This is a genomic window from Clostridium lentum (assembly GCF_014287815.1).
Taxonomy (GTDB): domain Bacteria; phylum Bacillota; class Clostridia; order Clostridiales; family Clostridiaceae; genus Clostridium; species Clostridium lentum.
In genome coordinates this window covers 57672-105234 of sequence record NZ_JACOOQ010000008.1, presented here as the reverse complement: position 1 = coordinate 105234, position 47563 = coordinate 57672, and the positions used below count along the sequence as shown (strand labels likewise).

Sequence of the window (47563 nt, the reverse complement as noted above, 5' to 3'; positions counted from 1 at the left end):
ATACGGAATAAAGTATTAATTAATAGGAAAAATATAGCATAGAACCGATGTTAGTTCTATGCCTTTTAGAATACTTAAAATTAAATTCCCGAAGGGAGCGTGGCGAAAGCCACTTTTTTATTTAAAATCACATGGTAAAAAATGAGAAGTCTTAGAATCGCTTCTAAGGGTTCTCTATTAACTTTTTAGACATATTTGACCTCTGAAATTTTCCTAAAATTTCAATACTTATCCAATAATTTTAGTTTTTTAGTGGCTTCATATAGATAGGCTCTATTTTACAAGTGTCTATCTTATAGGTTCCATTTTAGTGAAGTATATCTCTACTTTTTTATGTTTAAAAATAAAATGTTTATAAAGTTATAATATATTGAAATTATATTAATCTTATTAATACTTAAAGTTATATTTAATTAATAGAATTATAATAATTAAAAAATGTTTTTATAATTGTTATATAATTTTATTATATTGAAAAAACACTAATAAATTTAATGCTTTTACATTAAATAATTAGTGTATTATATATTCCAAGCAGCAGTGAAATCAATGGATGAGCTTATTTCATCTATTTGTTTTTGGCTAACTTTTATATATCTTTGAGTAGTTGATATGTTACTATGATTGAATAATTCTTTTAATAATTCTATGTTTCCATTAGTTTTATTGTATACTGTTACACCAAATAATTTTCTAAAACTATGGCTACTTATATTAGTTAAATTTAAGTAATTTACTATTATAGCAAGTTGTTTTTGAATAGCTCTTACCTTAACTTGAATTAAATAATCATTACTTTTTATATTGTTTTCTAGAGCATATTCATAAATAAGTTCTTTTAGATTTCTATTGATAGTTCTATATTGAAGCTTACCTGTTTTCTTTTCTATTACTTCCAGCTTGTCATTTTTAAAGGTAGATGGTTTTAATTTTAAAACATCAGAGATTCTTAATCCTAAGTTAGCTTGCAGTATGAAAGTCATTGCTAATTGTTTATTAGGTCTAAAGATATGCTCTACTCCGTATTCATCTTTATAAGTAAATCCTTTTTGACATAATGTAATAATAGTCATATATTCATCATATTCAAGGGGTCTTGCTGCTCTTCTATTTCTTTTACCTTTTACTTCTTTTATAGATGTTTTCTTTTCTTTATATTCTACAGCTTCTTCTTTTTCAATTAGTTTATTAATCATATTCTCAGCACTAGAAATTTTTAAGTTTCCATCACTTACTAACTTTAATATAGTTAGGCCTTTATTTTTATCACTATCTTTTATATAAACTAATAAAAGATCTAAGGCTGAAGGTATATCTATAATATCATCTTTTACAAATTGTAATATTTCTTTAATTTCCATATTATATCTCCAATAATTTTAATAATTATTATGTTAATTATATTTTACTATAAAAGTACATAAAAGTTAATACAAAAAGTACGTATTAAGTTTATTGCTTTAATTTATTATTCTTTGCTAAATGCCTTTAAAGTATTGAATTTACTTGAATTAAAGTGAATTAAGTTTAAAAAGTACGTATTCTCGCATTTTATGTACTTTTTAATGCTATAGATTTAGTATGAAAAAATGGTATTTGTTATGCAAAAATATGACTTCAATTCTGATAGAAAATTAAATTTTAAAAAAGTTTTAGGTTATGGAAATGTATTATTTTTTAAGTTAAAATTCTATTTTAAATTTAAAAGGGAATTTGTAAAAATAGAATATAATAAATGAATAGATGTATATGTGCTTAATGTTGGACTTTTATAAAATACTAGTATGGGAAAATTCTTCTTAACTACATTGCTTGCTGTAACTAAAATGGAAAGAAACATGATTAATAAACGTATTTAAGCAGGTAAAAAAGTTGTAAAATTAAATTATATTTTTCTTTGGGTTGTTAGGGGAATGGTATGGCTCCAACTCTATAATAAATATAGTAAAAAATAATAAGCTTCTAAGCGTTTCAAAGGAACCGTTTAGGAGCTTTTATTTTTAAAACTTTATTTATTATAGGATTTTACGCTCATGCTATCTAGGGTCAGCTAGGTATAGTCTTGGTAGAATCTAAAAAGTTATTTTGATACAGCCCCATCTCAAAATTTATATAGTATATTATTCTAAAATCATCAACTAATCATACAAATCTACTTATTTTCCCTTGGTCATAGTACGATATCTTCATTTTCTATTTTTTAATAGTAGCTAATTTATATTCATTATTAACATTAATAGCAATAGATTCATTAGGATTAACATTATTTATAGAATATATCAATCCAAAATTTAAATGTATTCTTTTTTCTTCACTTTTTTCATTTGGAATAACATAAATTTTCATTAATTCATCTTTTGTTAAAATATTGTTATTTTCGTCAATTGTAAATTGTTTAGATACTTTCCCTATTGGTTTATCTAAATCATTTTTATCTATGCATTCTTCGTTAATAGTATATATTTTTTCGTTAATCGATATTTCTTTAAAGTTGATTTCATTAAGAGTGTAATCAGGTAAGTTTTTGCTTATTTCTAAATTTTTTTTCCCTGTGTCAATTAATTGTGTTATCCTAGAACATCCTAATAATAGTATAGAGCATGTTATTGTAAATAATACAACTATACACATACCTGTATTTGTTTTACTCATTTATTATTTTACTCCTTTAAATTTTTATATTAATAATACATTTAAATTATAAGAATTTTATAATGTATCTAAAAAGGACAGTAAAAGAAAAATATATTCTGAAGAAATTAAGGAACAACAATAATTTTTAGATAATACTAGTAAAGAATATAAAGAGATGTAAATGAAATGGCTGAAAATAAAGAAATAACTAGAAAAGACATGTATGCCTATCTAAATAGTGTGTTAAAAATAAGGCTATAAGATAATTGATGTTAGTATAAAGTAGTGGACACATTAAATCGAACTAAGTAAAATAATATTTAGTTAAGAAAGGATGTGTCCATTATGGAAAAGGGCAGAAGATATGATCAAGAATATAAGGATATGATAGTAGAATTATTTAAGTCAGGAATGAGCTTAGCAGAGCATCGTCTACGAATATGGCATTGCAAAATCAACAATTAACGGCTGGATTAAAGATGTAAAAGAAATTAAAGTAGATGAAAATGAAGTTATGACATTAAAGGAAGTAAAAGTTTTAAAAAAAGAAATGGTAAGAATTAAAGAGGAAAATGAAATATTACACCAAAGGCGGGCTTTAGCCAAAAAAGCTATGGCCATATTTGCAACAAGAAATTAGATGAAGTAATAGAATTTATAAATAACAATAAAAACAAGCATGATATTAAAACTATGTGTACCGTTCTAGGCGTAGCCAGAAGCACATATTATAAATCTTTTGATAAAACTAAATCTACAAGAGAACTAGAAAATGAGGAATTAAAAGGATATATAAAGAGAATAAAGGCATATATGGTGCTCCTAGAATTCATTATATACTTGGTATAGAAGGTTTCAATGTATCGTTGAAGCGAGTTCAAAGACGAATGTCTGAACTTGGCCTTTATGCAATAACTGTAAAAAAATACAAACCTCATTCAAGTAAAAAGGTAGCAGAAGGTTTAGAAAACGTTTTGAAAAGAGATTTTACTACTACTTCTATTAACGAAAAATGGGTAGGGGATATTACATATATTCATACTATAAAAGATGGTTGGTGCTATTTAGCTTCAGTTCTAGACTTATATTCTAAAAAAATAATTGGCTACGCTTTCGGTAAGAAAATGACTAATGATTTAGTTGTTAAAGCCTTAAAAAATGCTTATTATAGCCAATCTCCAGATAAGAATAAGCAATTAATATTTCATAGCGATTTAGGATCTCAATACACTAGCAATGATTTAAAGAAGCTATGCAAAGAATTTAATATTATACAATCGTTTAGTAAAAAAGGTTGTCCATATGATAATGCTTGTATAGAATCCTTCCATTCATCAATAAAAAAGGAGGAAATATACAGAAATTCATATCGTACCTTCGAAGAAGCTAATATGGCTATTTTTAAATATATTGAAGGTTGGTATAACAGAAAAAGGCTACACTCTTCTATTAATTACATGACTCCAGATCAATGTGAATTATTAGCTAGAAGTGCAGCATAAAAAAGTTTGACTTTTTGTGTCCAAAATATTGACATAAGACCACATAATTTTATTAAAATTTCAAAAACATTATAAAATTATTATATTTGAATATTAAAATATAAATATAAAAAAATTAGTTTTTTCTATTAACTAATTTATATAAATAATTATTTGGCATTCATATATACTTAATAATTGTTAAGTTTACTTTAAATTTGCTTTAAGATTATGATTACTTATAATTACTGTATAAATGGTTAATATTAAAATAAAAAATATATATTAAAAAGAAAAGGGGAAATGGGAAATGGCAAAATTAAATGATTTCGATTTAGATGTAAAGGTAAAGGTAGATGCCCAAAAGGTGGAACCAGCTATAACTAGCAAATCTTTATGTACTCCAGGATGTATTACAGGAGTATTAATGTGTATAACACAAAATTCTTGTGTATCTTGTAACTCTTGTATTAAGTGTTAATAAAGATTTAATGCAAAAAAAGGCAGTAAAGAATAAATATATTTTTTACTGCCTTTTTGTACAAGCACCTTAGTTTATACTTTATGAAATATAAAAGTATAAGATTTTTTAGAAAAACAACATATTATAGGATAAGGGGATAATTACAATGAAAGATCTATATAAGACTATAAATACTTTTATGATTAGAACACCAACATTTCCATCAAATAAATATTTTGATTTTTTTGATAATGATACTGATATAAATAACTTAAAAGATAGATTATTTAAAATTTGCAGTAATCAAAATTTTAGAGAAGCAATTTTAGTATCTAGTAAAACTCTGTATAATACACTTATTGATTTTTGTAATGGAAAAGAAATTAAAAAGTTTGATTATTTTATTCAATCAATATATAAGTATTTAATTAGAATGAGTATTAGACCTACACCATTTGGTTTATTTTCAGGAGTAGATTTTGGAGAATATACTGATGAAGAAACTTTAATTTTGTGTGAAGAGAAGAGTTTTGAAAAATTTGCAAGGCCTGATTTAGAATGGATTGTAAGTATAGTTAAGAATTTAGAAAATGAGTATTTTGATTTTTTAACTTTTAAAATAAATGATGGGATTTATATAAAAGGAAATAGAGCGTTATTAATTCATTCTACACTAAAAGAAGATAATAATAGAATTGGTGAAATAAGTGTTAGAGCTACTAAACCGTTTATGAGAACATATGAATTGGCTAAAGATTGTATAGAATATAATAAATTAAAACAGGTATTATTGGATGAATATTCAAATGCTGATGAGGAAACAATTGAAAAATTTTTAAAACAATTAATTGAAAAGGAATATTTAATTTCAAATTTAAGACCTCCTTTAACAGTGTTAGATCAGTTTGATTATATTATTAATGAATTAAAAAAATTAAAAATCCAAATTCCTATAATTTCTGATTTAATAGATATTAAAAATGAGATAGATGTATATAATAAATCTCTTTTTGGAAAAGGAGAAGAACTTTATTTAGATATATGTAAAAAAATGAAAGATGTATCAAATGTAAAAAACCTATTACAAGTTGATACAAAATTGAATTTAAAAGAAAAAAAAATAAATAAGAAAATAATATCAGAAATAAATAATCTTATGAATATATTGTTTAAATTGTCTATGGCAATAGAAAATCCAGAACCGTTTTTATCAAGATATAAACAAGAGTTTGTTGAAAAATATGGACAAGATAGGGAAGTAGCTTTATTAGAATTATTAGATAATGATATTGGAATAGGTGGTCCACTTAATTATAAACGTCCATCTAATAATAGATCATTAGATATTGCTATTACTAAATCTGTAAATGATAATGTGCGTGATTATTTCATTGAAAAGTATTTATATGCAATAAAAAATAAAGAAAATAGTATCGTAATAAAAGATAATGAAATTAAAGAGTTGGAAATAGAAGAAATAAGCTATGAAAACATTCCTGATTCATTAGAAGTTAACATAATAATGAAAGGTCAAGTTAATGAGTATAATAGTACAGATTTTAGGTATTATATTGGTCCTAATTTAGGTTCAACTAGTGCAGGAAAAAGTTTTGGGCGTTTTTCGCATATGATGGATAATTCAAGTGACTTTTTTAAATCTTTAAATGATGAAATAAAAAAACTTAAAAATAGTGATGAATATGTTACATGTGAAATATCATATTTACCAAATGAAGTGAGAAATGCAAATGTAACTAGAAATATTCATGAAAGTGATTATGAGATTTCATTATTTACAAATGGTTGCAAGGATAATATAAGCAGATTAAAATTAGATGATATTTTTATTGGAATAGAAAATAATCAGTTTTATGCCAAAAGTAAAACATTAAATAAAAAACTATTAATTACAATGAATAATATGTTAAATCCTCAAGCTGCACCTAACGCTATTAGATTTTTATATGACATAAGTTTAGAAGGAAAGAGGCTTTGGTATGATTTCCCCTGGAATGATGTGTATAAGAACTTTTCATATATTCCAGCCATTAAATACAATAATTTCACAATAACACCTGAAACTTGGAAATTAAATAGAATTAATATGAAAATTACTAAAAAAACAGAATTTAATAAATTTAAAGAAATGTTTAAAAATTACTGTAGTCAATATAATTTGCCTAAATATGTTTATTTGACTTTTGCAGATAATAGAATTCTTCTAAATAGTGAAAGTGAAGAATGTATAAAAATACTTTTTAATGAATGTAAAAATACATTTGAAGAAATAGTTCTAACTTCATATGAATATGATGGGAGTAATATTGTTAAAAATATAGATTATAATTATACATGTGAATTGGTTATACCACTTATTAAAGCAAATACGGATGAAATAATTCAAACAAAGTTTTCTAAAAAATTGAATAATATAAGTAGTTTATCTAATAAACGTATTAAAGCTCCTTTTGATGAATGGATTTATCTTAAATTATATGGAACAAGTTCAAATGCAGATGATTTAATAGCTTATTATATTTCTGAATATTGTAATAGCTTGGTTACGAATAATAAAATAGAAAAATACTTCTTTATGAGATATGTTGATCCAGAGCAGCATATACGTTTAAGGCTTAATGGAAAAGAAAATAAACTTTTGGAAATTTATCCAGATTTAAGAAGGTGGTTAGATATGTTAAAAGAAGAAGGTCTTATGACTCATTTTGCATTAGATTCTTATGATAGGGAAATAGAACGTTATGGTGGAATTGATTTAATTGACATTGCAGAAAAAGTATTTTATTTTGATAGCTTAGTAACAGAGAATATATTAACTCAAAAAAGAGAAGGAAATATTACTTTTAGCAACGAATTAATAGGTATGATTTCAGAAATACATTATATGGAAAGCTTTGGACTTAAATATGAAGAACAAGTTGAGTATTTACGTTCACAAGTTAGTCAGTCTGATTATAGAGATGATTTTAAGAAAAATAGAAGTGAATATATGAAATTATGTAATAGTAATGAAAATTGGAAAGGCTTAAGAGAAACAAACTCAGGAGTTATTCTTCTAGGTATCTTAAATATAAGACATGAGATAGTAAGATATTACGGAAATAAAGTGCGAGAAAATTTACTCTCATCAACAGAGTTATCAATTTTAGATAGCATAATTCACTTACATTTTAATAGGTTATTTGGAATTGATAGAGAATTTGAAAAGAAAGTTAGAGCACTATCATCTCATTGTTTATATGCATTAAAATATTTTAAAAATTAGTGATATTTTAGCTTAGGAGGAGGATAAAAATTGAATATAGAAGATTATAATGATAATGTGTCGTTAAAAGATGTAGTAAAGGCAGTAAAGATGATACCTAAAACAATTAAATTAATAAAGCAGGTACACAAGAAGAGCTTTTTTATTATAATTTTCCTAAGTATTATTTTAGGGATATGCCCTATATTTACTTTATTTGGTTCCCAATACCTGTTAAATATGATTACAACTAAAGATTTTAATAGAGTTTTAGCTGCCTTTATATTTTATATATGCGCAAACTTATTTAGTGATACTATTGGATCCATTATGGAGTATTATCAAAATAAATTTCAAACATTAATTAATTATAAATTAAACTATAAAATAATGAATAAATGTATAAAGCTATCATTAAAAGATTTTGAGGATTCTGAAACTTATGATAAGCTGCAAAGGGTTCAAAGTGAAACTTCCTATAGGCCATATCAAGTATTTCTATCTATATTAAATCTTATAACATCAATGGTTACACTTTTTTCATCTGTAAGTATAATAATAAATTGGAAGCCTTGGGTTTTACTCATTTTAGTATTAATTCCAATAACATTTTCAGTATATTTTTTTAAAATAGGTCAAAGGGAATTTAATATTAATTGGGAAAGAGCTACAGATAAAAGAAAATCATGGTACTTATCTTACTTAGTAACTAGAGATAATACATTTAAGGAAATAAAATCTTATGGCATAGGCCAATATGTATTGAATAAATTTGATAGTATTAATAGCAAGTTTGTTAAACAAGATATAAAGTTATTTAAAAGAAGATCTATTTTTACATTTATATTTGAATTTGTTCAACAAGCATGTACATCAATTATATTATTTATAATAATTTATTCAGCCCTTATAGGAGAAATTTTGATAGGTAATGTTGTAGGATTTATTAATGCATTGAATTTAATTCAAAATAACTGTAAAGAAATATTAAATACTGTATATACATTATATGAGAATAATCTATATATTAGTCAATTATTTCAGTTCTTAGATTTAGAAGAAGAAAATTTTAATATTGAAAATAAAGAATTAAAAAATATTAGTGATATTGAAACTTTAGATATTAAAAATTTAACATTCAAATATCCTAATTCTCCAAATGTAGTATTAAATAATATCAATCTTAATATAAAAAAAGGAGAAAGAGTTGCTATTGTTGGAGCTAATGGTTCTGGAAAAAGCACATTAGTAAAACTTATTTCTAAATTATACGAAGTAAAGGAAAACAGTATATTATATAATGGAATATCACTTAATAATTATAATGAAGCACAATTAAAAAATTGTATAGCAGTATTATTTCAAGATTTCACAAAGTATGAGATGACTGTAAGGGAAAATGTAGGATTTGGAAATATAGAAAGTATAGATAATGATGAAAATATGAAAAAAGCATTAGATAAAGCCAGTGCCACATTTATTAGTAACTTAGATGAACAATTGGGATTATGGTTCCAAGATGGAAGACAACTTTCAGGTGGTCAATGGCAGAAAATAGCTATAGCAAGAACGTTTTTTAGGGATGCTTCTCTTTATATATTAGATGAACCAAGTTCAGCATTAGATCCTATAGCAGAAAAAGAAGTTATAGATATGTTTCTTAAAATGACAGAAGATAAAATTGGTATATTTATCTCTCACAGATTGTCAACTGCCATGTTAGCAGATAGAATTATTGTAATGAATGAAGGGGAGATAGTTGGTAATGGAACTCATCAAGAATTAATAAAGAATAATTTTGTATATAAAAAAATGTATGAATTAGAGGGGATAAAGCAAGATAAAATTGTAAAATAAAAATTTGTAATATTAGAAATAAGTAGTTTAGACCTATTCTTTAATTGATAGGTGTTAAATTACTTATTTTAAGATAAAAGTAATTATTATAGCTATAAATATTAAAGATAGGCATAATTGATTTTTTAAAATTGAATATAAATGAAAGAATTATGAATAGAAAATTTGATGTTAATTACTAATAATGTAACGTAAAAAATATAGACTATTACTATGAGGAAGATTAAATGCGGAATATTGGTTATTAAAAATCTAACTCATGCGTTTAAGATTGCTAAGGAGCGAAGCATATTAATCTTATTTATAAGGATTGTGGCGATTAAAACTGATAACAAAGTGCTTAGATTAGCAATGAATCTTTTATTTCCTACAACTGAGTTTTTAATCAATATAAGTTAGTAATACGTCTATTTTTAACTACACATGTAAAATACCTTAATATTATAATTTGCTTTTGAATCAAACTTATTTTTGAGTTTTTTAGCTAGACTAAGTATCTATTTTATCCAGTAAGCTTATTAAATTTGAAATATTAGATTGTTCACCGGTTAAATTCACTTCATATATTTGTAGCTCTAATTTTACATCACATATAATTAAATTATTATATCGTAATAGCTAACTCTCGTAGTTAGTCAACTTTAACATTAGAACATTAAAAAGTACATAGTAAAGTTATTGTTCTAAAATGTTCACAATTCATTGCAATAAATGTTCTTCTTAAAGAATGGCATGAATAAGTTTTGGATTCTTGTTTTGAATCAAGGAATCTAGAAGTTGATTACAAATCAATATTATTAAATATTGAGTCATAAGGAAAAGCTAGGTCATATAGACTTTGATATATAAAGGTTAAGAAATATAGTTAACCTTATTATAAACATTTTAAAGGAGTGAAAATCAATGGAAAAAGAAAGAATAAAAAGTTTAATTATATCTATAGCAAAAAAATTATCAGATTATGATTATATAAAGGATACTGTAAATAACGAAAGAAATTTTATAAATGTAGAGGGAATAACTATAAACCCATTTAGAGAGTTAACTTTAAGTCATGGAATACCAGCTCTTTGTGTATTGTATGGTGAATTAAATGAACAATATCCAGAAGAAGGATTTGATAATATAGGGCATGAATATATGCTTAAAATGGGAAGACTTATAGAAGAGCAAGGTATTTCTTCACTAGCTATGTTTAGTGGTGCTTCTGGAATAGGACTTTCAGCTGTTTGTCTATCTCACAATAGAACTAGATATGCATCATTTATTGAGAATATAAATTCATTTATTGAAAAGTTAATTAAAAAATTAGTATTGGAATTAAAATCTAAGAAAGATATCCATATGTCTGATTATGATGTCATTGAAGGTTTATGCGGAGTAGCAAATTATTGTATGCTATTTAATAATGATAATAAAATGAAAGAAGCTCTGATTCTTATAGTAGAATATATAATAGAAATATGTAAAGATAAAATTTGGGATAACTTAGTAATTCCAGGATGGTATATACCAGCAGAAAATCAATTTTTAAAGCATGATAAAGATCTTTGGCCAAATGGATGCTTTAATATAGGATTATCCCATGGAATACCAGGTATGTTATTAGTATTATGCAACAGTGCTAAATTAGAAATTAAATTACCTAATCAAATTGAAACTATTATTAAAATAAGTGATTTTCTTATGAAATTTCATATTGAAGATGATGAAAAAAATTATTGGGGCTCTCACATATCTTTAGAAGAATATATAAATAATGAAGTGAATGAGACAAATAGTAGAGATGCTTGGTGTTATGGAACACCAGGAGTTGCGTATTCTTTACTTATTGCAGGAAAATCATTGAATAAAAGAGAATATATAGATAGTAGTGTTGATGCAATGAAAAAAGCTATAAAAAGATTAAATGGTATTTATTCACCAACATTTTGTCATGGATTTTCAGGTGTTGCATATATTTCAAAAAGATTTTATGAAATAACAAATATAGAATATTTTAATGAACATTCTGTAAATCTAATAAATAAAGTATTAGATTTATATGATGAGAAAGCTGCTTTTGGATTTTATAATATTGAAAAGGATAATGAGAAAACGAAATATTATGACTATATTGGAATAATAGATGGTGTTGTTGGAATATTATTAACAATATTAGCTATAGAAAATGGTATTAAAACACCATGGGATTATGCATTTTCATTACAATAAATAGAACTATAAATATTATTTTGGGGAAATTGGGTGATTATATGGAGCAAAAAAAAATAGCTGTTGTTGATGATAATGAAGACATCTGTAGGATGGTAAAACAATATCTGGAATTTAATAATTATTATGTTGAAACATATGAAGAAGGGAATAAAGCTTTAGAAAATATTATATCTAAGGAGTTTGATTTGATATTATTAGATATAATGATGAGTGATATGAATGGATTAGAGCTTTGTAGTATTATTAGGGACAAGATCAGCTGTCCTATAATATTTTTAAGTGCTAAAAATTTAGAAGAAGATAAAGTAGGTGCACTATCAATTGGTGGCGATGATTATATTACTAAGCCATTTGGATTAAAAGAATTACTCGCGAGAGTTGAATGTCATTTAAGACGGGAAGAACGAATTACAAGAAGTAAAAAATATATGTTAACTTCTAAAAATATAACTATTGATATTATGGCAAAAGAGGTATTTTGTCATGGATCAAAATTGAAATTAACTAAAAAAGAATATGCAATAATTGAACTTTTCATGTTAAATAAAAATATTATGTTTTCTAAAGAACAAATATTTGATAGAGTTTGGGGACAAGATTCGGAAAGTTATTTGGAAACTGTAACTGAAAGTATAAAGAATATAAGAAAAAAAATAAAAATGAAAGATTCAGAAAACACATATATAAGTACAGTTTATGGCTTTGGATATAAATGGGACGTTGTATAAGTAAGGTAAAAACAATAAAAAGTGAATTTTATTTACTTGTTATTAAAATATTTCTTTATACCTTTATATCAACAATTATTGCATATATATTTTTGATGATTTTTATCATTTATTCTAGTAACTATAGCAAATCTACGGACCATTATGAGAAATATTTGGATTCTATAGAAAATGAAATAATTAACAATACAGATTCAATTTTAGAGGGAAATTTGATAGATTTAAATGAATACTCTAATAAAATTAAAGGTGAAGTTGTAGATATTAATGGTAAGCATTTATTTGGAGATATTGATATTATAGATTCAAAGGTTGATATATTAAAATATTTAAAATTTAATTCAGTTAAAGATGGATATGTATATAGAGGAGTACCGTTAATAAAAGATGATTCTATAAAATATATTTATATTCTTAAGGCTCCCTTTAGCTATACTGTCAACAATATAAAGGATAATCCTTATGTAGTCATTGTATATTATATTTTACTTAGTTCTCCTATAATATTTTTTATTGTGTATTTATTTTTATTTACAAGAAAACTATATAAATCAATACAAAAAAATATTTTTATATTAATAGAAGCTTCAAATAATATTTCAAATGGAAATTTTTCATTTAAGATAAATGGATTAAATGGCAAAGAGTTCTTAACAATACAAGAGTCATTCAATATAATGGTTGATGAATTAAAGAAAAATATTGAAGGATTATCTAAAGTAGAGAATGAAAGGCAAATGATGATATCATCTATATCACATGATATACGTACACCAATAACAGTTATATCTGGGGAAATTGAACTTATAAATGATTTAAAGGATATGGAGGGATTTTCTATATCTAATTCAATGGCAATAATAAAGAAAAATTGTGATAAAATGATCAATCTTACAAATAATCTTTCTTTAATTTATAAAGTAGAAAATTTAGATTTTTTATTTAGAGTTCAAAGAGTTGACTTAGATAAGTTTTTAAAAGAAAAGAGAATGGAATTATTAAGCTTAATAACTAAAAAAGATTTAATTATTAAGTTCAACGTAAATTTAAATAAAAAGTACTATATTTTAGATGAATCTATGCTAAATAGAGTAATTGATAATATATTATTTAATAGTATTAGGTTTACTGATAGTGGAAGTATAACTCTTAATGTTTTTGACGAAGAAGTAAGTGATAAAATATACTTTAAATGTATTGATACTGGAAAAGGATTTAAAGATTCTGATATAAATACACTATTTGACGCATTCTATCAAAATAAATCTGATAAAAACCATTTTGGATTAGGTTTATATATATCAAAAAAAATTGTTTTAAATTATAGTGGAGAAATTAAAGCTTATAATAATGAGTTTAATGGAGCAACTGTAGAATTTTATATTAGAGAATTAAAAGAGTAATTAAGATTCTATAGTATGAATTTTTCTAAGTATAGCAATAAATTATTAAATTTTTATATTATATGAGAGATTAATAATACTAATACAACATCATCAATAGCTATCATTAGCTGATTAAAATCAGCTAGCGATAGCTATTTTTTTATGAAAATAAAATTAGTTAAAAATATTGTACAAATTGAAACAGAATTCCTTATAAAATCCTTATAAACATTTTTTATAATTTAATTAGTAAGTAAGATAGTGTAAAGTTTCGTATGAAAAAATAGCCTATGGCTAATTTGGGATAACAATAAAAAAATAACTTTACAATATCAATTAAAATTTGAAAATTGAATATGACAAAAAGACCTTCGGTATCGGAGGCAAAAATTAAATCAATATTTAGTTTTATAGTTTATTAAGAAGTTTTAGATTCTTGCATATTTAATATGGTTTGTTGACCGAGGATGATAAGAATTTGACATTTTGCTGGCATGTTATCAGCGGTATTTAAAGCATCCAGTTCATTTAAAGGACGATGATAGTTATATGGATCAGGTCTTAAAAAGTTATAATAAGCAACCAAAAGAGAGAATCCATAAAGAGCACCTTCGTCACTTTTATAGCCACAAGTAACTCTATAGGAAGATTTGAAGGTACGATTTAGACGCTCTACTACTTGCTTAACCTAACGGAACTCTTCGGATACTGGATCTTCATTAGTAAGTCCAATAACTTGAGTTAGATTAAATTCTTTATTTTCTTCTAATTTAAATTGTTGCTTCGCTAACGGGTAAGCGCTATAACCACCGGCAACGAAGTTCAAAGCTTTTCCTGGAAAATATTTAAACTTATCAAAAGCCATACGCATTGCTAATATGCAAGGACCTGTAGATCTTGTATCAGATACTTGATAACCTAAAATAGACTTTTTACAAGCATCCATTACAATCCAAACATAATGCTTAATTCCTTTAACTTCTATATAAGTTTCGTCAGCTTAACGTGATAAGTAAGGCATAATCCCATTATATGAGGATTAAACTTTTTAAAAGTAAATCCTGTAGCATGTTTTTATATTGGATATAAATCCATCTTAAAGAAGTTAATATTGAATTCACGGTATATATAGTGAAGTTTGTATTTATATTCATCAGCAGGATTGAGATCTTTAGGAAGTTTCTTAAGATTCTTCTGATAATATGAATATTTAGAATTAATGCATTTATGTATTCTAAAATGTTTATGTTGCTTTTGCTCCGCAAGCGTAGCACCACAGTAAGGAAAAATAAAAACTATTAGCTTAGTTGCATAATTAGTTTCTTTAAATAGAAGATTACAAACCTTACATTTATATATGACCTTTATTACCGTTATTATCATAAATATATTCATGAGGTGCACCACATTTAGGACACTTAATTTTCTAAGGAATAGACTTACCGTTCCGTCTTTGGACGGATTTTACTGTCTTATTATATTTATGTTTGTAATAAGCTAAAAGTAATTTATAATCTACTTTTTCCAATTTAAGTATTGTAGGTAGCTTATCTACTTTGAATTTTTGATATTCAGAGCTATTTGAATCATCAAATATCATTTGTTTTAGTGGAATATGTTGTGAAATAAAAGTAATTCACCGATAATGTTAATTAAGTATTAGTAAATAAGTTATAATTGAATCCATAATAATGACATTCTTTCAGGGTTAAATTTGTTTGGTCAGAGATTCAATTTTAACATGAAATTAGGGGGTCGTTGTTTTTTATACAAAAAAACTTGCGAAACCTTAATATATAAAGAATTTAAAAGAAAAGTAGTGTAAAAAATTTTACACTAACGTTAGTAAAAAGGAGGTTTAAATATGAAGTATATTATACAAACTAAAGATTTAAATAAAAAGTATAAAAAACATGAGGTAAACAAAGATATATCATTAAAGGTACCTGAAAATTCAATATACGGACTATTAGGACCTAATGGGGCAGGTAAATCAACACTATTAAAAATGATAAGTGGAATGATAAATCCTACATCAGGAGAAATACTATACAAAGGTAAAAAATGGTGTAGAAATGATTTATTAGAAATAGGTGCACTTATAGAGCAACCTCCTATTTATGAAAATTTAAGTGCAAGAGAAAATTTAAAAGTACGAACCTTATTATACAATTTACCCGAATCTCGTATTGAAGATGTCTTAGAAATTGTTAGTCTAACAGATACAGGAAAGAAAAAAGCAGGGAAATTCTCAATGGGAATGAAGCAAAGATTAGGAATAGCAATAGCTTTGCTAAATAATCCAAAATTTTTAATATTAGATGAACCAACTAATGGATTAGATCCAATCGGTATAGGAGAATTAAGAGAGTTAATTAAATCATTTCCTAAAAAGGGAATGACAGTACTATTATCAAGCCATATTTTATCTGAAGTAGAGCAAATAGCTGATCATATTGGAATAATATCAAATGGTCGACTTTTGTATCAAGAAGAAATTAAAGAAAATACAGATTTAGAAAGTATATTTTTTAATGTAATGAAAAAGGCAGGTAATAAAAATGTTTAACATGATAAAAGCTGAACATCTAAAACAAAAATCTACTTTTCAAAAAGTGTTAATATGGTTAGGTCCAACAATAACATTACTATTAGTGCTTGTATTAATGGGTGGTAACTATATCCAAAGTGGAGGGTATAATTGGTGGTATATGTTTATATTACCTGCCAGCTTAACCATGATATCATCATTTGTTATAAATAATGATAGTAAAAGAACATTTCATGGATTGTTTAGTGTAGTAATTGATAAAGATAAAATTTGGTATAGTAAAATAATTCTTTGCACTATTTATTTAGGTATAACATGTTTAATATTTTTTTTAGAAGTAACTATTATGGGATATTTATTCAAATGTACAATTCCTATACAATTTAGCTTTTTAGCATCGGTACTTTTATTTATCTTATCTTCATGGCAAATACCATTATTTATGTATGTGTCTATGAGGTTTAGTACTAGTTTTGCTGTAATTATTAGTTTAGTATGTAATTGTGGATTAGGAGTAATTTGTTCAGTTACATCAATCTGGTGGATTCCATTTGCAATTACGCCAAGAATAATGTGCCATGTTATAAGTATATTGCCTAATGGTTTATCAGTGGATAATGGAAGTTATCCTTTTGATATAAAAATTATTATAATAGGATTATTAATAACAGTAATACTATACTTGCTTATATCATATATAAGCGCCAAATGGTTTGAAAAACAGGAGATATAGGTATGGCACAGTTTATGAATTATGTAAAGACAGATTTTTATAAATTTTATCATTCGCAGATAGTGAAGATACATTTAATAATTCCAATAATAGCTGTTATATGTTTTTTATCCTATTATACTATTTCTCCATGGAGTGAATTAAAAAAAATTATGACATATATTCAAGTTATTTCGATAGCATTTCCTTTAGTTATATCAATTATTGTAAATATGATATATGAACAAGAAGAAGAAGCTGGATTTCAATATCTTTTAGGTATAGCAAATAAGAGATATTGGGTTCATTTTAGCAAGTTAATTTCAATGTTAACATTAGGTTTTATATCAACATTAATAACGATTTTAGGCTTTGGAATTATATTTTACTTAATGGGGAATAACTCTATAGAAATAGATATTTACTTTAAAGAATCACTTATAGTATTTGGAAGCAATATACTTCTATATATTATGCAATATTTAGCAGTATTTTATTTAGGTAAAGGTGCATCAATTGGCATCGGAATAATAGGAAGTATAATTTCAGCATTGATGTTAACAGGGATAGGAGATAGCATATGGATGATTTTGCCTTGGGGATACTCAATAAGGTTAAGTTCTTATTTTATATTAGACAATTTAAATATTTTAAATCCAAAAGAGCCAATAATAGAATCTATAATGTTGATGGTAATATTTATAATCATATTTTTGTTTTTACAAGTAATTTTTAGCTATAATTGGGAGGGAAAGAGATAAAATTATTAGAACTGATATTACGAAAGGTATAATTATAGGACAACACCCTAAAATGCTTTATCAAATGGAGTATTGTTTCAGTTTAATTAGAATATGATGAGATAGAAAATACTTGGTATTCAAGATATTTTGATGATATTAAAGTTAAAAGTAATTAGAAAGAATTTTTAAACTTATGAATATATTTATACTGTATTATATTTTATAATCACCGTTTAGTTTTAATTAACTTAAGAAAGAAGGTGAGATACAGATGAGTTTAATAGATAAACTGTTTTTTGCTTTTTTGAAATGGAGTTTCATATACTTCCTTATTGCAGTAATACTGCCAATTGTAATTCATTATTACATATATAAATTTGAATACAATGTAAAAAAGGAAAAAAATAAAAGAAACAATTCATATTATAAAAAAAGCAAAAAAGCCCTTAGATCTACTGGTAAGCACCCAGTTAAACAAATATCTAAGAAGCTTTCTTAAACTAACATTTATATTATTTACTTAAATTTATTTTTTATTCATTTGGCTATAAATTTATAGCCTTTTTTCTTTATAGATATATATTTATATTAATACGTTTTAGCAATAAAATTATAATGTAGTAAAAAATAATGTATAGAAACTATTAATTATAGCTATAATTATGTAAAAATGGTATAATTGTAATAAAAAATAATTTATGAGGATATATAGAAATGATAACAGTAAGGAAGGTTAAATTAATAGTTAATAGTGAAGAAGCTGAAGAGATAAATAGAACATATAAGTTTATTAGAGATAGTATGTATGCACAGTATCAAGGGCTAAATAGATGCATGGGTTACTTATTATCAGGTTACTATGCAAATGGTATGGATATAAAAAGTGATGGATTTAAAAATCATATGAAAACTATCAAAAATAGTTTAAATATATTTGATGATATAAATTTTGGTATAGGTATAGATAGTAAATCTGCTATAACTCAAAAAGTAAAAAAAGATTTTTCCACTTCTTTAAAAAATGGATTAGCAAAAGGGGAAAGAGGAGCTACCAATTATAAAAGAAATTTCCCTTTAATGACTAGAGGAAGAGATGTTAAAATATCATATTTAGAAGACACAAATACTTTTGTTATTAAATGGGTTAATAAAATAGAATTTAAAGTAATATTAGGACAAAAAGATAATATAGAATTAAGTCATACATTACATAAAATAATTAATAAAGAATATACGCTAGGACAATGTACCTTTGAATTTGATAAAAATAATAAATTATTATTGGCTTTAAATATAAATATTCCAGATAATCTCATTTCAAAGAACAAAGAAATAATACCAGGAAGGGTGTTAGGGGTTGATTTAGGAGTAAAAGTTCCAGCAATGATATGTCTAAATGATAATACATTTATTAAAAAATCAATTGGTTCATATAATGAATTTTTTAAAGTTAGAAGTCAGTTTAAAGCAAGGAGAGAAAGACTTTATAAGCAGTTAGAAAGCTCTAATGGAGGAAAAGGAAGAAAACATAAATTAAAAGCTACAATGCAGTTTAGAGATAAAGAAAAGAATTTTGCTAGAACATATAATCATTTTTTATCAAAGAATATTATAGAATTTGCCCAAAAATATACATGTGAAACAATTAATTTAGAAGAACTTAATAAAAAAGGTTTTGATAATAATTTACTAGGAAAATGGGGATATTATCAATTACAAAGTATGATTGAATATAAGGCAGAGCGAGTTGGAATAAAAGTAAAGTATGTTGATCCAGCATTTACATCACAAACATGTAGTAAATGTGGTTATGTTGATGAAGAAAATAGAATAACACAGGATAAATTTGAATGCCAAAAGTGTGGCTTTACTCTTAATGCAGATCATAATGCAGCAATAAATATTGCACGTAAGTAAACATTGATAAAACTAACCTTTATTTACAAATTTAAAATAATGCAATATAATTGTATTGATGTTATATATAAATATATAGCAGTTACGGTAACTTAAAGTGCCGAAGGCTGAGGAGATGGATTAAATATATAAGGTTTTGACCAACTATATACCATCATCACTCGGTAAGGGTTAATCCTAACAATGTGTGACCGTTAGGCGTTCCAAAATTGAATAATTATATTAGTTTATTGTCTATCATAGATAGTGTAAAAAACACAGGGGGTAGACAAAATAAGTAATATAAGTATATGGTAGCTATTTTATAATTAAAGTTGGTAATTAGTATTGATAAAATTTATTATAAAATAAGAGGTAGACAGAAACTACTATATCAAACTAGATATATAGTGGCTTTAAAGTTAACGGGGTTTAATAGCACCATAATGGAATGTTAATGATTTATTGACTGCTATTAAAGATAAAGTGAGTACTGGTTTAATAGCACCATAATGGAATGTTAATCGGACCTTATAGCCCAAATAGAAAAACGTTAAAAAAGGTTTAATAGCACCATAATGGAATGTTAATGCGGAAGCAATTATATCTGCATTAGAATTTAAGCCGGTTTAATAGCACCATAATGGAATGTTAATTCATAAGATAGTTGTTTCATTTCACCGATTAAGTTTGGTTTAATAGCACCATAATGGAATGTTAATCATACTTTAGCATTTTCATATACTCTTGCATTATCAGGTTTAATAGCACTATGATGTTATTTAAATTAATGAAATTGTGATACTGTAAATTATAAAAATATTATATATAGGATGAGAATTATAATAATTATTGAATAAGTGTAAAAATAGAAAACATTAAATGATTCTTAGGAATCACTTAATGTTTTCTATTTTTTTGATTTAAATGTTTAATAATAGATATAAATTTATTATTAATGAGACTATTAACTTAAGACGTAGTAGCAATAAATAATAAGAGTTTTATTTAAAATAGTATAAGTTATAGGAAATAAAACTCCCATTATTTAAGTAGTATTAAACTAAAATTTATCAGTTAGAACACACAAAAGTTAATTTAACCTTGATATAATAAGGGATATATGGATTATATGAATTTAAAATATTAATTTAATTAAATTATTTATTTAGTACATTATATAATTATTATTTAATGTATTTACATTAAATAATAATTATATAAAAAAGTATATTTTGAATATAAAATAAATTAAATTACAATTTATTATTTAATAAAAATAAAAGCAATAATTAATAAATATATACATTATTAATTATTGCTTTTATATTAATTTGATATTGAATAATCTATTCCTTCAATAAGCTCTCCTGCTTTAAAATCTTCAGTTTCAATTCTTTTCATTATATTCTCAGGTAACTTTATATATTTAATAAGGAATTGATATTCTTTCTTTTCGTATTCAAAGTTTTCTATTATTAAATTATAGTTTTGTAATTCTATTAATGCTTCAATTATTCTATCTCTACGTCTATAAACATTCTTAGCTGTCATAAGTATTGCATCTGCAAATTCATTTAAAGAAATTGTTTCTTTAAGCTCTGGATTAGTTATTGATAACTTTAACCTTCTATTTTGAAGCCAAATTGCAATTTGTTGTGAATCAGCACTTAATTTATCAAAAACATCTTTATTAAAGTTTAAACTACTGTCCATAAGGATAAGGTTTTTTAAGAAACCTCCAAGATATACTTCAACATGCTTTCTGCCATCTTTTACATCAAAGAATACATCTAATATAGATCCCTTTAGTTTACGACCTTCATATGCTGGTGATTCAAGACGGATACTACCTATTTTGTTTAAACTTTTTTCAACAGCAATAAAGTTGTTTTTATTTTCACTTAAACCTAATTCTTTAACTAGGTCGCTTATATATTTACCAATACTTTTATCAGTTACAAGATTATAAAAGTTTGTATAAAAAAGTGATATTATCTTTAAATCAAGATTATTTAATGCTTTAGCTGCTTTTAAGAATGCTATTTGAGTTATAAGATCCTGAGTTTGTTTTCCTTCTTCAATTCTTAAATAAGTTCTTTTCTCTAATTTCATTATTAATTCATTACTGTTAGATGAAATCAATTTATCGATAGTTCCATCTAATGAAAAGTTATCAATGTCATCTAATTCACGCTTTTCTTCTACAGTAAAGTAATCTTTCTTATTAGTTGGATCAAAAGGTATATTACTTAATACTCTAGGAATTCTTGTTATTTCTTTATGATTACTCATTGTATAAGAATAATAAAGTTTAATAATATCATTTTTAAAAGCTGACACTATAGATTTTTTGTGAAGAATAGTTAAATATTCAAAATCTGAAAGTAATGCATCTGCAGAATTAACCCAAAGATCCATATTTCTATATAGTTTATTTATGTATTCATCAATGGAGTTTGCTTCAAACATTATTATGAATTTTTCAGGTTCGATAGTTTTATCTAATACTTGATTATAGATATATTTAGCATTTTCAATATCTTGATTGATTTTCAAATTCTTATCTGATTTTATCTTTTTAACCAATCTTTGTTTTGTTTGCTTTGTTGTAAGCATTAAACGTTTATATGTACTTTCCTTTTTATTAGGATCTGAGATTTTATTAAGATCTGCATATAAAGTACAATATAGCTCATCAAATTTGGATTTTGTTATTTTCTCATATTTAATTTTAAATAAATCATCTATCTTTTTTTTGAAATTTTGATCCATAAACTTACCTCTCTTTAAGGAAATTATATTATAGTTTCAATGCACCGGCAATATTTGAGAATTAAAGGTGAAAGCATTAATAGTGAAGAAAAGCACCGCTATGTAGGGGAATAGTGACAAAAACCACAGCTATGTAGGGTAAAAGTGATGAAAAGTACCACTATGTAGGGGAAAAAATATTTTTTTATGTGAAAAAAATAACTAAAAGTTTTCTGAAAATTTAGGAATTTATGATAAAGTTTGATAAAATATAATTGTTAAATATTATAAAAAATACTAAAATTTATAATAAAAGGGATAAAATAAGAAATGAGAGGTGTATTATGAGTAAGAATTTTGATGATTTATTATCAAAATTAAAGGGGATTCAGAGAAAAAAATTAGCAGTAGCAGTGGCACAAGATGAGCCAGTTCTAGAAGCTGTTAAAGAAGCAAATGATAAAGGAATAGCTGATGCAATATTGGTTGGAAATAAAGAAGAAATATCTTTAATAGCAAAGAACATAGGTATGGATTTAAATAAATTTGAAATAGTAAATATAGAAGAACCTAAGAAAGCAACATTACATGCAGTTGAATTAGTATCGATAGGAAGAGCAGATATGCTTATGAAGGGTCTAGTAGATACAGCAACGTTTTTAAGAAGCGTATTAAATAAGGAAGTTGGACTTAGAACAGGAAGTTTAATGTCTCATGTAGCTGTTTTTGAAATAGAAGGATTTGATAGATTAATTCTTTTAACAGATGCAGCATTTAATACTTATCCAGAGTTAAAGGATAAAGCTCAAATAATTAAAAATTCAGTAGTGGTAGCAAAGGCTTGTGGAATACAAACACCAAAAGTAGCTCCAATATGTGCTGTGGAAGTTGTTAACCCAGATATGCAAGCAACAGTAGATGCAGCATTATTATCAAAGATGAGTGATAGAGGGCAAATTAAAGGATGTATAGTTGATGGACCTTTAGCATTAGATAATGCTTTATCAATTGAAGCTGCTGAACATAAAGGGGTAAGCGGCTCAGTTGCAGGAAATGCAGATATATTGTTACTTCCTAACATTGAAACAGCTAATGTTATGTATAAAACATTAACTTATACTGCTCATACTAAGAATGGTGGAATACTGGTAGGTACATCAGCACCAGTAATTTTAACTTCAAGAGCTGATAGCTTTGAAACCAAGGTTAATTCCATAGTATTAGCTGCATTAGTAGCTGAAAATAAATAAGAATTTTTGGGAGGATTAAAAATGGCATTTAAATTATTAATAATAAATCCAGGTTCAACATCAACTAAAATTGGTGTTTATGAAGATGAAAAGCAAATTTTTGAGAAGACTTTAAGGCATAGTGCAGAAGAAATAGGTCAATTTGAAACTATTTACTCTCAAAAGGATTTTAGGAAGGAAGTAATCCTTAATGTTTTAAGAGAAAATAATTTTGATATAAACACTTTAGATGCAGTAATAGGGCGAGGTGGACTTTTAAAACCAATTCCAAGTGGGACTTATGAAGTAAACAAGGCTTTACTTGAGGATTTAAAGATTGGGGTGCAAGGACCTCATGCTTCAAATTTAGGAGGAATATTAGCACAAGAAATTGCAGAACAAGCAGATGTAAGAGCTTTTATAGTTGATCCAGTTGTAGTTGATGAACTAAGCGATGTAGCAAGATTATCTGGAGTGCCAGAATTAAGAAGAATAAGCATATTCCATGCTTTAAATCAAAAAGCTGTTGCTAAGAGGTTTGCTAAAGAAAGTGGTAAAAGATATGAAGACTTTAACCTTGTAGTTACTCATATGGGTGGTGGAGTTTCTGTAGGTGCTCATAAAAATGGTAGAGTCATAGATGTTAATAACACTTTAGATGGAGATGGTCCATTTTCACCTGAAAGAGCTGGAGGAGTACCAGCAGGAGAGCTAATTAAAATATGCTTTAGTGGTGAATATACTAAGGATGAAGTATATAAGAAGATAGTAGGAAAAGGTGGAGTAGTTGCTTATTTAGGAACTAATGATTTAAAGTCTGTTATTGATAAGAAAAATAATGGAGATGAAAAATGTAAATTAGTATATGATGCATTTATTTATCAAGTGGCAAAGGAGATAGGAGCTATGTCTACTGTTCTAAAAGGCCAAGTTGATGCAATAATTTTAACTGGTGGAATAGCATACTCACCATTTGTAGTAGATGATTTGAAAAAAGCCATAGGTTGGATTGCACCAGTAAAAGTATATCCAGGAGAGGATGAGCTTTTAGCGTTAGCACAAGGTGGAATTAGAGTATTAAGTGGGGAAGAGGAAGCAAAAGAATACAAATAAATTTATAATGCTTGAAAATTAGATTTTCAAGCTCTTTTTATTTGAGAAAAGATTAAAATGATGGAATGTGTCTATACTTAAGGAAGGGGTGGTTATATGAAGACAACTATTACTTCTAAAAGCAAGGCAGAAGTTATTTTTCAAAGCATAGGGAATTCATTATTTCAAGTTTTACAATATAATGATATAGGGGGATATTCTAATTATAAAAGCTTTAAGCAGGCAAAGGATATATATGATTGTAATGATGCATTGAGGCAAGTTAAAGTTATTTTAAAAAATAGCACCATAAAGGTACAAAATGAAATATTAAGCTATATGAAAGGTGATATTGGAATAAAGGATAAAAAGATTAAGTCATCAAGCATAACTAGAAGGTTATTGGGTATAGGAGAAAAGACAGGAAAGATATCTTTAAGCGGTACAGGAGAAGTGTATTTTAAGCCATCATTTAAGTATTTTTCTTTAATTGAATTATATGATGAAGAAATAATAGTTGATGAGGATATATTTTATATATGTGAAGATTCAATTAAAATCAATATTGAAGATGGTGAAAAATTATTAGATAAGGATAAATTACAAATAAAACTTAGTGGAAGTGGAATTGTTATTTTACTTATGAATGTTCCTGAAAGTGAGATAGTCAGATGCAAATTATTTAATGATAAGCTTACAGTAGATGGAGATTTTGCTGTATTAAGAAGTGGTTCTATAGATGTATCTATTGAATCAATTAATAATTATCTTAACGATTCAGATATAAGTGAAAAAGAATATCTACATGTTTATGAAGGCATTGGAGAAGTGTGGATATTACCAACTTTAAGCTGTTATGAAGATTTTTCAGAGGATATTGATGAAAACCAGGAGGAATAATGCTCTTATTACTTAACTTTATTAAGCTAAAGTGATAAAATTATATTGAAAAAAGCTGATTTAGGAGTGAGAATAATGAGCATTAAAAATACAGATTTTAAAGAAGAATTAGATATATTATTTAAAGCTATCTTAAAATTAGAAAATGAAGATGAGTGTTATAAATTTTTTGAAGATATAGCAACAATTAATGAATTAAAATCATTAGCGCAAAGAATGCAGGTTGCAAAGATGTTAAAGGAAAAGAAAGTATATACAGAAATAGCAGAAGTTACAGGTGCTAGTACAGCAACAATAAGTAGAGTTAATAAGTGTTTAAATTATGGAGAGGAAGGCTATAATCTAGTGCTAGATAGGCTTTATCCAAAAAGTAAGTAGTTAGATTCTTGTAAAAAAATTGCATAGGATATATACTATAATAGCTACAATAATTATTGTAGTAAAAATCGATATTTGTTAATTATATTAAATAGATAAGATAAGTAGAGGTATTTGTATGAGTAGAATATTTGGTACAGATGGTGTTAGAGGTATAGCTAATACTGAGCTAACATCAGAATTAGCATATAATTTAGGTAGAGCAGGAGCTTTTGTATTAACAGAAGGAACTCATAAACCAAAAATATTAGTAGCAAAAGATACAAGAGTATCAGGAGATATGCTAGAAGCAGCATTAGTAGCTGGGATTCTTTCAGTTGGAGCAGAAGCAGTGATGATAGGTGTAGTTCCAACACCAGCAGTTGCATATTTAACTAGAGAGTACAATGCAGATGCAGGAGTAATGATTTCAGCTTCTCATAATCCTGTTGAATATAATGGTATAAAGTTCTTTGATAATAGAGGGTATAAGTTATCGGATGAATTAGAAGATAAGATACAAAAAACAATAGAAGATGGATTTGTAGGGGTACCTAGTCCAATAGGAAAAGATTTAGGAAAATGCCACTTTGAAGCAGAAGGCATAAATAAATATATGGAACATGCTAAATCAACTATAGCAACTGAACTTGCAGGATTAAAAGTTGCTTTAGATTGTGCTAATGGAGCAGCTTATGAAGTTGCAGTAAACGCTTTTAAAAGTTTAGGAGCAGAAGTGCATGTAATCAATAATACTCCAGATGGAACAAACATCAATGAAAAATGTGGATCTACTCATCCGGAAGCTTTAATGGAATATGTAGTTAAAGAAAGATGTGATATAGGATTTGCTTTTGATGGAGATGCAGATAGATGCTTAGCAGTGGATGAAAATGGAAACCTTGTTAATGGAGATTTTATATTAACTATTTGTGCGAAGGCTTTAAAAGAAAAAGGACAATTAAAAGATGATACTTTAGTTGTTACAGTAATGAGTAATTTAGGATTAGACATTGCTTGTAAAGCAGAGGAAATAAGAACATTTAAAACTAAAGTTGGAGATAGATATGTTCTTGAAGAGATGTTAAAGGATGGATATGTTCTTGGAGGAGAACAATCAGGTCATATTATATTCTTAAACCATAATACTACTGGTGATGGATTAGTTACAGCATTAAAAGTGGCAGAAGTTGTTAAAGAAAAGAATAAGACTTTAAGTGAGCTTGCAAGCATAATGAAGGAGCTACCACAAGTATTAGTAAATGCAAAAGTACCTAATCATATGAAAAATATATATTTAGAAGATGAAGAAGTAGTAGAAGCTATAAAAGTAGTTGAAGATAGATTAAATGGAGTAGGAAGGGTGCTTATAAGACCTTCTGGAACAGAACCATTAGTTAGAGTTATGCTTGAAGGCGAAAATCAAGAAGAAATTAACGAAATGGCTCATAGTATAGCTAATTTAATATTAAGTAAAATATAAAAATATTAGAAAGTGAAAGTAGAAAATTCTACTTTCGCTTTTTTTTACATATAAATTTACATGATAATATTTTTATTGTAAAGTATGAAAAATTGTAGAAAAGAGTATTTTTAAAATAATAATAAAATATGAAAGCGATTATTAATAAAATAAAATTGGAGATGTTGCGATGATAAAGAGTTAAGAATAGTCTTTATTTTTTAACAAACTATTAATAATAATAAAATCTTTTTGCTAGATATTAATAAAATGAAAAAAAAAGCTAATATTATTGACTTTGCTATAGAATAGAGAGTAAAATTTTTACAATACAGTAAAATAATATAAAAAGTTACGGCGGTGTAAGTTATAAAGTAGTATAATAATTCAGTTTATAGAGAGTTAGTGTTAATCAAGGTAAGTGCTGATGCTTAAAAAAGAGCTGAGATAAATAATAAGTGAAAAAGGAGGCAATAATATGGCAATGACCATGACACAGAAAATTTTAGCTAAGCATGCAGGGTTAGAAAGCGTTAGAAGTGGACAACTTATTGAAGCAGAATTAGATATGATTTTAGGCAATGATATAACTTCGCCTGTAGCTATTAATGAGTTTGAAAAATTAGGCTTAGATAATGTCTTTCATAGGGATAAAATTTCTATTGTGCCAGATCATTTTACACCTAATAAGGACATAAAGGCAGCAGAGCAGTGTAAATTAGTGAGGGAATTTGTAAAGAATAAAAAGATTAGTAATTATTTCGAAGTTGGGCAGATGGGCATAGAACATTGTTTATTGCCAGAGAAAGGACTTGTGGTTGCAGGTGATGTAGTTATAGGGGCTGATTCACATACTTGCACATATGGGGCATTAGGTGCTTTTTCAACGGGAATAGGTTCAACAGATATGGCAGCAGGTATGGCTACAGGGAAATGTTGGTTTAAAGTTCCATCAGCTATTAAGTTTATACTAAATGGTAAACCAGGAAAATGGGTAAGTGGAAAAGATATAATACTCCATATAATTGGGGAAATAGGAGTAGATGGTGCATTATATAAGTCTATGGAATTTGAAGGCCAAGGGATAAAATATCTTTCAATGGATGATAGGTTTACTATATGTAATATGGCTATAGAAGCTGGAGGAAAAAATGGAATATTTCCAGTAGATGAAAAAACCATAGAATATATGAAAGAACACTCTAAAAAAGAGTGGATGGAGTTTAATGCAGATGAAGATGCTGAATATGAAGCTGTTTATGAAATTGATTTATCAAAGATAAGGCCAACAGTATCATTTCCACATTTGCCAGATAACACAAGGACTATTGATGAAGTTGGGGAAGTAAAGATAGACCAAGTTGTTATTGGATCATGTACTAATGGAAGACTTTCAGATTTAAGGATAGCAGCAAAGATATTAAGAGGCAAAAAGGTTCATAAGGGTATAAGATGCATCATTATTCCAGGAACACAAAATATATATCTTGAAGCTATGAAAGAAGGACTCATAAAGGATTTTATAGAAGCAGGTGCTGTAGTTTCTACGCCAACTTGTGGCCCATGTCTAGGGGGGTATATGGGTATATTGGCAAAGGAAGAAAGAGCAGTATCAACAACTAATAGAAATTTCGTTGGAAGAATGGGGCATGTGGAATCTGAGGTATACTTAGCAAGTCCAGCAGTTGCAGCAGCTTCAGCAATTAGAGGTAAGATAGCAAATCCAGAATTGTTGTAAAATGGGGGTTATTAAATGAAAGCAAGAGGCAGAGCCTTTAAATATGGTGATAATGTAGATACAGATGTAATAATACCAGCAAGATATTTAAATACAGCAGATCATAGTGAACTGGCAAGCCACTGTATGGAAGATATAGATAAAGATTTTACAAAGAAAGTTAATAATGGGGATATAATTGTAGCAAAAAAGAATTTTGGTTGTGGTTCATCTAGAGAACATGCACCGCTAGCTATAAAGTCAAGTGGAATAAGCTGTGTAATAGCATCTACTTTTGCTAGGATATTTTTTAGAAATTCAATAAATATAGGATTGCCTATTATTGAGTGTGATGAAGCGGCAAAAGCAATAGAAGATGGAGATGAATTAGAAATAGATTTTAGCAGTGGAGTAATCAAAAATATTACTAAAAATGAAAACTACAAAGGAGAACCTTTTCCAGAATTCATGCAAAACATTATCAATAGCAATGGACTTATTAATTACATTAAAAATTTAAAATGAAAAATTAGAATAATGAATAATAAAATTTTTCATTTTAATTATTTATTTTTCATTTAAAAAAGGGGGCTTTTTTTATGAATTATAGAATAGTAGCAATACCAGGAGATGGTATAGGACCAGAAGTTGTTAGAGAAGCTATACTTATATTAGATAAAATTGGAGAAGAATTTAATCATAAATTTGAAATAAAATACGCTTTAGCAGGGGGATGTGCCATTGATGAAGTGGGAGTCCCTTTGCCACATGAAACATTAAAGATTTGTCAAAGTAGTGATGCGGTATTACTTGGGGCTGTAGGAGGGTATAAATGGGATAATACTACTGCTAAAGTAAGACCAGAACAAGCTTTACTTGGTTTAAGGGAAGGATTAAACCTTTACTGTAACTTAAGACCAGCTCTTTTGTATAATCCTTTAAAAATAGCATCACCATTAAAAGAAGAACTAATTAATGATGGAATAGATGTAGCTGTAGTAAGAGAACTGACAGGAGGAATTTATTTTGGTAACCGTGGAAGATTTCTTGAAGATGGTGTAGAAGCTGCTTTTGACACAGAAAAATATAATAAAGAAGAAGTAAGAAGAATTGCTAAGATTGCTTTTGAAACTGCCATGAAGAGAAATAAGAAGGTAACCAGTGTTGATAAGGCTAATGTTTTAGAAAGTTCAAGGCTATGGAGAGAAACAGTAATTGAAGTTTCTAAGGAATATAAGAAAGTAGAACTAAATCATATGTATATAGATAATGCATCAATGCAGCTTGTGAGGAATCCGGCACAATTTGATGTGATAGTTACTTCAAATATGTTTGGAGATATTTTATCAGATGAAGCTTCAATGATAACAGGGTCTATAGGAATGTTGCCATCAGCATCTTTAGGTAAGGGAAAGCTTGGAATGTATGAACCTATTCATGGTTCAGCACCAGATATTGCAGGTATGGATATAGCTAATCCTTTAGCAACAATATTATCGGTAGCTATGATATTTAGATATAGCTTAGATTTAGAAGAAGAAGCCCAAGCCATTGAAAATGCTGTAGTTAAAGTATTGGAAGATGGTTATAGAACTAAGGATATTTATAGTGAAGGTACAAGACTCGTTGGTACAAGAAAAATGGGACAGCTAGTTATTGAAAGATTAAGCAAGATATAGAGGTGAATATAATTGAGAAGTGATATGGTTAAGAAGGGGATAGCAAGAGCACCTCATAGGGCTCTTTTTAAAGCAATAGGATTAAGTGATCGGGAACTAGAAAGACCACTTATAGGAATAGTAACATCACAAAATGATATAATACCTGGACATATTAATTTAGACAAGATTGTTGAAGCAACTAAAAAAGGTGTACTTATCAGTGGAGGAACTCCATTAGTATTTCCAACCATAGGAGTATGTGATGGAATAGCTATGGGTCACGAAGGTATGAAGTATTCATTGGCTACAAGAGAGTTAATAGCAGATAGTGTTGAGTGTATGGTAAAAGCTCATGGTTTTGATGCTTTAGTATTTATTCCTAATTGCGATAAGATTGTACCAGGAATGATAATGGCTGCATTAAGGCTTAATATACCTTCAGTATTTGTTAGTGGAGGGCCAATGTTAGCAGGTAAATATAAAGGTGAGGCAGTATCATTATCAACACTATTTGAAGCAGTTGGTTCTGTGGAAAGTGGAAAAATGACTAAAGAAGAATTAAAAGAATTGGAATGTAAGTCATGTCCAACATGTGGTTCATGTTCAGGAATGTTTACAGCTAACTCAATGAATTGTCTTACAGAAGTTTTAGGATTAGGGCTTCCAGGCAATGGAACTATTCCAGCTGTATATTCAGAAAGAATAATACTTGCGAAGCATGCTGGAATGGCAGTTATGAATTTATTAAAAAATAATATAAAACCAAGAGATATAGTAAATGAAAAATCAATTAAAAATGCACTTGCTGTAGATATGGCTTTAGGATGTTCAACCAATAGTGTATTACATTTAACAGCTATAGCAAATGAAGCAAAACTACAAATGAATTTAGATATTATTAATGAAATGTCATCAAAAGTTCCTAATATTTGTAAGTTAGCACCAGCATCGAATATTCATATTCAAGATTTATATGAAGCTGGTGGAATATCTGCAGTTATTAATGAATTAAGTAAAAAAGATTTAATAGATTTAGAGTGTATTACAGCTACAGGAAAGACCATAGGTGAAAATGTTAAAGATAAAAAAGTATTGAATTATGATGTAATAAAGCATGTGGAAAGACCATATAGCAAAACAGGTGGCATAGCTGTATTAAGAGGAAATTTAGCAGTGGATGGAGCTGTAGTAAAGAGATCAGCAGTACTTCCTGAAATGTTAGTTCATCAAGGGCCAGCTAAAGTATTTGATTCAGAAGAGGAAGCTGTAGAAGCTATATTTAATAATAAGATAGTGGCAGGAGATGTTATTGTAATAAGATATGAAGGACCAAAAGGTGGACCTGGTATGAGAGAAATGCTTTCACCAACATCTGCTATATCAGGAATGGGACTTGATAAATCGGTTGCACTTATTACAGATGGAAGATTTAGTGGAGCCACAAGGGGAGCATCAATAGGACATGTATCTCCAGAAGCAGCAGAAGGTGGAGTAATTGCTCTAGTAGAAACTGGTGATATAATTTCAATAGATATAAATAGTGGTAAGTTAGAATTATTAGTTAATAAAGATGTACTAGAAGAAAGAAGGAAGAATATTGTAAAAGTTGAACCTAAAATTAAGGAGGGATATCTTGCAAGATATGCTAAGCTAGTAAGTTCAGCAAACACAGGAGCAGTTTATAAATAATTAAACAGTAAATTTTGTTACACTCATTAGAGTCAGCATTCATTAACGAAGTGTTAATTAGATTGTCGTTTAATTAAAAAGGGGGCGATTTATGTGTTATTGACTGGTGCTGAAATTTTGGTGAATTCGCTGATAGATAATGGCGTTGATACTGTATTCGGTTATCCAGGTGGGGCAGTTTTAAATATATATGACGCATTATTTAAGAAAAACGATAAAATAAGGCATATTTTAACTTGCCATGAACAAGGTGCAGCTCATGCAGCTGATGGATATGCTAGATCAACAGGTAAGGTCGGTGTATGTATAGCAACATCAGGGCCTGGAGCAACAAATTTGGTTACAGGAATTGCTACAGCTTATATGGATTCAACACCAATGGTTGCAATTACAGGTAATGTTACGAGGCCTTTACTTGGTAAAGATAGTTTTCAAGAAGTGGATATTACAGGTATTACAATGCCTATAACTAAGCATAATTATATAGTTAAAGATATAAAGGATCTACAAAAAATAATTAATGAGGCTTTTTATATTGCTTCATCAGGACGTCATGGTCCAGTACTTATTGATATACCTAAGGATATAACAGCAGAAAAGTATAATTATATAACGATGGAGCCTAAAAATAGAAAAAAAAGTTTACAGCATATAAATATAAACTCTCTAGAGAGGTTTGCACAATTAATCAATGAGAGTGAGAATCCTTTTATTTATGCAGGAGGAGGAATATTAAGTTCAAATGCAGAAAAAGAAGTTTTAGCTTTGGCAGAAAAAATAAACGCACCAGTTGCAACCAGTCTTATGGGAATAGGCTCTATTCCTAATGATCATAGATTATATACAGGAATGATTGGAATGCATGGTACTAAAGCTTCAAATCTTTTGGCTACCAGTTGTGATTTGATTATTGCTTTAGGAGCAAGATTTAGTGATAGGGTAATAAGTCATAAAAACCATATAAAGAATGCTAAAATAATCCAAATAGATATAGATCCTACAGAGATAAATAAAAACGTTAAAGTAGATTCATATATTGTAGGTGATATAAAGGAAGTTATAAAAAAGTTATTTCCTATGATAAATGAAAAAGAAAATATAGCATGGATAAATAAAATGAATGAACTTAAAGCATTAAATAATAAGGAAGTAGTGAAAGAAGGAGTACTTACACCAGAATATTTATTTACTTTATTAAATAAAATGAATAATGGTAATTTTATTATTACCACAGAAGTTGGACAACATCAAATGTGGACAGCTCAAAATTATAAATTTTATAAGCCAAGGACATTTATAAGTTCATGTGGACTTGGAACTATGGGATTTGGAATGGGTGCGTCCATTGGTGCACAAATGGGAAATCCTAAGGCTGTAGTATTCAATATTGCTGGAGATGGTAGCTTTGGTATGGATTGCAATGAATTTGCCACAGCAGTTAATTTTAAGCTTCCTGTAAAAGTAATAGTGATGAATAATAATGCTTTAGGAATGGTCAGACAATGGCAAAGCTTGTTTTATGAAGGCAGATATGCTGAAACAACATTAAATAGAGCAACTGATTTTGTAAAATTGGCAGAAGCTTTTGGAGGAACTGGTTTTAGGGTAGAAAAACCAGAAGAGTTACAGGAGATATTAGAAAAAGCATTAGCCACTGATGGACCTGTAATTATAGATTACAAAATTAATAGTGATGATATGGTGTTCCCAATGGTTGCACCAGGGGCACCAATAAATGAAATTATCAGTAAAGAAGATATTAAATTATAAATTGGAGGGTATAAAAATGGCAAAGATGTTTTATGAGAAGGATACAAATTTAGGATTATTGCAAGGAAAGAAAATAGCAGTAATTGGTTTTGGTAGCCAAGGACATGCCCATGCATTAAATTTACATGAAAGTGGAGTAGATGTAATTGTAGGATTATATGAAGGGAGCAAATCATGGAATAAGGCAAAAGAAGCAGGATTAGAAGTTACTACAACTTCAGAGGCAGCTAAAAATGCTGATATTATAATTATATTAGTACCAGATGAAAAGCAAGCAAAATTATATAGAGAAGAAATTGAACCATACTTGGAAGATGGAAATGCTTTAGTATTTGCTCATGGATTTAATATTCACTTTAAGCAAATAGTACCACCTTCAAACGTTGATGTATTTATGATAGCTCCAAAAGGACCAGGACATATGGTAAGAAGAACTTATACCGAAGGATCTGGTGTTCCATGTTTAATAGCTGTAGAGCAAGATTATTCAGGAAAGGCTAAGGATTTAGCATTAGCCTATGCAAATGGTATAGGTGGAGCAAGAGCTGGTGTTCTTGAAACTACATTTAAAGATGAAACAGAAACAGATTTATTTGGTGAACAAGCAGTTCTTTGTGGAGGAATCACAGCTTTAATTAAGGCTGGTTTTGAAACTTTAGTTGAAGCAGGATATGCACCAGAAAATGCTTATTTTGAATGTATGCATGAAATGAAGCTTATTGTAGATTTAATGTATCAAGGTGGTATGGCTGCCATGAGATATTCAATTTCTGATACAGCTGAATATGGTGATTATGTAACTGGAAGCAGAATAATTACTGATGAAACTAAGAAGGAAATGAAACAAGTTTTAACTGAAATTCAAAATGGTACTTTTGCTAAGAAGTGGCTTCTTGAAAATCAAGTTGGTAGACCTACATTTAATGCTATGAGAAGAATGGAAGCAGAGCATCCAATAGAAAAAGTAGGTAAAGAGCTTAGAGAAATGATGTCTTGGATAGACAGTAAGAAATTAGATTAATAATTAATAATTAAAAATGAAAAATTAAAGTGAGAAGGGTCTGTTCAGTCTGTTCATAGTGCGACAGTCCCTTTTTTGTTTTAAACAAAAACTGGAAAAAGATTATTGACAATTTTTAATATATAGTATATTATTATGTTAAATATTATTAAATAACTCTTAAAGAGTTATTTAAACAATGTATAAAGGGGTAATGATTATGATAATATTAACAATAGAAAATGTTCCAGGAAAAGAAATTAAAGAAGTTAAAGGATTAGTAAAAGGAAGTACTGTAAGATGTAAAAACATTGGACGTGATATAACTGCTTCTTTTAAAAATCTTGTAGGTGGGGAAATGTCAGGATATAATGATATGCTTACAGAAGCAAGACAAATAGCTATTGGAAGAATGGCTGATGAGGCAGAAGCTATGGGAGCTAATGCAATTATAGGAATGAAGTTAATGTCTTCTGCTATAGCAGCAGGAGCAGCAGAAATGGTAGCTTATGGTACAGCAGTAGTAGTGGAATAAAAAGGAGTAATTTATTTTGAATATAACATTGATGATTATATTATACGTTGGGTTTTGGATACTTACAGCTATAGGATCAATAGCAATGATAATATGGGCTATAGTAAGTAGGATTAAAGAAAAAAAGATAGAAAAAGAAAAACATAAGAAGTATAAAGAATACTAATTATAATAAATAATATAAGAAATTATCATGTAAAAAGTCATTAGAATTTTAAAATATATTTAACATCTAATGCTTTTTTCACATAAAGTAATAAAAGTATAAAATTACAAGTAGACAAGCTGTAAAAAATATATTATCATATGTTTTATAGTAAATTACAATCGAATGTTCGTATAATGCCGGAAATATGGTCCGGGAGTCTCTACCAAATCACCATAAATGATTTGACTACGATATGGATTTAATATTTATATATAAGTACATACAGTATAAATTCTATTAATATAATACATATCTTTTTCCTCATATCATGCGATATTCGGTTGTAAAGAAAATGCATGGAGGAATAAACGATGGAATTCTTATCAAACTATTTCAAATTCAAAGAAAAAGAAACAAATTTTAAAAGTGAAACCATAGGTGGTATAACTACATTTTTAACAATGGCTTATGCGTTATTCTTAATTCCTAGTGTACTTGCAGAGGCTGGTATGCCACAAGGGAGTGTATTTGTAGCTACAGGACTTGCAGCAGCTTTAGGAACACTAATAATGGGAATATTCGCGAATTTTCCAATGGGATTAGCACCAGGTGTTGGTTTAAATGCATTCTTTGCATATAGTGTATGTTTAGGAATGGGTATTAAGTGGGAGATAGCACTATCAGGTGTATTAGCTTCAGGAATTATATTTTTAATAATATCAGCAACTGGTTTAAGAGAAATGATTATTAAAGCTATACCAACTAACTTAAAGTTTGCAGTAAGTGCAGGAATAGGATTATTCATTGCTTTTATAGGATTAAAAAATGCAGGAATAGTAGTAGCTAATTCAGCAACTTTTGTAGGTCTTGGTGATTTAACAGATCCTACAGTTTTACTTTCTATATTTGGTGTTATTGCAATTTCAATATTTATGGTTAGAGGTTCTAAAATAGCAATCTTCTTAGGTATGGGGTTAACAGCAATTGTGGGTATGATAACAGGACTTATTGATATACCAACATCAGTAATATCAATGCCACCATCAATGGCACCTACTTTTGGAGCTGCTATTAAGAACTTAGGAAATATATTTAATCCAGAAATGATTCTAGTAATATTTACTTTCTTATTTATGGATTTCTTTGATACAGCAGGAACATTAGTGGCTGTCGGTTCAAAGGTTGGACTTCTTAAAAAAGATGGTTCTATAGAAAATGGTTCAAAAGCATTATTAGCTGACTCAATTGCTACATGTATAGGATCAATATTGGGTACAACTAATACAACATCATATGTTGAATCATTATCAGGAGCTTCTGTTGGAGCAAAAACAGGATTTTCCAGTGTAGTAGTTGGAGGATTATTCTTAGTATCATTATTCTTCTCACCATTACTTACAGTAATAACTTCAGCAGTTACAGCTCCAGCACTTATTATAGTTGGATCATTAATGTGTTCATCACTTAAGGAAATAGAATGGGAAAGATCAGAAATAGCTATTCCATCATTCTTAACTATTTTATTAATGCCATTAACATATAGCATTGGTGAAGGAATTGCTTGCGGATTTTTAACATATGTTATTTTGATGATATTTAAAGGAAAAACTAAAAAAGTTCATCCAGTAATGTATGTATTAGCACTATTATTTGTAATATATTTTGCTATAAGATAGAGTTTTGTTTATAAAAATTGAGCTTAAATTATCAATAACAGAGATAGTTTAAGCTCAATTTATTTTTGATTATTAAAATATATATTAAGAGTTTTATACATAAGAGAAATACTTTACAATAATAATTTGAATCTGTATAATTAATCTGTAATTTGCAAAAAATGATAATAGTAATTGCGCTGAAGAGGAGCAGTAAATAGAAGTTTAATTTAAAGCGATTTAGGAATGGTGTGAGCCTAAAATTTAAAATTATTGAAGGAAACCTTGGAGCAATAAAATTAAATAAGTATTTGAGTGGGTTAATTTTTATTAACCAATTTAGGTGGTAACGCGGAAGTAAGTCTTTCGTCCTATATTTTAATGGGATGAAAGACTTTTTTATATTTTAACAAAAAAAAGATAAGGAGAATAACATTATGTCATTTGAAAAATTAGCTGAAATAATATTTCCTAATGTTGAACATGATAGAGAATATTATATAGCAAAATACCCAAAGAGAAACTTAAAAGAAGGTGCTAGAGTAACTAGATATGCACCATCACCAACAGGATTCCAACATATAGGAGGAGTTTTTGCTGCATTAATTAATGAAAGATTAGCAAGTCAAAGTGAAGGTGTTTTCTATTTAAGAATAGAAGATACAGATCAAAAAAGAGAAGTTGAAGGTGCCATTGAAGATACAATTACAACTATGCACAATTTTGGAATGGACTTCAGTGAAGGAATGACTGGCCAAGAAACTTCAAAAGGTGAATATGGTCCATACAGACAAAGTGAAAGAGCTGAAATATATAGAACTTTTGCTAAAGATTTATTATTAAAAGGTTTAGCATATCCAGATTTTTGTACTCCAGAAGAATTAGCTGCTTTAAGAGAAGAGCAAATAGCTAATAAAATAACTCCAGGATACTATGGAGAATATGCTAAATACAGAAATATAACTGAAGAAGAAGCTATTGAAAGAATAAACAATGGTGAAAGTTATATATTAAGATTAAAATCACCAGGAAATATTGAAAATAGAGTAGAATTTCATGATTTAATTAAAGGTGATATATCATTCCCTGAAAACAATCAAGATGTTGTTCTTATAAAAGGTGATGGACTTCCAACATATCACTTTGCACATGCTATAGATGATTATTTAATGAGAACTACAGATGTAATAAGAGGAGAAGAGTGGTTATCATCACTTCCAATACATGTTCAATTATTTGAAGTATTAGGATTTGAAAGACCAAACTATGCTCATATTCCAACAATAATGAAACAAGAAGGTGGATCTAAGAGAAAACTTTCTAAGAGAAAAGATGCTGAAGCAGCTGTTTCTTACTACAATGAAGTTGGATATCCAGTAGTATGTGTTATTGAATACTTATTAAACATAGTTAATTCAAGTTATGAAGAATGGAGAGCTGAAAATCCATGTGCTGATTACCATGAGTTTGTTGTTCATTTAGATAAAATGAGTAAGAGTGGAGCATTATTTGATTTAGTTAAATTAAATGACGTTTCTAAAGATGTTATAGCTAGAATGTCAGCAGATAAAGTATATGAACAATATACTGCATGGGCTAAACAATATGATGAAGAAATGTATAACTTAGTAACTTCAAATGAAGCTATGGCAAGAGAAATATTTAATATAGATAAAGAAGGTCCAAAACCAAGAAAAGACTTTGCAAAGTGGGATGAAGTTAAAGATAAGATATTCTACTTCTTTGATGAATTATTCTACAAGGAAACTGTAGAGCAAGTAGAATTACCAAAGACTTTATCATTAGAAAATGCTAAGGCTATAATTGAAGAATATGCTAAAAAATTTACATTTAATGTTGGAAGCCAAGAAGAATGGTTTGAAGAATTAAAAGTAATAGGAGCTGAGCTTGGATACTGTGCTAATAGAAAAGAATATAAAGCAAACCCAGAAAATTATAAAGGAATGATTTCTGATGTTGCTGGTGCTGTAAGAACTGCTTTAGCACATAGAACAAATACTCCAGACCTTTATACTATAATGCAAATTATGGGTGAAGAAAAAGTTAGAGAAAGATTCAACAAGTTTTTAAATTTATAATTAATAAAGGTTTGTTCCAAACTTAATCTTTAATCACTCATATTTCATAAGTATCTAATTAATTACTGTTCTTCATAATAAAATCAGGTATAGAGTTTGTCTAAAAAGCACACAATAGTAATGACTTAAGGATAGGATGTTGCTTTAGTCGATAGTCCTAAGAGTCTTAACAACTGAATAGAAAATTTAATGAGCAATGCTATAACTAGAGTTTTTGGACTGGCTATAGTATTGCAAAAATAAAAGATAGTTTATAGGAGGGCAAAAGTATGAGCAAATCTAAAAAATGTCACTGTAATCATGAACTGTCATCAACATCAGTGGAGGGCCATGGTTGCGGATGCGGCCAAAAGGCAAAAAAGAGTGCGACAAATAATCAATGGACAACTGCCAGCAGAGGAAGTTGTGTATGTGAATGTAACGAAGAGCATAAATAAGTAAAGAGACTTGGACAGAAAAATACCATTTTATAAGTGAGTTATATGAAGTTTTCAACCAATAAACTATTATTGGAAAGAAAAGCTTCATGTAGCTCATTTTTTAAATGAATAAAAATAGTAGAAAAACTAAAACTATATATAACTAAAAATTAGAAAGGAGAAGAATAAGAAAGATGACTAATGAAAAGAAAGGCATAAAGAAAAGTGCATTATTGAAGCTTAATAATATACGAGCAAATAATTGGGACATAGATTGTGATACAAATTTTTTAAATGATTATAGTGATGATTATGGTTTTTATGAAGATAGAATAAATATAGAAAATAAGTGGAGATAATTCTCCACTTATTTATTAAGTTTAAAAGAAGATTTTAAAGATACTATTCTATTGAAAACTAACTTTTCAGCTGTAGTATATTTAGGATCAACATTAAAGAAACCGTTTCTTACCATTTGGAACTTATCTTGAGGTTTAGCATTCTTAATAGCTGTTGGCTCAATAAATCCGTCTAATATTTCTATTGAATGAGGATTTATTTGTTCTAAGAAGTGTTTTCCTTCATTTTCTTCTGCAGCATCTAAGATTAATGGTTCATATAATCTAAATTCAGCAGGAACAGCGTTTTTAGCATCTACCCAGTGGATAGTTCCTTTTACTTTTCTGCCTGTAAATCCTGAACCACTCTTAGTTTCTGGATCGTAAGTACAATGAACTTCAATTACATTACCATTTTCATCTTTGATTACATCAGTACATTTAACAAAATATGCACCAATTAATCTAACTTCATTTCCTGGGAATAATCTAAAGTATTTTTTTATTGGAACTTCCATAAAATCTTCTTGTTCAATGTATAATTCTCTTGAGAAAGGAACTAATCTTTTACCAAAAGATTCATCTTTTGCATTATTGCTTACTTCTAGCATTTCAGTTTGTCCTTCAGGATAGTTAGTGATAACTAATTTTAAAGGATTTAGGATAGCCATAGCATTTGGTGCTTTCATTTGTAAGTCTTCTCTTACAAAGTAATCAAGCATTTGAGAATCAACTGTTGAGTTTGCTTTAGCAACACCTATAGCTGAGCAGAAGTTTCTTAAAGCTTCAGGAGTACATCCTCTTCTTCTAAGACCAGAAATAGTAGGCATTCTTGGATCATCCCAGCCATCAACAACACCTTCATCTACTAATTGCTTAAGCTTTCTCTTACTCATAACTGTGTTGGTCATGTTTAATCTAGCAAATTCAATTTGTCTAGGAACACATTCCATTTCACATTCTCTTACAACCCAGTCATAAAGAGGTCTATGATCTTCAAATTCTAACGTACAAATAGAGTGAGTAATTCCTTCTATAGCATCTTCTAATGGATGAGCAAAGTCATACATTGGGTAGATACACCATTTGTCTCCTGTATTATGGTGAGTTGCATGTGCAATTCTATAGATTATTGGATCTCTCATATTAAGGTTTGGAGAAGCCATATCTATTTTAGCTCTAAGAACTTTTTCTCCATCTTTGAATTCACCATTTTTCATTCTTTCGAATAAATCTAGGTTTTCTTCAATGGATCTATTTCTATATGGGCTTTCTTTACCAGGTTCAGTTAATGATCCTCTATATGCTTTTGCTTCTTCTGGAGTAAGATCACATACATAAGCTAATCCTTTCTTAATTAAAAGAACAGCTTTTTCATACATAGTATCAAAGTAATCAGATGCAAAGAATAAAGCATCCCAATTTCCACCTAACCATTTAACATCTTCTTTAATAGATTCAACATATTCTGTATCTTCCTTTACAGGGTTAGTATCATCAAATCTTAAATGTGTTTTACCATGGAATTCTTCAGCTAAACCAAAGTTTAATAATATAGATTTTGCATGACCTATATGTAAATAACCATTTGGCTCTGGTGGGAAACGAGTGATTATCTCATTATGTTTTCCACTCTCTAAGTCATTAATGATTATATTTCTTATAAAATTAGAAGAATTAATTTCATTTGACATTGTTTTACCTCGCTCAAAGTTTATTTATTAATTAAGTAAAAATATATAAATTTACCCTATTAACATAGTTTACTATTAATAATAATTTTAATCTAATATACAGAAAAAATAAAGAAAAACATTAAAAGACTGATTTATGTATAAATAAAGAAAGAAATTGTAAAAATAAATAGGTGGAATTTAGTAATGAATAGGAGTGATTTTATGCCAAATTTAATGTGTAATGTTACTACTTGTGGTCATAATAAGAATAGTCTTTGTTGTAAAGATGGTATACAAGTAGGTGGAAGTCAAGCTTTTGTAAGTGAAACTACATGTTGTGAAAGCTTTATTGAAAAAACAAAGGAATTTTTAAATAGTGCAGAAGAACCAAAGGCTGCTATGCCAGTTAATTGTGAAGCTGTAAATTGTGTATACAATGAGCTAGGAATGTGCGGAGCAGAGTCAATAAGTATAGCTGGAGGCCCAGTTTCATCTGTTTCTAAGACAGAGTGCAACACCTTTGTTCCAAAATTCTAAATTATTTTAGAAGTTAATGCTACGCTAATTAAACACTTCGTTGACTAAGTAGGTTTATAGCTAATATAAAACCTAGTTAAATTCTAAATGAATTATTAGTAGTTGAATTAGCGTAGCTATATTCATGGTTTAATTGATATAATTATATATTTAGGGATATTGAGTACGAATATTTGACTAATAGTTTTGGAAGGGTAGGACAAGCACTAACTGGATTGCTTATAGAGAAAAGGATATGGTAATTATTGAATGTAATTTTATTTGCATAAAATGAGAGGGTAAATATGGAAAAAAAGTTAGTAAGAAAAGAAATATTAAATATGAGAAATAATATGAGTAATGAAAAAAGAATCTTAAAGGATAAGCTTATATATAATCTTTTTATAAATAGTGATTTATACAAAAAAGCTAAAGATATATTTATATATGTAAGTTTTGGTTCTGAAGTAAATACTCATGAAATTATTAAGAAAGCAATAATTGATAAGAAAAATATATATGTACCTAAAATAGATATGAAGAAAAAAGAAATGATAGCTGTAAAAATCCACAGTATTACTGAATTAAGTGTGAACAACTATGGAATATTAGAGCCTATAAATGTGGATAAAGATAAAATAGCCAATGATTTTGATATAATTGTAATGCCAGGAGTGGCGTTTGATAAAAATGGAAATAGAATAGGTTATGGTGGTGGATACTACGATAAATATTTAGAAAAAAATATTTTTAAAGCAAAAAAGGTAGCTTTAGCTTATGAAGAGCAGATTTTGGAAAGGATAGAAAGTGATTTTCATGATATAAAAGTTGATTTTATAATAAATACAAAAAAAATTATAAAAAAATATTGTGAATAAATTCTATATATGTATAATTGAGTAAGTTTCAATTGATAAAACTTTCGATTTATTTTTTTAACAAAAATGAGCTGTGCACTAATTATTTAGTGCAATAGCCCCTTTTTTTATTCTATAAGAAGAAAGTATTATAAATTATTATGGTGAAATAATAAAATAAGAAAATGCTGGAGGTAAAGAAATGAAGTATGAAGTAATATTATTTGATGCAGATGAGACTTTGTTTGACTTTAAAAAGTCAGAGAGAGAAGCTTTTAGAAAAGCAATGATTGATATTGGAATAGAATATGATGAAAATTATCATTTTAAAATATATCATGAAATTAATAAAAAGATTTGGCGAGAATTTGAAGAGGGACTTATAACTCAGGAAAAGCTTAAGGTAGAAAGATTTAGAAGATTAGCAGATAAATTATCAATTAAATTAGATGAATATAAGTTAGCAGAGTTATATATGAATCATTTATCAGAAGCTTCCTTTTTATATGATGAAAGTATAAAACTATTGGAAGAACTGAAGGACAAGTATAAGTTAATAATTATTACTAATGGACTTACTAAGGTGCAAGATAAGAGAATAAGAAAATCTAAAATAGCAAAATACTTTAAGGATATAATAATTTCTGAAGAAGTTGCTATATCGAAGCCAAATGCAGAAATATTTCATCATGCTCTTGATAAAATAAATTATCATGATAAGAAAAAAGTATTAATGGTGGGGGATAGCCTTACTTCAGATATACAAGGTGGTATAAATGCAGGAATTGATACATGTTGGTATAATCCAAATGAATATATTAATAACACAAATATTAAGCCTACATATGAAATTAAATCATTATTTCAGCTTAGAGAATTATTAAAATAAAACCTAAAGGATGAGATACAGATATATTGAATCTCATCCTTTATATAATTTAAAGTTATTGAAACTCTACTTTTGTTGCATTAAATGTATTATTAAGTTTAAAATTAACGTTCTTTTTTAGCTATTTCATCAGATATTCTAGCAACAATAGTATTTAAAGCTATTGGACCTTCTTCTCCATTCTTTCTGCTTCTTACAGCAACTTCGTTGTTAGCTTCCTCTTTTTCACCTACAACGAAGATGTAAGGAACTCTTTCAAGTCTAGCTTCTCTAATTTTATAACCAATTTTTTCAGTTCTGTAGTCAGCTTCAACTCTGATTCCATTGTTTCTTAATTCACTTACAACTTTAGCAGTGTAGTCATTGTACTTATCTGATAAAGGTAATACCTTAACTTGAACTGGAGCTAACCAAGTTGGGAACGCACCAGCATATTTTTCTATAAGCATAGCAATAGTTCTTTCATAGCAGCCAATTGATGATCTATGAATAACGAATGGTGTTTTCTTGTTACCATCTTTATCAATGTAAGACATTCCTAATCTTTCACCTAAAGCAAAGTCAATTTGAACTGTGATGATAGTATCTTCTTTACCGTGAACGTTCTTGAATTGGATATCAAGCTTTGGTCCATAGAATGCAGCTTCACCTTCAGCTTCAACATAATCTATATTTAAGTGATCTAATATAGTTCTCATTTGGTTTTGAGTAGCTTCCCAAGCTTCTGGGTTATTGATGTACTTTTCAGTGTTGCTTGGGTCCCATTTAGAGAATCTGTAAGATATATCTCCATCAATTCCTAAAGTACTCATAACATAGTTAATTAAATCAATAACTTCTTTAAATTCTGATTCTAATTGCTCAGGAGTACAGATTATATGTCCTTCAGATAATGTAAATTGTCTTACTCTTATAAGACCATGCATTTCTCCTGAAGCTTCTTTTCTAAATAGAGTAGAAGTTTCAGCATATCTGATTGGAAGGTCTCTGTAGCTGTGTTGTTCTGCATTGTATACTGTAAATTGGAATGGACAAGTCATTGGTCTTAATGCCATAACTTCAGTATCTTGTATTTCGTCACCTAAAACAAACATTCCATCTTTATAGTGATCCCAGTGTCCTGAAGCTTTAAATAAATCATTTTTAGACATGAAAGGAGTCTTAGTTAAAACATAGCCTCTTCTTTCTTCTTCATCTTCAATCCATCTTTGAAGAGTTTGGAATATCTTAGCTCCCTTAGGCATGAATAGTGGTAAACCTTGACCAACCTTTTCGTCAGTTGTGAAGATTCCAAGTTCTCTACCTAATTTGTTATGATCTCTTTTTTTAGCTTCTTCTAATGCTTCTAAGTGAGCATCTAAATCAGCTTTCTTTAAGAATGCAGTACCGTAAATTCTAGAAAGCATCTTATTCTTTTCGTCACCTTTCCAGTAAGCACCAGCACTTCTAAGTAATTTAATAGCTTTTATATTCTTTAATGACATTACGTGAGGACCAGCACAAAGATCTGTAAAATCACCTATTTTGTAGAATGATATTATTTCATCTTCAGCTAAGTCGTTGATTAATTCAACTTTGTAAGGCTCATCCTTCATAAGTTCTAAAGCTTCGTTTCTTGGAAGTTCAAATCTTTCTATAGCAGGATTTTCCTTGATTATTTTTCTCATTTCATCTTCTATTTTAACTAAGTCTTCAGCTGAAAAAGCTTTTTCAGTATCGAAGTCATAATAGAATCCATTTTCAATTGATGGTCCAATAGCTATTTTAGCTTCTGGGAATAATCTCTTAACAGCAGCAGCTAATACGTGAGAAACACTGTGTCTTACAGCATCTTTTCCTTCCTTGCTATCAAATGTGCAAATTTCAAGAGTACAGTCTTCATTTAAAATAGTTCTTAAATCTTTAACCTCTCCATTTACTTTTCCACATTGTGCATTTCTAGCTAAACCTTCACTGATTGATTTAGCAACATCTAAGATTGATGAACCTTTAGCAGCTTCTCTAACTGATCCATCTTTTAAAGTTATTTTAATCATCTTTTTTCGTCCTTTCATTATGTATTTTTTAAAATAAAAAAAGCTCATCGTCTCTTTTCGTATAGAAAAGGGACGAGAGCATATATATATTCCCGTGGTTCCACCCTTAATTGCCTAAAATAATAGGCCACTTAAGAATCATCGTAACGTGATGACAAACGGACTGGATTAGAGTCACTCCGAGTTAGTTTTCAACTAATTTCATTTAAATCTGCTTCCAGCTATTGCAGATTATCTCTGGAAATATACCTTTAGTTTACTCTTCTCATCATAGTATTTTTATATTTAAGATTATTATATGTAGCAAATTAAATTATGTCAATATTGAAAATTTGTTAAAATAAATATTGCATTAATTTACAAAAAATAGTAAAATGAAAATATCAAGCAGGTGTGGCGGAATTGGCAGACGCACTAGACTTAGGATCTAGCGCCAATCGGTGTAAGGGTTCGACTCCCTTCACCTGCACCATTTAAGCGGTAATGACTCAATTGGCAGAGTGTCACCTTCCCAAGGTGGACGTTGCGGGTTCGAGTCCCGTTTACCGCTCCATTTTTATAATTGAAAATTGATAATTTGGAATTGAATTCATAAGTGAGTTAATTTTTATTGCATAAATAATAAAAAAGTATTGGCAAAAATTAATGGATTGTAATAAAATAAACTATGTAAGAATAAAAGATATATGTATATATAATAAATTTGCGTAGTAGGAATGCGTAAGCCTAGAAATAGGTTTACGCATTTTTTTTTTGAAAAAATACTAAAAAAATAAGTAAACAAATGATATAATGAAAATGTATACAAAGGTGTTTAAGAGGAGGAATTTATAAA

The 47563-nt window shown here is 27.9% G+C and carries 40 protein-coding genes, 2 tRNA genes, 1 pseudogene, 1 CRISPR repeat array, 1 riboswitch and 2 other annotated features (1 of these 47 running past the window's edge); of the genes and pseudogenes, 35 read left to right on the top strand and 8 right to left on the bottom strand.

Annotation, left to right across the window (positions count from 1 at the left end):
• Positions 1-521: 521 nt before the first annotated feature.
• Together H8R92_RS06405 and H8R92_RS06400 are read right to left on the bottom strand one after the other, a co-directional pair.
• Positions 522-1361, bottom strand: a complete 840-nt coding sequence (locus H8R92_RS06405; RefSeq protein ID WP_186835011.1) for a tyrosine-type recombinase/integrase — start codon at positions 1359-1361, stop codon at positions 522-524.
• A gap of 832 nt (positions 1362-2193) precedes the next feature.
• Positions 2194-2652, bottom strand: coding sequence for a NisI/SpaI family lantibiotic immunity lipoprotein (locus H8R92_RS06400; protein ID WP_186835010.1), 459 nt, complete (start codon positions 2650-2652; stop codon positions 2194-2196).
• A 327-nt stretch (positions 2653-2979) separates the two neighbouring features.
• Between H8R92_RS06400 and H8R92_RS06395 the strand changes: the two are divergent.
• The 7 genes and pseudogenes from H8R92_RS06395 (at position 2980) to H8R92_RS06365 (ending at position 14045) form a co-directional block, all read left to right on the top strand.
• Positions 2980-4136: pseudogene (locus H8R92_RS06395) on the top strand (IS3 family transposase).
• Positions 4137-4425: 289 nt separating this feature from the next.
• Positions 4426-4596: a gallidermin/nisin family lantibiotic gene (locus tag H8R92_RS06390; protein ID WP_186835009.1), complete on the top strand. Its 171-nt coding sequence runs from the start codon at positions 4426-4428 to the stop codon at positions 4594-4596.
• Positions 4597-4744: 148 nt separating this feature from the next.
• Positions 4745-7861 carry a lantibiotic dehydratase gene (locus tag H8R92_RS06385; RefSeq protein ID WP_186835008.1) on the top strand — a complete coding sequence of 1039 codons (3117 nt, stop codon included), beginning with the start codon at positions 4745-4747 and terminating at the stop codon, positions 7859-7861.
• Positions 7862-7891: 30 nt separating this feature from the next.
• Positions 7892-9697, top strand: a complete 1806-nt coding sequence (locus tag H8R92_RS06380) for an ABC transporter ATP-binding protein (RefSeq protein ID WP_186835007.1) — start codon at positions 7892-7894, stop codon at positions 9695-9697.
• 903 nt (positions 9698-10600) lie between these two features.
• Entirely contained in the window at positions 10601-11911 is a 1311-nt protein-coding gene (locus H8R92_RS06375; protein ID WP_186835006.1) for a lanthionine synthetase C family protein, read from the top strand.
• Positions 11912-11952: 41 nt separating this feature from the next.
• A complete protein-coding gene (locus H8R92_RS06370) occupies positions 11953-12642 on the top strand; it encodes a response regulator transcription factor (protein WP_186835005.1) in 690 nt (229 codons plus the stop codon).
• A 155-nt stretch (positions 12643-12797) separates the two neighbouring features.
• Positions 12798-14045, top strand: coding sequence for a HAMP domain-containing sensor histidine kinase (locus H8R92_RS06365; RefSeq protein WP_243166615.1), 1248 nt, complete (start codon positions 12798-12800; stop codon positions 14043-14045).
• Positions 14046-14715: 670 nt separating this feature from the next.
• Here the strand turns inward: H8R92_RS06365 and H8R92_RS13640 are convergent.
• The 3 genes from H8R92_RS13640 to H8R92_RS13630 form a co-directional block, all read right to left on the bottom strand.
• Positions 14716-14973: a hypothetical protein gene (locus tag H8R92_RS13640; protein ID WP_334297763.1), complete on the bottom strand. Its 258-nt coding sequence runs from the start codon at positions 14971-14973 to the stop codon at positions 14716-14718.
• 128 nt (positions 14974-15101) lie between these two features.
• Complete coding sequence (locus H8R92_RS13635) at positions 15102-15422, bottom strand: hypothetical protein (protein WP_330606888.1); 321 nt, start codon at positions 15420-15422, stop codon at positions 15102-15104.
• Positions 15423-15453: 31 nt separating this feature from the next.
• A complete protein-coding gene (locus H8R92_RS13630; protein WP_366461265.1) occupies positions 15454-15627 on the bottom strand; it encodes a hypothetical protein in 174 nt (57 codons plus the stop codon).
• A 264-nt stretch (positions 15628-15891) separates the two neighbouring features.
• On the opposite strand from H8R92_RS13630, the gene H8R92_RS06355 reads away from it, so the two are divergent.
• The 5 genes from H8R92_RS06355 to H8R92_RS06335 all read left to right on the top strand — a co-directional run bounded on the left by H8R92_RS06355 (position 15892) and on the right by H8R92_RS06335 (position 19950).
• Complete coding sequence (locus H8R92_RS06355; protein WP_186835004.1) at positions 15892-16596, top strand: lantibiotic protection ABC transporter ATP-binding protein; 705 nt, start codon at positions 15892-15894, stop codon at positions 16594-16596.
• Entirely contained in the window at positions 16589-17311 is a 723-nt protein-coding gene (locus H8R92_RS06350) for a lantibiotic immunity ABC transporter MutE/EpiE family permease subunit (RefSeq protein ID WP_186835003.1), read from the top strand. Before H8R92_RS06355 ends, H8R92_RS06350 begins: the two co-directional genes overlap by 8 nt.
• Positions 17312-17313: 2 nt before the next feature.
• Positions 17314-18051 carry a lantibiotic immunity ABC transporter MutG family permease subunit gene (locus H8R92_RS06345; protein WP_186835002.1) on the top strand — a complete coding sequence of 246 codons (738 nt, stop codon included), beginning with the start codon at positions 17314-17316 and terminating at the stop codon, positions 18049-18051.
• A gap of 253 nt (positions 18052-18304) precedes the next feature.
• A complete protein-coding gene (locus H8R92_RS06340) occupies positions 18305-18532 on the top strand; it encodes a hypothetical protein (RefSeq protein ID WP_186835001.1) in 228 nt (75 codons plus the stop codon).
• A 215-nt stretch (positions 18533-18747) separates the two neighbouring features.
• Positions 18748-19950, top strand: coding sequence for an RNA-guided endonuclease InsQ/TnpB family protein (locus H8R92_RS06335; protein ID WP_186835000.1), 1203 nt, complete (start codon positions 18748-18750; stop codon positions 19948-19950).
• Between the two features lie 408 nt (positions 19951-20358).
• Positions 20359-20717: a CRISPR direct-repeat array (repeat unit 30 nt; unit sequence GGTTTAATAGCACCATAATGGAATGTTAAT).
• A 541-nt stretch (positions 20718-21258) separates the two neighbouring features.
• Here H8R92_RS06335 and H8R92_RS06330 read toward each other — a convergent pair.
• Positions 21259-22704, bottom strand: a complete 1446-nt coding sequence (locus H8R92_RS06330) for a hypothetical protein (RefSeq protein ID WP_186834999.1) — start codon at positions 22702-22704, stop codon at positions 21259-21261.
• A gap of 281 nt (positions 22705-22985) precedes the next feature.
• Here H8R92_RS06330 and ptb point away from each other — a divergent pair, with 281 nt between their 5' ends.
• From ptb to H8R92_RS06245, 17 genes are all read left to right on the top strand, one after another.
• Complete coding sequence (gene ptb, locus H8R92_RS06325; protein ID WP_186835015.1) at positions 22986-23933, top strand: phosphate butyryltransferase; 948 nt, start codon at positions 22986-22988, stop codon at positions 23931-23933.
• A gap of 21 nt (positions 23934-23954) precedes the next feature.
• Positions 23955-25025: a butyrate kinase gene (gene buk / locus H8R92_RS06320; protein WP_186834998.1), complete on the top strand. Its 1071-nt coding sequence runs from the start codon at positions 23955-23957 to the stop codon at positions 25023-25025.
• 96 nt (positions 25026-25121) lie between these two features.
• Positions 25122-25904, top strand: a complete 783-nt coding sequence (locus tag H8R92_RS06315; RefSeq protein WP_022212030.1) for an AIM24 family protein — start codon at positions 25122-25124, stop codon at positions 25902-25904.
• A gap of 75 nt (positions 25905-25979) precedes the next feature.
• Positions 25980-26282, top strand: a complete 303-nt coding sequence (locus tag H8R92_RS06310) for a YerC/YecD family TrpR-related protein (protein WP_022212031.1) — start codon at positions 25980-25982, stop codon at positions 26280-26282.
• 118 nt (positions 26283-26400) lie between these two features.
• Entirely contained in the window at positions 26401-27744 is a 1344-nt protein-coding gene (glmM, locus tag H8R92_RS06305; RefSeq protein WP_186834997.1) for a phosphoglucosamine mutase, read from the top strand.
• A gap of 457 nt (positions 27745-28201) precedes the next feature.
• A complete protein-coding gene (gene leuC / locus H8R92_RS06300; protein ID WP_186834996.1) occupies positions 28202-29461 on the top strand; it encodes a 3-isopropylmalate dehydratase large subunit in 1260 nt (419 codons plus the stop codon).
• A 15-nt stretch (positions 29462-29476) separates the two neighbouring features.
• A complete protein-coding gene (leuD, locus tag H8R92_RS06295; protein ID WP_022212034.1) occupies positions 29477-29965 on the top strand; it encodes a 3-isopropylmalate dehydratase small subunit in 489 nt (162 codons plus the stop codon).
• A 74-nt stretch (positions 29966-30039) separates the two neighbouring features.
• A complete protein-coding gene (leuB, locus tag H8R92_RS06290) occupies positions 30040-31119 on the top strand; it encodes a 3-isopropylmalate dehydrogenase (protein WP_186834995.1) in 1080 nt (359 codons plus the stop codon).
• 12 nt (positions 31120-31131) lie between these two features.
• Positions 31132-32790 carry a dihydroxy-acid dehydratase gene (gene ilvD, locus H8R92_RS06285; RefSeq protein ID WP_186834994.1) on the top strand — a complete coding sequence of 553 codons (1659 nt, stop codon included), beginning with the start codon at positions 31132-31134 and terminating at the stop codon, positions 32788-32790.
• 93 nt (positions 32791-32883) lie between these two features.
• A complete protein-coding gene (ilvB, locus tag H8R92_RS06280; protein ID WP_186834993.1) occupies positions 32884-34560 on the top strand; it encodes a biosynthetic-type acetolactate synthase large subunit in 1677 nt (558 codons plus the stop codon).
• A gap of 16 nt (positions 34561-34576) precedes the next feature.
• Positions 34577-35581: a ketol-acid reductoisomerase gene (ilvC, locus tag H8R92_RS06275; protein ID WP_186834992.1), complete on the top strand. Its 1005-nt coding sequence runs from the start codon at positions 34577-34579 to the stop codon at positions 35579-35581.
• Between the two features lie 199 nt (positions 35582-35780).
• Entirely contained in the window at positions 35781-36095 is a 315-nt protein-coding gene (locus tag H8R92_RS06270; RefSeq protein WP_186834991.1) for a heavy metal-binding domain-containing protein, read from the top strand.
• A gap of 16 nt (positions 36096-36111) precedes the next feature.
• Positions 36112-36261, top strand: coding sequence for a hypothetical protein (locus H8R92_RS06265; RefSeq protein WP_022212040.1), 150 nt, complete (start codon positions 36112-36114; stop codon positions 36259-36261).
• Between the two features lie 149 nt (positions 36262-36410).
• A riboswitch (purine riboswitch) is annotated at positions 36411-36512 on the top strand.
• A 102-nt stretch (positions 36513-36614) separates the two neighbouring features.
• Positions 36615-37919 carry an NCS2 family permease gene (locus tag H8R92_RS06260; RefSeq protein ID WP_022212041.1) on the top strand — a complete coding sequence of 435 codons (1305 nt, stop codon included), beginning with the start codon at positions 36615-36617 and terminating at the stop codon, positions 37917-37919.
• A gap of 170 nt (positions 37920-38089) precedes the next feature.
• Positions 38090-38275 (top strand) — a binding site (T-box leader).
• Between the two features lie 60 nt (positions 38276-38335).
• Entirely contained in the window at positions 38336-39997 is a 1662-nt protein-coding gene (gene gltX / locus H8R92_RS06255; protein ID WP_022212042.1) for a glutamate--tRNA ligase, read from the top strand.
• A 269-nt stretch (positions 39998-40266) separates the two neighbouring features.
• Entirely contained in the window at positions 40267-40434 is a 168-nt protein-coding gene (locus tag H8R92_RS06250; RefSeq protein ID WP_022212043.1) for a hypothetical protein, read from the top strand.
• 176 nt (positions 40435-40610) lie between these two features.
• Complete coding sequence (locus H8R92_RS06245) at positions 40611-40775, top strand: hypothetical protein (protein ID WP_022212044.1); 165 nt, start codon at positions 40611-40613, stop codon at positions 40773-40775.
• 8 nt (positions 40776-40783) lie between these two features.
• Here the strand turns inward: H8R92_RS06245 and H8R92_RS06240 are convergent, their stop codons facing one another.
• Positions 40784-42448: a glutamine--tRNA ligase/YqeY domain fusion protein gene (locus H8R92_RS06240; RefSeq protein WP_186834990.1), complete on the bottom strand. Its 1665-nt coding sequence runs from the start codon at positions 42446-42448 to the stop codon at positions 40784-40786.
• A gap of 186 nt (positions 42449-42634) precedes the next feature.
• Here H8R92_RS06240 and H8R92_RS06235 point away from each other — a divergent pair, with 186 nt between their 5' ends.
• The 3 genes from H8R92_RS06235 to H8R92_RS06225 all read left to right on the top strand — a co-directional run bounded on the left by H8R92_RS06235 (position 42635) and on the right by H8R92_RS06225 (position 44692).
• Positions 42635-42967: a DUF1540 domain-containing protein gene (locus H8R92_RS06235; protein ID WP_022212046.1), complete on the top strand. Its 333-nt coding sequence runs from the start codon at positions 42635-42637 to the stop codon at positions 42965-42967.
• Between the two features lie 284 nt (positions 42968-43251).
• Positions 43252-43824, top strand: a complete 573-nt coding sequence (locus tag H8R92_RS06230) for a 5-formyltetrahydrofolate cyclo-ligase (RefSeq protein ID WP_022212047.1) — start codon at positions 43252-43254, stop codon at positions 43822-43824.
• Between the two features lie 181 nt (positions 43825-44005).
• Positions 44006-44692 (top strand): YjjG family noncanonical pyrimidine nucleotidase, encoded by a 687-nt coding sequence (locus tag H8R92_RS06225; RefSeq protein ID WP_186834989.1) that lies wholly within the window; start codon positions 44006-44008, stop codon positions 44690-44692.
• Between the two features lie 104 nt (positions 44693-44796).
• Here H8R92_RS06225 and thrS read toward each other — a convergent pair whose 3' ends face one another.
• Complete coding sequence (gene thrS / locus H8R92_RS06220) at positions 44797-46728, bottom strand: threonine--tRNA ligase (RefSeq protein ID WP_186835013.1); 1932 nt, start codon at positions 46726-46728, stop codon at positions 44797-44799.
• A gap of 65 nt (positions 46729-46793) precedes the next feature.
• Positions 46794-47009 (bottom strand) — a binding site (T-box leader).
• Between the two features lie 106 nt (positions 47010-47115).
• Between thrS and H8R92_RS06215 the strand changes: the two genes are divergently transcribed.
• The 3 genes from H8R92_RS06215 to lacZ form a co-directional block, all read left to right on the top strand.
• Positions 47116-47200, top strand: a tRNA-Leu gene (locus H8R92_RS06215).
• A 5-nt stretch (positions 47201-47205) separates the two neighbouring features.
• Positions 47206-47281 (top strand) — tRNA-Gly (locus H8R92_RS06210).
• A 281-nt stretch (positions 47282-47562) separates the two neighbouring features.
• A protein-coding gene (lacZ, locus tag H8R92_RS06205; RefSeq protein ID WP_186834988.1) for a beta-galactosidase, LacZ type crosses the window boundary here: on the top strand, position 47563 shows a 1-nt sliver of it. It continues 3029 nt past the right edge of the window; a 1-nt sliver of its 3030-nt coding sequence is all that appears in the window; the start codon is cut by the window's right edge — 1 of its three bases falls inside, at position 47563; its stop codon lies beyond the right edge, outside the window.

Bases quoted from the DNA above. Each gene is read 5' to 3' on its own strand.
- H8R92_RS06385 (WP_186835008.1), top strand. From the start codon at position 4,745: ATGAAAGATCTATATAAGACTATAAATACTTTTATGATTAGAACACCA.
- ilvC (WP_186834992.1), top strand. From the start codon at position 34,577: ATGGCAAAGATGTTTTATGAGAAGGATACAAATTTAGGATTATTGCAA.
- H8R92_RS06310 (WP_022212031.1), top strand. From the start codon at position 25,980: ATGAGCATTAAAAATACAGATTTTAAAGAAGAATTAGATATATTATTT.
- H8R92_RS06350 (WP_186835003.1), top strand. From the start codon at position 16,589: ATGTTTAACATGATAAAAGCTGAACATCTAAAACAAAAATCTACTTTT.
- H8R92_RS06230 (WP_022212047.1), top strand. From the start codon at position 43,252: ATGGAAAAAAAGTTAGTAAGAAAAGAAATATTAAATATGAGAAATAAT.
- H8R92_RS06250 (WP_022212043.1), top strand. From the start codon at position 40,267: ATGAGCAAATCTAAAAAATGTCACTGTAATCATGAACTGTCATCAACA.
- H8R92_RS06260 (WP_022212041.1), top strand. From the start codon at position 36,615: ATGGAATTCTTATCAAACTATTTCAAATTCAAAGAAAAAGAAACAAAT.
- H8R92_RS13635 (WP_330606888.1), bottom strand. From the start codon at position 15,422: ATGAATATATTTATGATAATAACGGTAATAAAGGTCATATATAAATGT.
- H8R92_RS06270 (WP_186834991.1), top strand. From the start codon at position 35,781: ATGATAATATTAACAATAGAAAATGTTCCAGGAAAAGAAATTAAAGAA.
- H8R92_RS13640 (WP_334297763.1), bottom strand. From the start codon at position 14,973: ATGGATGCTTGTAAAAAGTCTATTTTAGGTTATCAAGTATCTGATACA.
- leuD (WP_022212034.1), top strand. From the start codon at position 29,477: ATGAAAGCAAGAGGCAGAGCCTTTAAATATGGTGATAATGTAGATACA.
- leuB (WP_186834995.1), top strand. From the start codon at position 30,040: ATGAATTATAGAATAGTAGCAATACCAGGAGATGGTATAGGACCAGAA.
- H8R92_RS06330 (WP_186834999.1), bottom strand. From the start codon at position 22,704: ATGGATCAAAATTTCAAAAAAAAGATAGATGATTTATTTAAAATTAAA.
- H8R92_RS13630 (WP_366461265.1), bottom strand. From the start codon at position 15,627: ATGATATTTGATGATTCAAATAGCTCTGAATATCAAAAATTCAAAGTA.
- leuC (WP_186834996.1), top strand. From the start codon at position 28,202: ATGGCAATGACCATGACACAGAAAATTTTAGCTAAGCATGCAGGGTTA.
- H8R92_RS06400 (WP_186835010.1), bottom strand. From the start codon at position 2,652: ATGAGTAAAACAAATACAGGTATGTGTATAGTTGTATTATTTACAATA.
- H8R92_RS06235 (WP_022212046.1), top strand. From the start codon at position 42,635: ATGAATAGGAGTGATTTTATGCCAAATTTAATGTGTAATGTTACTACT.
- H8R92_RS06315 (WP_022212030.1), top strand. From the start codon at position 25,122: ATGAAGACAACTATTACTTCTAAAAGCAAGGCAGAAGTTATTTTTCAA.
- H8R92_RS06245 (WP_022212044.1), top strand. From the start codon at position 40,611: ATGACTAATGAAAAGAAAGGCATAAAGAAAAGTGCATTATTGAAGCTT.
- H8R92_RS06225 (WP_186834989.1), top strand. From the start codon at position 44,006: ATGAAGTATGAAGTAATATTATTTGATGCAGATGAGACTTTGTTTGAC.
- H8R92_RS06355 (WP_186835004.1), top strand. From the start codon at position 15,892: ATGAAGTATATTATACAAACTAAAGATTTAAATAAAAAGTATAAAAAA.
- H8R92_RS06405 (WP_186835011.1), bottom strand. From the start codon at position 1,361: ATGGAAATTAAAGAAATATTACAATTTGTAAAAGATGATATTATAGAT.
- H8R92_RS06335 (WP_186835000.1), top strand. From the start codon at position 18,748: ATGATAACAGTAAGGAAGGTTAAATTAATAGTTAATAGTGAAGAAGCT.
- gltX (WP_022212042.1), top strand. From the start codon at position 38,336: ATGTCATTTGAAAAATTAGCTGAAATAATATTTCCTAATGTTGAACAT.
- H8R92_RS06345 (WP_186835002.1), top strand. From the start codon at position 17,314: ATGGCACAGTTTATGAATTATGTAAAGACAGATTTTTATAAATTTTAT.
- glmM (WP_186834997.1), top strand. From the start codon at position 26,401: ATGAGTAGAATATTTGGTACAGATGGTGTTAGAGGTATAGCTAATACT.
- H8R92_RS06370 (WP_186835005.1), top strand. From the start codon at position 11,953: ATGGAGCAAAAAAAAATAGCTGTTGTTGATGATAATGAAGACATCTGT.
- thrS (WP_186835013.1), bottom strand. From the start codon at position 46,728: ATGATTAAAATAACTTTAAAAGATGGATCAGTTAGAGAAGCTGCTAAA.
- buk (WP_186834998.1), top strand. From the start codon at position 23,955: ATGGCATTTAAATTATTAATAATAAATCCAGGTTCAACATCAACTAAA.
- H8R92_RS06340 (WP_186835001.1), top strand. From the start codon at position 18,305: ATGAGTTTAATAGATAAACTGTTTTTTGCTTTTTTGAAATGGAGTTTC.
- H8R92_RS06375 (WP_186835006.1), top strand. From the start codon at position 10,601: ATGGAAAAAGAAAGAATAAAAAGTTTAATTATATCTATAGCAAAAAAA.
- H8R92_RS06390 (WP_186835009.1), top strand. From the start codon at position 4,426: ATGGCAAAATTAAATGATTTCGATTTAGATGTAAAGGTAAAGGTAGAT.
- H8R92_RS06240 (WP_186834990.1), bottom strand. From the start codon at position 42,448: ATGTCAAATGAAATTAATTCTTCTAATTTTATAAGAAATATAATCATT.